Origin of the sequence: Chryseolinea soli (genome assembly GCF_003589925.1) — a bacterium.
Taxonomy (GTDB): domain Bacteria; phylum Bacteroidota; class Bacteroidia; order Cytophagales; family Cyclobacteriaceae; genus Chryseolinea; species Chryseolinea soli.
Map to the genome: position 1 here is coordinate 8,012,429 of NZ_CP032382.1, position 57,671 is coordinate 8,070,099.

A 57,671-nucleotide genomic window follows, 5' to 3' on the forward strand; every position below is an offset into this window, starting at 1 on the left:
GCTGGAAGAAAACACCATCGTGATGTACTCTACCGACAACGGAGCGGAAGCCTTCACGTGGCCCGACGGCGGCACGACGCCTTTCCGTGGCGAAAAGAACACAAACTGGGAAGGGGGCTACCGCGTGCCTACGGCCATTCGCTGGCCTGGCGTGATCAAACCGGGCACGGTACTCAACGACATTTTTGCCCATGAAGACATGCTCCCCACGCTCTTGGCGGCGGCCGGTGTGCCCGATGTGAAAGAGCAGTTGCTGAAAGGAATGAAAGTGGGTAACAAAACTTTCAAGGTACACCTGGATGGCTACAACATCACCGACGCCCTGGCCGGCAAGGCCCCCAGTCCACGCAAGGAGTTTTTTTATTTCAACGACGATGGGTCGCTAGTGGCGCTGCGCTATAACAACTGGAAAGTAGTTTTTGCCGAACAACGCGCGCATGGCATGGACGTCTGGCAAGATCCGTTTGTACCACTGCGACTGCCCAAAATATTTAACCTGCGCTCCGACCCGTTTGAAAGCGCGGACAACCATACGATGGGGTACGACAAATGGAGAGCAGACAGACTTTTCCTTTTGGTACCTGCACAACAATATGTGGGCAATTTCCTGGCCACCTTCAGGGAGTTTCCTCCAAGCCAGAAGGTTGGAAGCTTTAGTCTCGACCAGGTTTTGCAAACCCTGCAAACGGCACCAAAGGCGGGCAACTAAGTCGGTGACCTGAACGACCGCGGGCAACACTTTTCATTTTCGTGTTGCCTGCAAGTCCATAGCTATGTTTTTACAGTTCACTTCAACAAATCCCATCAATCGTGGGATATACAGCCCGTCTGCGTTAAAAAATTTTGCACTAACTTGAAGCATGCCGAATTTGCCGGCGCTCCCGGAATCTTAAGATCAAAAATTGACGCCCTATGTCCCAATCTTCCCAAGTGATCATTCCCATGCTGTCATACGAAGACGGCGCGGCGGCGATCGAGTGGCTTTGCCACGTATTCCAATTCACCGAAAAAACCCGATGGCTCGATGACAGCGGCCGGTTGTCGCACGGTGAGATCGCGATGGGCGAAAGCATGATCATGCTGGCATCGCCCACACCCGACTATCAAAGTCCGCGTCATCATCGTGAAATTTGCAAGCAGGCCGCTAAATGGCATGAAGTCCCTTATGTGATCGACGGCGTGTTGGTGATGGTCGACGATGTGGCGGCACATTTTCAACATGCGAAGGCAAACGGAGCAGCCATTCTATCACCCCTTGAAACGGGTGGGCCGGGCACGCGTTACCGGGCTGAAGATCTGGAGGGGCATCGGTGGATGTTTATGTCGCGTTGAAAGTTTTGACTAATCGTTCACATGAGCGCTGCTCTTGGTGATTGTTCCTGAAATGCATCTCCCTACAAACCACTGCCGCGCCAGCACACCGGGGTTTTAGGGCAGTAACATTTTTTTGAATGACAACTCGAAATTCGTTATCCCAATTCCAAACTCTCCATTGGCGCCGGATCCACAGCCCCATACGGTATTATCCTCCTTCACGATCAGACTGCGGTGCGACCCGGCAGCAATCAGCCTAATGCCCTCCATTACTTTTACAGGTGTTGGGCGATCTGTCCGGGTGCCGTCACCTAATTGCCCATAGTTGTTCCACCCACAAGCCCACACCGTACCGTCGGTTTTCAGAAAGAGCACATGTTCGGTGCCCGCAGCAGCCATCTTCACATCGTCCATAATTTTAACAAAGGCTGACTTGTCGGTCGTGCTGCCGTCGCCCAGTTTTCCGTATTGATTTATCCCACAGGCCCAGAGCGTATTATCCGCTTTTACGACGTAGCTGCACCGGAAACCGGCTGCCATCGTCTTTACATGGTCCATAATTTTCACGGGCTTTGTTCTATTCTCAAATGTTCCATCGCCCAATTCGCCAAAGGCATTCCCACCCCACACCCAAAGGGTACTGTCCGTTCTTAATAGCAGGGTATGATTTGTTCCCGAGGAAACCGACAGCACACTATCTTCTATCTCCACCGGCGTTTTGACATCGTTGCTGCTGATCAGACCGGAGTGGTCCAGGTTACCGGTCGCCCAAAGGGTCTGATCCGTTTTTATAATAAAACTGCGATAGAATCCGGCTTCAAACCGTTTTACATCATCCATTACTTTTACCGGCGTTAGCCGGTCGGTGGTCGTGCCGTCACCCATTTCGCCATGGCCGTTATTGCCGCTACCCCAAAGGCTATTGTCGACTTTCAAAAAAAGACTGTGCGTATAGCGTGCGGAAATAGCCTTCATACCATACAGCGTGCTCACGGGTTCCTTTGTCCTATCCGGTGTGGCGGCTCCCAATTGACCCTGAACATTATACCCGGTTCCCCAAACGGTATCACCCCTCAACACCAGGCTGTGTACGTGACCCGTGCTGAGTTGTGCCACTACTTTGCTTTCATTTTGTCCACCGTTCGGAGGGGGATTACCACAGGTATCACAACCGGGACCGGGACCAGGGACCGGGTCATTGCCGTCTTTTTCGCAGGCTACAAAAAGCAGGATGCTCAACAGCCACAAAAATGCCAAATGCCTTTTGATTTTATGCGTCACCATATGCTGAACTTGTTCTTAACAGTTGACTACCTTGACGAAGTGTAGGCTGTAAGGTACAGTTGCATCGATCATGCGCCAACAGCAAAAAAGAAACCGGCGGTTTCGACTTAGGTAATGGTGACGCCACTCTTTACTGAATGAGCGAACGGTACGTTTTATTTAGGAAAGGTAAAGCGCAAGCTAACCGCACCGGCTTACCGGATCCGACGCTATGCGCAGTGCGTCAACAATCAAAGGACGCTTTAGGGTCATTGACCGGACTCGATCATTGTCTTATTTCTATCACGCCTGGGCTACCGGCTCAGCCATCGCAGACACGATCTTCCTTTCAGCAGTCGATCGGTTTGTCACATACACGATCAACAGGCCCCAGATAAAATCAGAAGAAAAGGTTTCAAAAAAATGGGTCATGGCAATATCGGCGGGCATATACGGATTCGGAATAAAAAGCTGTATCGCCGGCAAGGCAGACAGCAATCCCATCAAGACGTATTGGCCGATCCTGTTCTGGCCGAGCAGCAGTACGACCGGTATGGAAATGGCTACCCAGATAACGCCGCGTAAGACCTGAAAGAAATAAATTCCTTCCGAAAAAAAGCCAGGCCACTGCGAAAGAAAAGACTTCAGTTCGGTTGAATGCGAATAGAAAAGGCGCAGGTGTTCGTTTTGCCAGGCAACGTAATATCCGAAGGTCTCATACAACAACGGATAAACGATCACACTCATCACCAGCATGGGAACGACCATCCACCGCCAGCTGCGCACTTCAACCTTAAAAGGCATTGTAGTTTCCTTCGGTGCTAATTTCCGGGTCAAACCCAACCCGGTCGCGCCGGTGCCCAGCACCATGACCAATCCTGCCAGCAAAATACTGATAACCTGGCCCGGGGAAATACCAAGACTTGCCGAAAAGAAAAAGGTCTCCATTTGCATGAGAAAGAACTGCGTCCCGAATAAATACAGGAGTATGGAGATCGCTTTAAGCTGACCAACAAAAAAGCGCGTCGACCAAAAGAGGATGCTCCAAAGAAGGGAATTGATCAGACAGACCAGCAGCACAGACAATCCCACCGAAGCAGGATCGTCAACGGGTGGCGGCACCGTTTGGGTGACGGCATTTCCGACCCATGCGCCAACAGACCAGGTAATGACCATCACAACGGTCATCACCATCCATAAAAGAAAGAATTTTAAAGTTTTCATAGGCTTGCAATTTTTAGAGGGATGCGTGAACGTTCTTTATCATTTTGGAAACCAGGGTCATGCCCTGGACGAGTTCCTTTTCATGAATATCTTTGACGACCTTCAGGTACAATTTCCCCGACACCCCGACCGCTTTCTTTTGAATGGCTTCTCCTTTTCCTGTCAGGTAGATCAGCTTCCCACGGCCGTCGCGCTTGTCGGTTATCCGGCGGATCAATTTATTCTTCACCATATTCGAAATGATCCGGGTCATCGTTGTCTTATCGCGACCCAGCAGCGTTCCGATCTCCTTTTGATTGATCCCGTTCTGATAAAACAGCACTGCCAGGATGGAAAATTGCTCTATCGTCACGGGAATCCGATGGGCTCTGAACGCCCGCGTCATGGCCTGGTGAAACACGTGGGCAAAATCGCCACAGAGAAAAATAATATTCGTTTGGAGAGACTCAGGGGTCATTTCTGCAAATTAGTTGTATATGCAACCAATATAGGAAATGCAGAGGGATTTTACAATAGCTGTGAAGATGGCGAACATGGGGTACGATGGGGAGTGGGTTCACTTGGGAGCCAGGATCAGGAGCCAGTAGTCAGTAGCCAGTAGTCTTAGTGCACTTTTGCTTTTCGCTTACCAGCTCGTGCGTGAATCTAAACCGGCTTTTTTTCTCTTTTTATACCGCAATTTTAGTGAGGGTTATTTTGAAAGGTCTCCTCTTTTTTTGCGCTAAATGATGGCTATTTGCTGCAAAGTAGATAAAGTTGTTTTCAACGAGGCGTTAGCGGTCTTTGGAAAACTTGTTCATCAAAGCCGTTTAGCGGGAGGTAAATAACAAACTCGGCACCTTTTCCTTCTTTGCTAAATACTTGCAACGAGCCACTGTGGTTGTGGATGATCCCCAAACTGATCGACAAGCCAAGACCCGTGCCCTTACCCACTTCTTTGGTTGTAAAAAAAGGGTCCATGATATTTCCCACGACCTTGTCGGGTATCCCGATACCGTTGTCGGAGAAACTTATTTTCAATTTTTTCTCTTGCAGGGTCGTGGTGATGATCAAATTTCGCTGCCCTTCGATTTTTTTTAAAGCGTAAACGGCGTTGTCGATAATATTGAGAAACACCTGGCTGAGTTGAACGGGGCTCGCCGGAACGGGGGGCACATCACCATAGACCTTCATAACCTGGATCTGTGCTTCCTTGATCTTGTTGTTCATAATGGTCAGCGTTGCCTCCAGCGTACTATGAATATCAACTTTCTCGTGGCTGTAGGGCTGAGGGGCCGAGAAAAAAAGCAGGCTGTCAATAATTTTGTTGATACGATGGACACCATTCTTTACCGTCTCTAAAAGCGCTCCAATATTCTTTTCAGATGCCTCAAAATCTTCTGCCTGGCTGGAAGGATTTTTTGCCAATACTTTTAAGTCCTGGATCTCATCGCCAACAGCCTCCACGCCACCCAGAATGAAATTCAACGGGTTATTGATCTCGTGCGCAATGCCCGCCGTCAGTTGACCCAGCGACGCCATTTTTTCCGACTGCACCAGGTGGGCCTGGGCAATTTTGAGATTCTCCAACGAAACCACCAATTCCTTCTCGTGCTTCTCGATGACTTCATTCTTGGCCATGAGCTGTGTGTTGGACAATTGCTTATTCCGATACGCTTTGTATACGATCGCCATCAGGAAAACAAATGTTACTATGGAGCCGATGAGCACTTTGCCAAGCAAATTGCTGCGTCCGGCCTCCAACGCTAAGATTTCATTTTTAGCCTGGAGCAATTCAATTTCCGTATCCCGCTTTTCTATTTCCTGTTTGGCCGCACCGCGCTTGACATTGGCTATTTCATTCTGCTCATTCACAGAATCCTTCTCCCTGTCCAATTTCCGCAAAACTTCAAACGCATCTTTGAATTTTCCCTCGGCCCTTGAAAGTTCTGCCCGCTCTTCGTAATAGGTGAATTTGAATCTGATCTCTTTGCTATGCGGCAATAAATTTTTTGCTGAATCCATGTAGCGTTCTGCTTCCGGATATCGCTTCATCAACGTCAAAATCTTCCCCATGGAAACGGCGGAATTGCAGGCGTCGGACCACTCTTTCGATTCCTTGGAGATCGCCAGCTCATTCCGGGTCTCTTCCAGCGCCTTTTCCAAATAACCCAATTTTAAATACAGTTTCCCGCGGCTTCCACTCGCGATTCCCTCCCACACTTTCATGTTTAAAACCCGCGACAGGTTTACTACTTCCTTATACCAATTCAACGCTTCGTCGTAATCTCCCCTGAAAAAATAGCAAAGACCGACGGTATTGTGGGCACTAATGAACTCCGTGGTGTCTTGCCTGCCGGGATGCTTGATCGCTTTAAAAAGAGAGATCACTTCCTTCGACGCATGAAGCGCGGAATCAAATTTATTCTCGCGATAATAGATCATGGAAAGGAAGTAGGTTGTGGCGAACAGCAGCTCCTTCTTATCCAATTGCCGAAGCCATGTTATCGATTCTATGGTTTTCTTCTCCGCCTCAGGCAATAGATCGATGTTGAAATAAAAATGCGCTATATGAAGAACAACCCAGGCTTTTGTCGCCACGTTTTCCGACTGCGAGAGGATATAGGAGATCTTAAAATTCTCAAAAGCTTCCGCAAGTTTTTGATGATCCAAATAAAGTTGCCCCACATTGCTGTAGACCTTTGCAATCGCTTCGCTGTTGTGAGTTCGCTTTGCTATTTCCAGGATGTGCTTTGCATGTGGGATGCTCTTCTCCAAGGGCATGCTGACTTCATGCAGATAGAGTTTGTGCAGCAACGCGTCCAGGCTGTCATTTTTCAACGACTGGATTTTCTGCGCCAGGATGCCATCACTCATTTCCTGCCCAAGAGCGGTCGACTGGCCGGCCATTACCATCCAGCATAGAAAAAGCAATATGGCCGGTCGGGGTAAAATCATGAGGGTCTGCTTCCGCGGCAGCTCATCTAAATTACAAATTTCCCCTGACACGGAGGCCCGGCCCAGGGACAATAACCATCCCAAACCGGATGTTCGCAGTACGGAGTGGCTAAACTAATCGGCAGGAAAGACCGATCCCTACGGAAACAGCGCGAAGCGTATAGGCAAAGTCTTGACTGAAGGTGTTGTGTGGCGCGTAATGCTTCTTCAGAATCTATTCGGCAAGTAATGCTTTTTTAATCCCGTCCAGCTCGGCTATCTTTTCTTTGCTCACCTTCGGGTATTCCAACTTCATTTTGTCCAAGGCATGAATGATGGCCGAGGCAACGGCAATGCGTGCATAAGCCTTATTGTCGGCGGGCACCACATACCAGGGAGAATCTTCCGTTGAGGTTTTCTGGATCATCTCGTCATAGGCATTCATATAGTCGTCCCAGTAGCTGCGCTCGCGCGCGTCGCTGGCACTAAACTTCCAATTCTTATCCGGATCCTCGACCCGTTCGATGAATCTCTTTTTCTGCTCGTCTTTCGACACATGAAGAAATATTTTGATGATGATGGTGCCGTTCCGGGTCAGGTATTTTTCAAAATTACGGATGTCCTTAAAACGGCTTTTCCAAATGTTGTCCGTAACCAGTTTCTCAGGAAGTTTTTGTGATTTTAAAATTTGTTCGTGAACCCTCACCACCAGCACTTCCTCATAATAGGACCGGTTGAAAATACCGATGCGCCCACGCTCCGGCAAGTGTCTCTGGCAACGCCACAGGAAATCATGGTCAAGGTCTTCAGCGCTTGGCGCCTTAAACGACGATACCTGGCAGCCTTGCGGATTCACGCCCGACATCACATGCTTGATGGCTCCATCTTTGCCGGCCGCGTCCATGGCCTGAAAAATTACCAGGAGCGACCATTTGTCCTGGGCGTACAAAGTCTCCTGCAGGGCGGCGAGGGCGTCTACGCCTAATTGCAGCGCCTGTTTTGTCAAGGGCTTGTCGCTGGCGTCCAGGTCAACGCCTGGCTTTGTGCTGTAATCTTTCAGCTTAAATTCTTGTCCATCACCAACCCGATATTGTTTGGAAAAGATCTTGGCGTTCTTGATCAATTCCTTTTTACTCAACGTGGTGAGGTTCTCCAGTTTGGCAGTTGTTTCTTCTTTCATGGCCGGTAAGCATTAAAGACGGTGGGCCGGCATTTGTCGATTGACATGGCGCCGGTGGCGATATACTAAAATACCAAATTTTAGAGAACGACAGTGTGCGCTCTTCGAATTGTTCATGACAGAAGCCCCGCAGGTCAAACAAGCCCGGGTAGGTTTAACCGTTACATGTCATGCATTTTACCGTTAAACCCTTAACCCAGTAAAATCCAAGGCTAAGAATTCGATACATTTAATTTTGCCGAGGCTGATTGAAAGCGGGGCCTCGGACGGGGGTGAGGACGAAGTAAAAAGGTTACAAGTTTTGATCCCGGGATCATTCAACATGAGGGATTCGCATATGAAGTCATTTCAAGAAACCTTAAAAAAATACCTCGATACATTTTCACGCCAGGAAATGTACTTCCTGAGCGACAACCGAAATCTCGAGCTCTTTCAAACTATTCCGTTAAACACGACAACCGATCACATCCTGACAAAAGTCAGCGCCATCAACGATCCCGACGTCAGCAACCATGGCATCATAAACGATATGGTCGCGCACATCCTAAACCTTGCTATTGACGAGCGGTTGAAAAAAGGTGATCTATCGGTGGTAGAAGACATTGCCACCGCCACCTTCCAGGGCCACGCCTATCACCTGCTTCATTTCGCTTCGGTATATTGTAATTTCCATCGGCCGGAAGTGTTTCCCATTTTCAGTGATCAGCACCTGGCGTTTTACAAAAAGTATATCAAAGAAAACCAACTTCCCCTGGACGCTGAAAAAATGGATACTTACGACGTGTTCTCAAAAGCGCTCAATGATCTATTGAAACGGCTTGACCTCACCGGAAAAATGAACTACCTCCACATCCGAAAGTTCGGATGGTTGTATGCCGAGAGCGTATTAAAGGAATCAAGCGGAAGCTGACAAAAACGAATAGCAGCATTTACGGCTCACGAGAAGAAGTCGAAACGCCACTCCCCAGCCAGGCAGTTTTCGAAGGGCAAAAGAAAGTTAACGGACAGACAACATCTTAGCACTGAATACCGATTCCAACTTCCGGATTCTGGCTTCTTTTTTATGTTTTTCCCCGAAAGTAGTTATCTTAGTCTCCCAACCCTAAACCTGCCAGTATTGAAAAGATCTCTCCTCGTCATCCTCTGCATTTCATCCACGTGTATCGTTCAGGCGCAGCGCTACACGATTAAAAAAACATCCGTAACCCTAGATCCGCAGAAGGCGTACTTCAGCAACAGCCTCTTTATAGACGACGATGGCGAACAGTGGATCGGCGGATACGGAGGAGCCTACCGGTACAATGGCTCGGACTTCGAACTACAGTACACGGCGGCTGAAGTCCATGGCGATACGGTCAAAAACATTCTATTCTCGTCTACAGGCGATCGCTGGTTCGAGACCGAGAATGGCGTGGCGGTGAAGCGCGGTGCAGCATGGCAATATTTCACCAACAGGACCGGCAATTTTGTAGAGCAATACACACTCAAAAAGAAGGTAGGGGCCGACATCTGGGTATATCACTACTTTTCAGAAGATCCCCTCCCCTATGCATTGATCCGATACACCCCGGAAGGTGAGACGACCATACCGATGGACTATGAGTCGCTGCATCCTTATATCTATGATTTTGATCAAACCGATAATGGCACCTACTATGCTGTCGGAAACGGTGGAGTATACTCACTCGCGGGCGATCATTGGGAGCTCGACGAAAATATTTTAGGATACGCGCTAGCCATCGACAGGGAGAATACCATATTCCTGATCGATGATTCGGGCACCATCCGCCAGCGAAGAAAAAAAGACGACGCTTTTTCGGAAGTCGTGGATCCCGTTCTTAAGGGTATAGCCCGCGGCAGCGTGATCGCTGATGATTTTGGGAAAGTGTTTTTTATGGGCACCGCCTCCATTGCTGTGCATGAGGACGCCGATTCTTATCTGCTCACCATGCCCAACGGCTACACGTTTCCCCAGCTTCCCCAGAGCGACAAGAATGGCAATCTTTGGTATTTGTCCCGCCAGTACAGCGACGACTTTAAAACGGAGACGATTGATTTTAACCAAGTGGGTTTTATATTTCCAGGCGAAGAAAATCTGGTGCATGGTCTGGTGTTCGAAGATTTCAATGGCGATGGCCTTCAACAAGAGGATGAACCTGGCGTTCCAAATCAAAGCATAGCCATCGCTCCGGGCAATGTCTACGCCTTTACTACGTCAACGGGTGAGCTACTCTTCCATGGCAGCGAAGGAGAAATGACCATGACCTGGGTTCAGAGTGATTTTTGGCAAGCGGGGAGCACACCGGTACACTATACCTTTCAATATCCAGCGGCAGCAAGCCAGATTTTTAAGATTGGCATTCAGCGAAAAACCGTTTACGACGCCGGCATCACCGTAAGCGGGTTGGCCGTCCGCCCGGGATTCACGACGAGTTATACGGTCGCTGTTAAGAACAAGGGCAATCAACAGATCACACCAGAAGTCACGCTGCACTACGATCAGACACTGAGCTTTGTTGAAAGCTCGGTGGCACCTCAACAGCACGCCGAACAAACACTGACGTGGACCCTGCCCGTCCTGAACGCCTTTGAGGAAAAGAAAATAAACGTAAGCTTCCAGGTGCCGGCAAGCACCCCCTTGAACACAGCCTTGTTCACGCTGGCCCAGGTAACGTCGCTACCCTCCGAAGAAAAAACAAACGACAACATTGACTCCCTGCACCAGGTCGTGACGGGCTCGTTCGATCCAAACGACAAACTTGTAACGGAAGGCATCCTGGAAGAAAAGTATGTTGTGAAAGGCTCCTTTCTCACGTACACCATCCGCTTTCAAAACACCGGTACGGATACCGCGTTCACCGTCAGGGCAAGAGACGTGATTGATCCTCATCTTGACCTCACGTCGCTAGAGGTGTTGTCTTCAAGCCATCGGCTTCAATATTACTTCGATGATCGCGCACTAACCTTCATCCTGAAAAACATACTCTTGCCGGACAGCACGCGCGACGAGCCCCACAGCCATGGCTACATCAAGTATCGCATCAAGGGGCTCCCGGATATCGCCGACAACACCGACGTAACCAATGCTGCCGACATCTATTTTGATTTCAACACACCGGTAGCAACCAACACCGTTTCCAATCGCTATGTCGACGTGCTTCCGGACCAGCGCGTAACGGCAGTCGAAAAAGAAAATGTATTGTTAAACAGTCTATTCTATCCCAACCCGACAACGGGTGCCATTATGATAGACGAACATTATGCCGGAAAATTTCAACGTGCCACGCTGATCACAACCACCGGCAAGGTCATCGAAGAACGCCCGATTGAAAAAGACCGGATGCAGCTGACGTGCGAAGTACCAGGACTATACCTGCTAAACCTTTCCGGACCATCGGCCACGGTGATGACAAAAATCATGATCATACAAAGTCAATAGAGACGGGCCGATTCATTTCAATCCAGCCTGGTTCGATCATCAATTGCTACCTTTTTGCTTAAGTTGCATTCCCAAGCACTAATTAATTTTATAGGCATCTAACGCGTTGCTTAGCCCACGGTTTGTCCATCCCGGGGATAAAAACCGATACACACGTCGAGAGCATACCCTGTGAAAGCGATCTTCTTTCCCCGTCATCAGGGTATAAGGTCTGATGACGCCATAAGGCACCTCGAACGATGCATCGGCGTCCCAATCAAAGTCTCCCGTCTCGGGGACTTTGATTGCTCAATAGCTCAACAGCTCAATTCTTCACGCATCGAATCGAAAGCCCATAATATTTATCATTATGACTGCGAAGAACTCCCGGCTGGTAGGTACTGATCTGGTGCCAATAGGCGGAAATGGCGCCCGGAACTTCTTCCGATGAACTCCACCACGCGCCATTAAGTCCCTCGTACCGGAACCAGAGACCCTGGGATACAAAAAAACCAAATGAACCATAGAAATCTTTAAAGCCGCCAGCCCGAGCGTTGAATCCGGTTGCATTTCTTTTGTTTTGAAAATCGGTGTTGCCGGGGGAACCCAAATCACCAGAGGGCTCCCAAGTGGAAAGATCAGCCAATGCTTTTGCGATTTTATTATTGGTTTTCCAGTCGCCATTCGTACTACCATCATAATTATACCCATTGGCAATGAGGTAATTTTCCAAAGTGATCCACTCGTCCTCCGTGGGCACGTGCCAATCGGTGGGACATAATTTCCCGGTGTTCACGGCATACCAATTGTATAACGCGCCGTATGTTCCCTCATAGCTGATGTCATTATGGTACCAGGTGTAGGCACCCAGTTTATCGGCGAGCCAGGCCAGGCTATCGGTGATGAAGGCAATGGCGCTTCCATCATTGTATCGCGTGGTCTTCAGGTTCTCCGTCATCCAGATCTGCGAGCCGATCACCACGCTGTCATAACTATTCCCATCGGCATCGACCAGACCTACCGGACCATGAATACCTTGCGTCGTAAAAGATACTTCAGTCCCATATCCCGTACCCAGGTTATTCGTGGCGTAGGCGCGCACATAATACGTGGTGTGGCCCATGAGTCCGCTGATGGTGCTTGTAAAACTTCCCGTACCGGGTCCATCCATCGTTTTCTCATCATCGGTTGTTGGATTGTGGTTCACGCTCCAGCACACGCCATGCATGGTAACGCCCGCTCCACCATCGCTGGATACGATGCCGCCACTCAAAGCGGAAGTTAGTCCAATGGAGGAAGCAGGTGTTGTGGGCAGCAGGATGGGTGCGCTAAAAACAATGGCTGTTGTAAAAGACAACTCATTTCCGTAGGCCGTTCCAACTTTGTTCGTGGCATACGCCCGGACGTGGTAGGTTATATTTGGAGTGAGCCCGGTGAGCGAGCTTGCAAAAGTGCCTGTGCCCGTTCCGTCCGCAGTTTTAGGATCTGTAACCGTGGGGTTCGCGCTTGTGCTCCAACAAATGCCACGCCCGGTCACCTCAGCGCCGCCATCATCCGTAATGTCTCCACCACTGGTAGCCGAGGTCGACGTAATGCTGCCGACAGCAACGGTAGTCAATGTAGGCAGCCGTACTTCAGGATTATTGTCTTCCAGACAACTATTTACATGCACCAACAGTGCACAAAGTAAAATGACAGAAACTCTTCTCTGCATATTTTTCAATTCCCATTTTTTTGCGTTCATGGCTAATCGTGATTTTTGACTTTCGAAAAAAAGTTTATCCAGAAGCCTTCACCGGTCCCTTCCGGATTAACTCCACCAAATCAAGTACTTTAGTTAACGTGCCGACCCGTCAACCACACTGGTCCTACACCATTGTCGCCCGATCGGCACGTACAGAAAAACAACCGCCCAACCATGCGGTGATAAAAAAATGTGATCTCTCAGATCATTCAGACTAAACTAACGGAAAAGGCGAAAGTGGATGAACCTCACTTCATAACTGGCTGCTTTGGCTTTGCAAGTGGAGGAAGTGATGGGGAACGTAAAGGATGGGTGACGGTGATGAACGGATGATGGGCAACTTGAAATAGCATCGCGCTAACAACGCAAGCTTCAGAGACTAGGGCTTGTCCAGCAATCCCAGAAATTCTTCTTTTTTTCTGCGCGAAACGTCCACGTGATGGTTCTCCGTGAGCACCACATATCCTCCCTCTCCTTTCACATATTTCTCTACATGGGCAAGGTTGATGATATACGAGTGGTGTACTCTGAAAAAACCCGACTCGGCGAGCAGGCTTTCGAAGTCTTTCAGGTTTTTACAGACCAACGCTTGTTGATTATTTTTTAAAACGATCTGCGTATAGCTTCCCTCGGCTTTACAATAGAGGATGTCCTGCGTATTAAAAAAGTCAATACCTTGCAATGTCGGCACCGCGAGTTTTTCGACCCTCCCTGATTTAAGTTGAATGTTGTTGAGCACCGATTGGAATTGAAAAGAACTGCTCGTATGGTTTTGTCTTTCCTTCACGCGGTTCACGGCATGCATCAAATCCTCTACATCAATGGGCTTCAGCAGGTAATCAAGCGCACTGAACCGGATGGCTTTGATGGCATACTGGTCATGGGCAGAAACAAAGATCACTTCAAAATGTATGGGAGAGAGTTGTTGCAGCAAATCAAACCCCGACAGCTGGGGCATTTGCACATCCAAAAAGACCAGGCCGGGGTTGATCTTCCGGATGCCCGCCAGGGCCTCTTCGGGTTTATCGTAAATTCCTTTGATGGCGATGTCAGGACAATATTTCTCAAGAGCCAGTTGAAGGGCCTCCAACCCGGCAGTTTCATCGTCAACGAGCACGGCATCAATCATTGCAAATGGGGATAGTGACCGTTACACGCGTACCCAATGGCCGGTTACCGGCATCTTTCAAATCCACTACATCGATATATCTATAGTGATGATGGGTCTGTTTGCCCAAGAGCTGCAGCCGTTGCTCCGTGATCTTCATGCCCATAGATTTTTTCTGTAGTAAGGAAGCGTCCCGGAGCTGTTGCGCCCGCTCGCGCCCGATGCCATTGTCTTCAATGGTGCAAAACAACGCGTCCTCCTGCGGTTCGATGGCAATGGAAATAGAACCTTTCGATTTGCATTCCTTATGCATGATCCCGTGCCATATAGCGTTCTCCACAAAAGGCTGCAGGACCATCGAGGGAAGATACGTGCACTGGGTATCAATGGATTTGTCAACCGAAACCGAATGACTGATCTTTCCCGGCGCGCGCAGTTCCTCCAGCTGGATGTAGGACTCCAGCAATTCAATCTCGCTTTCAAGCGTCACCACCGACGCCCCGGCATTTTCAAGGATCAACCGCACAAGCTTTGAGAACTTGGACAAATACAGGCTGGCATTTTCAGTATCCCCTTTGCCGATCATGACGTTGATACTGTTCATGCAATTGAACAAAAAGTGGGGATTGATTTGCGCCCGAAGGGCCTTCATTTCCATTTCACTTACCTGTCGTTTGAAATGGGCTTCTTTCGCTTCGTTGATCTTTGCCGTGAGCAGCACCCGTTGGCGATAGATATAAAACGCTAAAACGGCAATCAATAGTACCAGCACAAATCCACCGGCAAAAGCCTTGTTGAGCGTCGCTTGTTGCTGTGATTCCTTCTGCTGAATTTCCTTCTCCTTGGCCAACAGGGCGATCCGTTTGTCTTTTTCACCGGTCTCGTATTTTGTTTGAAGTTCGCTGAACTGCTTGGAGGTCTCTTCATTCAGCACACTATCCTTCATCGCCATGTACAACCGGTGATAGGCATAGGCCTTTTCATAATTATGCTGGTCTGAATAAAGTACCGAAAGTTTCTGATACGTGTCGCGTAAACCGGGCTTGGAATGGAACTCCTTCGACAAGGAAAGCGCACGCAAGAGGTGTGTCGTCGCTAAAGGATACATTCCTAAAAACATATACGTTTCTCCCACGCAGATCAGACTTAATAATATCTTGTCCCGCTGCGACATTTGCTCGCGTATGGATAACGCTTGCTGATGATACCGCAGCGCGCTGTCATATTGTCCCAACGCATTCAGCACTTCTCCGATACTACTCAGTGCGGTCCCCGTGGTTCGTCTCGATCCCAGGGAATGACTGATGACCAGGGATTCTTTGTAAAACGTCAGCGCTCTATCGTGTTGTTTCAATTCCGCCCAGGCATTGCCCAGGTTCATCAACACTCTCAGTTTGCCCATCTTGCATTTCAGATCGGCCTTCAGACTATCGAATATACCCAAGGACTGATGGTACATATCGATCGCCTTATCATAATTTTTAAGCCGGACAAATAAATTCCCGATATGCATGAACGTGATGGCCACGCCAAAAGGAACGTCATTTCTTTGGAACATCGCGAGGGCCTTATAGCTGGTGGCCAGGCTTTGCTCATAGCGCCCCAAGCCTTCCTGGACGACGGCCACCTGGAACAAGGTATTGGCCAACCGGGAAGAATCTCCGGAAGCATGGCAATACGAAACTTGATGCTGAAAATGATCGAGCGCTTCTGAATATTTCCCTTCATAACGCGAGACTACGCCATAACAATAATGGGAAGCTGCCAACACCGACTGATCCCTGGATTGATCCGCTACCCACTTTACGCTGTCCGCATAGCGATGAGCTACGGCGACATCGCCCAGTGTGCTGGCATAGGCAAAGCAGAGTTGGTCGTAGATCTCAACTTTGCGGGCTGCAGCTGTACTGCCCTTCAAAAGTGTTTTTAAGCTGTCTATTTCCAATTCGGCCGGAGAGCGAACACCATCGCCCTGGGGCAGATGGGCTTTCTGGCCGATCAATGCATGAGCCCAGAGTATGCAAATCCATAACGCAATACGACGAGCCGTTGAGACCGATTTTAATCCATGTTGCACGTGAGTAGAAATGAAATTGAGGGTTTATTCCAAATCCGTCAGTTAAAATTAAGCTAAAGTTATTGGAAAGCCCATCTGAAAAGTGGGAAGGTTGTCACCTAAAATGTTCACGGCGCGAAAGAAGCAATACGTCCGAAGGACTCCTGACGAGGTTGAATCCCATTCACGCGCTTTGTCGTCAATGAAATCATTGATCCCCCAACCCGACCTAAATAAAATAACAGCAAACACAGTACGAGTCGTCCGTCCGTCCTAATCAAAGTCTCCCGTCCCGGGGACTTTGATTGGGACGGCTCGGGTCTCCCAAAATCAAAATTAACGAAGAAGCTTCGCTACTTTAATTCCTCCCGCACTTTCTCAAGCAATACCTTCGTAGCTTTTATCCCATCGTCGTTCGACAAATAGGAAGTGTCGCCACCAAAGTCGCGGAGCAGGCCTCCTTCATATTCAATGCCCACATAACCGCCTGTCCAACCCGATGCCTTGATGATGCCGAAGATCTTGTGAAAGTCGGTTTCAGGATCCTCGCCGTTGGCAAACTTATGGGTCTTGGCACTGACACCTTTGGAATACGGCATCATCATCTCAACACCCTTATACTTATCGTACTCTTTCAAACATTTGGTGGCCATCAACGCCTTAAAATCCATCGATGCTGCTTTCGTTCTTTCCATGCAGAAATTGCCGAAGTCGGGTAACAAGCCTTTATTTTTAGCACCGAGCTGTTTCATGATCCCCACCAGCCATTCAGGATTGGATGAATGCCCAAAGTGGTTTTCCACGATCACGTTCAAGCCCGCTTTGCCGGCATACTCCAGCAGCTTTCCATAACCCTCAACGGCCGCCTTCGCCGCATCCGGTGCACTCGCCTCCTCCCCTTTGCCCGTCATGGCACTCATGGCATCGCCGAGATTGACCCGTATGCTTGTGCATCCCAGAAACTTCGCCGCATCCACCCAGGGATAATGACTTTCAACGGCATGCTGTCGCTTGGCGGCATCGACGGCCGCGAGGTTCTCGCCATCGACCATGATCAGGTGACTCTTGGCACCCAAGTCATCGCACATGCTTTTCAGTTCCTTCATGTAAGCATTGTCCGTGTGTTTGTTGTTAAAGAACCCAGACACCCACTCCAGCACGCTGATCCCATGATCGTTGACGGCCCGCTGTGGAAAATCAAAGTTGGTCATCTTGCTGGTGTACAATTCCGATGCATAAGAGAACTCGGCCAAAGAGATCTCGAATGTAAACGGCGCTGCGGCAGCGGTGTCTTTTGCCTGAAGCGCCGACGGAAACATCGTAGCCATACCGACACCGGCCGATGCCAGGCCGAGGGTCGAAAGAAAGTCTCTGCGTGTGTAGTTCATGGTTTGTTTTTTTTTGATTGCTGATGTGTTGTTATGAGCCGTCTGTTACTCGGCGGAAAATGTTACGGAAAGCGGAATATATAAAGCACCCGTGGCCTTGTCGTTCTTGAAAACAAAATAGAGGTCGTTAAAGCCACTGCTGTTCACCGATACACGGTGCGGGACCGGCATGCTTTTGCTCATCATCGCAATGGGCTCATTCGAGGGTTGAATGAACTCCGTTTGTCCGATCAAAGGGCCGTCGGCCGATCCGGTGTGGATCTCGATGATGCCGCCCATCGAATTCAATTGCTCCACCGGTGCGTTCACGGTGAAATACAAGTTCTTTACGCCGGTCATGTCGATCTTTTTGAAACTCGCGTAGGTGTTGGGTGCCGTCACGATGAGAAGGTTATTGTCGCCCATTTTGAAGCGCATGATGTTGGGCGATGCATCGTCGGCATTCCCGAACAACATCGTAGGGCTCCGGAGGGTGATCGTTTGCTCCGATGCAATGGCCTTCACGCCGTTAAATCCTTTGTCCTTATATGACGCCGACATCCGGTACACACCCTTTGTGGGATCGACGCCCTCGGGGATTTTCACCGTGACCTCTCCTTTCACAGGCAGTGTTGGCTGCGGCTTCTTCACACTCGAAAGACTGAGGATGTACTGAACGATCTGCTTGGCTTCCGGCAACCCGATGTCGGGATGCGGCGCCATCGCCACGTCGCCCCAAACTCCCGATCCGCCCTTGATGACCTTGTTGGAAAGCAAGTTAATGTTGTCGGCTGTCGGTTTGTATTTCGTAGCGATGTCAAGAAAAGCAGGGCCAATCGATTTCTTATTCTCAAAGTGACACGCCTTGCAATCGCTCCGGGCCATGATACTCTTGCCCGCCATAAACGTAACGGGTGCTTCCTGGTGTCCGGCAGGCTGCGGACTGCCCTCTCCGTCCTGGTAGTTGGCGGTGATGTGAACGCTCGACGCAGGTATCCTTTTATCGTCGAGACTTCCGTCTTCTTTGTCAGAAACTTTTACTTCATAGGCGATCTTCTGATTGGGGAAGAAGAAGGATTGATTGTTACCCGCCAGCGACAACGATACAACCGGCGGCTCATTACCCGCCGAGATAGCGAACTCCTTTGTAGCGGCCAGACCTTTTGTGTCTGTAACTTTGAGTTTTACTTTATAATTGCCGGGGATTTTAAACGCATAGGAAGCATTGGCCTCGGTCAATGTCGCCACCGCGGCGCCTTGTGCATTTGTTATTTTCCATTCATAACGAAGGGTATCGTTGTCGTAATCCTTCGTGCCCTCGGAAGAGAAAGTCACCATCAAGGGCGTTGCCCCTGCCGATGCGCTGGCCGAAGCAACAACAACCGGTTTGCGATTGCCTCCGTTGTATTCGATGCGCACCAGTTTCGACTCCGGATTTCCCATGAACCAGCCTTGTCCATACTCAAGCAAATACAAATCGCCGTTCGGACCAAAGGCCATATCGATCGGGTGGTCGAGTTTCAGATTCGGGAGAAACCGCTCCATACGGGAGTAGTTGCCTTTGTCGTTCAGGGTAACAACGATGATCCAGTCGCGCATCCACTCATAGATAAACCACTTGTTATCGTAGTATGCCGGAAAGGCGCGCTTTGCATTTTTAAAATCGTCGGCGTGATAGACCGGACCGGCCATGGCACTGCGGCCGCCACTGCCCAGCAATGGGAACCGGTTCGATGAACCGGGCGTGTACCAGATCGCGGCTTTTTGTGCGGGCGGCAATTCTTTGAGACCGGTGTTGTTCGGAGAATTATTGACGGGCTTGTCTGCCACAAACTGCTCACCTGATTTTTTTGTCTCGAAGTCAAAGTCCCAGTACGCTTTGTTGTCGCCAACAAAATAGGGCCAGCCAAAATTGCCCGGTGCTTTTGCTACGTTGAATTCGTCCTCAGCCGTTGGCCCAAGCCCGGTGGAGTCTTTCCCGGAATCAGGACCAACGTCGCCCCAGAACAAATAGCCAGAGTGCTTGTCGACAGCGATACGGTATGGATTCCGATGGCCCATGGTATAGATCTCGGGCTTTGTCAGCTCCGCTCCCTTTGCAAAAAGGTTTCCCTCGGGGACGGTGTATGTCCCCGCCGCTTCGGGATGAATTCTCAAGACTTTTCCCCGCAAGTCGTTTGTATTGGCCGACGATCGTTGTGCATCGAATGGCGTTCTGCCCGCACGTTCATCGATCGGTGCATACCCATCGGATGCCCGCGGGCTCGTGTTGTCGCCCGTAGACAAATAGAGGTTGCCCTGAGCATCCCAGTCCATCGACCCGCCCGTGTGGCAACACTCGTCGCGCTGAACGGGCACTTCCAGTATCACTTTCTTTGACGCCAGATCAATTTGATTTCCCGTCATTTTATACCTCGCCACAACGTTCACCGGTTTCTTTCCGGCGGGAGAGTAATACAAGTAAAGCCAGCCGTTGGTTGCAAAGGCTGGGTCGATGGTTAACCCCAATAGCCCATCTTCGGCTTCGGCCTGGACGCCCTTCGCGTCGGGATTGTACTTTGTGCTCACCGGTATCGTGGCGATCACCGAGATCTTTTTTATTTTCGGTTCATACAACTTGATCAATCCGTGTCGCTCGATCACGAGTACGCGCTCGTCGGGGAGGATCGCCAACTCGAGCGGTTCGTTCAATCCTTGCGTCAGTACTACTTTTTCGAACCTGTTTTCGTCGGGCGTTTGAGCCATTGCCGTGGTGATGGCCGCCATGAACACCAAAGCGCTTAGTATTTTATGCATAGTCCGGGTGATTGAATTTCACTTTTTACTGTCTATTTTTACTGTGCGTACTGCATACGCAATGTAATTAAATTTTTGTGCGTAAAAAATACGCACTGTAAAACACTGATTTTCATGAACTTAAAGGAGTATTTTTCTAACGTTCTGCGGGAAGTTTCCATCGATTGCGCGATCTTCGGCTTCACGGAGGGCAAGCTGAAGGTGCTGCTGATCCGTTGGAAGTCGATCGACAAATGGAGCCTGCCGGGAGGGCGCATCTATAAAGATGAGGGCGTCGAGGAAGCAGCGGACCGCATTCTTTTCGACAGGACGGGCCTGGAGGGAGTATTCTTGCAACAGTTCAATACGTTTGGGAAGACGAACCGCTATGTTAACTTTTCCGAGAAAGAAACCCTTGCGTTGGTACAGCAGTCATTTGGTGAAACTTTTGAGGAATTGGATATACCGCCGCGCACCGTTTCGATTGGATACTATGCCTTGGTGAATATCGACAAGGTTGTGCCGAGACCCGATGCCTTTTCGGATGCGTGTTCGTGGTGGGATCTCGACCAGGTTCCAAAGCTTTTGTTCGATCACAATGAAATGATCGACGTTGCCACGCGGACGATCCGCAGGGAAATGAGACATCAACCCATCGGAAAGCTTCTTCCCGACAAGTTCACACTGAATGACATCCACAAGTTGTTCCAAACCATCCTGAACACCGAACTCGACCGAAGGAATTTTCACAAGCTGATCACCGGCTATGACTTCCTGGTCAAGCTGAATGAAAAAAAGACGGGTGTTAAGAACAAGTCGCCTTATTTATACAGGTTCGATTTCCGGAAATATGAGAAGGCGTTGCGGGAGGGGATATCGATATAGTCTTAATCTGACAAAACTCAGAATCGATTTTTGAAAGCTGATGGGGTTTACCCAAAAGGATATTTGTCAATATCAATGTCCAGGAACTCGCCGTCGGCCCCGCGAAGCCAGGAGTGAACATTTCCTTTTCCGTCCGTCAGACCCTTGATTGGCTGGCGCGTAAATCTGGAAAGGAGAAATTCGTATCTCTGACTGGATTCCTCATCTTGCTCTATAAACGGAAGCCTGTCACGGAGTGCCGACCAGTTAATGGGGAGTAACCCAGCGTCGTAGTCCAAAACCGTCAGATGATTCTCTTCGTACTTGGTAAACCGAAAAACATCCTTTTTAAGTCCGGCAACGTGGAAGAACCGCGCTGCAAGTTCTTCAGCCTGTTTGGGGTGTAGGAGTTTATCAAGGTATTTCGAAAAATAATCGTAGGCATGGTGATGGACATAACCCCCATCAAAAGCGAGCAGGATGGCTTTTTTTCCCAACCGGAGGTAAACGCACTCCAATGAAAAGTCATCGATATAGTCGAATTGTCTGCTTACATCACGATCCAATTTAACATCAAAAATGAATGCGGATACCGGCATTCCCGGAAGTTTGGCATGTTCGAAGAAAAAACTACCTCGCATCAAAAATTGAAAACGAACGGATTGTAAGAAGAGAAAAATTGTCCGGATTCCGGAATAGCCCGGTAACTCAAGAAAGCGTGTGATATCGATCTTTCCTCGGAGATGCTCGTCCAGATAGTAACCATAAAATACCTTAGCGATCCAGATAAAAAGATCAGAAGGAGAAAGATCGAAGTCTTTGGCATTCTTTAGGAGCAGGTCTTTCTTAAGTCGTTTTTCTATGGGGGCCAGAACTGTCGAGTTGCACGATTTGCAACACGGGATCAGAATTTTACTGTAGTTGGTGAAATGAAGATCTTTTCCGTGAAAATTAACAGTTGTATTTTTTGCACTTCGGCCGGTCAAATTGAAATGCCTTAGCAACCATTGAGGGAAAATATGTTCGCGTGTCCGATTTGACGCACTGAGTTTTGTACCGCACAGGAAACAAACTTCCTTGGAGAAATTGCCGTCCAGAAATGGATCGTATAGTTTTTCGCCTGGGTTTTGAGATGGGACACTCATAGCGGATAAAGGGCCAGTTCGCGAGAAAGATACTCTCTGGGATTGAATTCCCCCATAGAAATAAAAGGGAATTACAATCCCTTTATCTGGGTAACTGGCCAACATTTCAATACAAGATAGTTACAACGCCCTTGTACGTTTGTCGTCCATACGGGAGTTCAATAACGATGGTATAAAAATACGTGTCCACCGGCAAGCGCTCGCCGTTAAAGGTCGCATCCCAGTCCCGCTCGAATCCGTTGGCCTCATAGAGGAGCAACCCGCGTTTGTTGTACACCTTGATAATGGCTTGATCAAGCTTGTAATTGTTCATTAGTTGGACATGCCAGGTGTCGTTAGCCTTGTCTCCATTTGGAGTAAACGCATTTGGAATGTCGATTTCGATTTTTCCCTGGATATCGACGACGCGTTCTGACGGCAAGCTGACGCGTTGCCCGTCGCTCACGGTAACATAGATAGTTCTCGATCCGGACAATATGGTTTCGGGCTCGCCATTAACTTCCGTAATGCGGTAATTATATTTTATCGAGCGCAGTGCCGCCTGATACTCCTCCACGGTGGCGTTGCCGATCAGAAATAAAAATCCCGCAGAATCCTGAAGGGCTCTTATTTTAGGATTTTCATATTCAAACCTTAACTCGTCATTTTTAAGACTATGGTTTGTTTCACGGAAGCCTATTTCTGCCATACTCAGGTATGTGTTATCCACATCGGCAAGCCCCAACCCCTTAAAGACTTCCGCAGGTTCTTTCCCCGGCTCAAAAGGAATCGGCGAAGTTTCCAATAGCGTGATCACGGGAGCATCATTCACCGGAGTGACCAGAATGGCCAATTTGAATTCGTCACTGGTGTTCACACCATCGCTTACCGTCACGCCAACCTCGATGAACCCGTTGAGATTCGCAGCGGGTGTAACGGTATTTCCATTCACCGTGTAGGTGCCTTGACTGCTGCTCTTCACCGAAAGACCAAAACCCTGTGGATAGTTGGGATTATCTTCGTCTGTAACGAAGAGGTCTGTAGCATAGATCGTGATCGGGTAATCCTCCAGCACGACCAATTCCTTTTGCCCGTTTATTCTGGGTGTCGCCGAAATCGGAGTAACCTGAATCTTCAATTCAAATAGCGGACTATCATCCTGTCCATCGTTTACCCGCACACCAACCAGAAGCGTACCGTTGACAAAACTAGCCACCGGAGTAACCTTGGTCCCGGTGACCGTATAGTTCGTGCCGGGAAAAACCTTTAACGAAAATCCTGTTGGGAACTCGTTGTCAGGATCGCTTACCTCGAGATGGAATAGCTCGATGGTGATGGAAGTATTTTGTGTTATGCCGATGGCCTTTTGACCTACAATGGTGGGGGCTACGTTCTTTTTCGTGGCAATGATCTCTACCTGGAAATTGAAATCAGGGCTGCTGGCGGTGCCGTCGCTCACAGAAACGGTCACGCTAAGCGTTCCAACGAAAGTCGGCGACGGACTCACGGAACCTCCAGCCGCTACGTAGTTGTTACCTTGGGCGATCTTCAAGGTGAAGTCACCTGGGTAATTGTTGTCAGGATCGGTAACGGTCAAATCCGAAAGGCCAATGGAGAACGTAGTGCCTTGATTGACAGTCAGCGGCTTTTGGCCCGTGATCACCGGACTGTCATTGACGGGGGCGACAGTGATCTGGAGATCGAACGGCGGGCTGTCGTTCGTGCCATCGTTGACGCTTATCATGACGGAAAGAGGTCCTGAATAATTTTTTTCAGGAATAACCGTACTTCCATTCAGTGTATAATGGGCTCCTGGAGAAATCGCTAAAGTAAAGTCTTGTGGAAAGCTACTATCCGGGTCGACGACAGAAAGGTCGGTGAGCTTAATGGCAATCGATGCGTCCTCGTTCACCGTTAAGGGCTTCTGACCGGTGATCGCAGGCACAATGGGCTGGGCTTTCACGTCAATTTTAAGATCGAAGCGATTGCTTTCGGCTTTGCCATCATTTACCGACACCGGGACTTTCAGACTGCCGGAAAAACTCGCCGCTGGCGTCACCGTTGTTCCGTCGACGGTGTAATTGCTTCCACTATACACGGTGAGCGTAAAGCCTGAAGGATAGTTGTTGTCAGGATCCGTTACCGACAATTGATTGAAATCGACTACAACACTTTGACCTTGATTAATGGAGATGGGAGTCTGTCCGGTGATATGCGGCGCAACGTTTTTACTCACTTCGATCTTTAGCTTGAACTTGTTGCTTTCGGCTTCACCGTCATTTACCGATACCTGGACTTGCAGGTCTCCGAAAAAATTTGGCGCTGGCGTTACCGTTGTTCCATTGACAGTATAATTGCTTCCACTGTATACCGTGAGCGTAAAACCAGACGGGTAATTGTCGTCAAGATCGAGAACCGTTAGCTGCTCGAAGGTTATCGTTACGGCTTCCCCCTGGTCGATGGTTATTGGCGTTTGTCCGGTTATGATGGGCGCGACATTCGCCGTTGTGATGACGTTGATCTTGAAGTTGAACCATTTGCTTTCCTGGTCCCCTTCCTTCACCCGAACCTGCACAGTAAGCGGGCCGGTAAAATCAGGGTCGGGTGTCACCGTAGTGCCGCTCACGTCATAGTGCTTTCCCGAATTTACCTCCAGGGTAAACCCGATGGGATATAGGGATAAGGGGTCCCCAGGTGTTACGATGAGGTTGGCCAACGTTAGGGTGACCGGCGTACCCTGAAGGGTCGACAGCGGTGACGGGATTTGCCCGGTGATGACAGGGGGACCACCCATTGAAACAAATGCCTGCATTAAAAAAATAGAGAGACAAGCGATGCTCCAAAGGTTTTTCATCTCTGTGCCTGTACAAAATGATGTAGGTCGGCCATCGAGACTTGGTAAAATCCGTGCCATGAAATATCAGTTTGCAAAGTTTTGAAATTTCAAAAAACGCTACGCTTCATAACAAAAAAAGTGTGGCGTCAATTCCACATCCGGGGTGGATTTTGCTCGACAGGTCGTTGTATTGATCAATGTTCAAACTTATATCCTGAGATATGCGGTCATTGGCTTTATGCGTTGCCCTTTTGAACACTTGTCCATGCCACAAGCGCCAACGCAACCAGCTCTGCAACGGTCCGCAGAACATGAAACGACCACCACTGGTCTCGTAACATCGTCCAATTATCGGGAACCGCATGCGTGTCCCAGGTCAGCATTTCTGTTTGAATGGGCAAATTACCAAACCGTGTTACGACAATGCACAACAAAAGAAAGCCTGCCGCGACCAGCAAAGCAATGAAGGTCTTCCGGTCTTCCCGCTGAAGAAAAGCGGAAGCGATGGTTACGAGCGTTGCCACGATCACCAGCGAAACCAACAACGTCTGAAGGGAAAGAACAAGGTGTTGTTGCTGCTCAATATAGGTGGATGACGAATAATTCACTGGATTTAGACCTACCCATATTCCAAAACTTGTCCCGGCCAGCAGGGCGACCAAAATGATGTTTAAAAACCGAATGATCGTAGTGGCCATGGTACAAGATTAAGCCGTTAAAGACGAAGGAATGGCATTGGCGACGTGCCGCGTTTTGTCTCACAACACCAAAGGAATTTAACAAACAAAAACCACAACGCAAAGACTGACAGGGCATTGATTCATGCTCAAGGCATGGTACTAACGGAATTCCCAATTCCCGCCTCCGATCCGTTCTTTGAACGAACGGAAGCCCTACGAGCTTTCTGACTGGAATTGTTATCGAGAACTTGCTTTACGAAGTGTCTCGTTGAAAAAATCAATCGCCACCTGGTTGATCAGTTCAGGTTGCTCTTTGAATACTTCATGCGACGTATTGGGAAGAACGAAAAACTGACTTCCCTTGATAGATCTGTACATTTCCTCGCCATGCTGGATTGAAATATCGTCCCTGTCTCCCACTACGATCATGACGGGAATCTTTATGCTGTCGTAAATAGATTTTGAAAAGTACTCGTCAGCGTACACCATTTTGCTCAGGCTTTCCAGGAGTTTTACCCAATCTTTGCCGGGCAACTTTGAATAATCCTCAATCAACTGCTTGTTAAGCTTTTCGAACACCTCCTTCGAAGGGGGCACAACAGAATCCAGGGGAATTCCTGCGGGGATGTTGAAACCTCTTTTACCGTTATTAGCACCCACGGCAATTACCTTCTTCACCTTGTCCGCCCTTCGCTCCGCGAGCAGAATACCCACAATCCCTCCATCGCTCCAGCCCATAACATACAAACTGTCTACGCTCAAGAAATCGATCAGTTGTGACATCGTTTCGGTTAGAATTTCATAGCTGATGCTATCGGGTTGTTCCGACCGGCCTTGGGCGGGGGTGTCTGGTGCGATGATCCTGAAATGTTGAGAAAGGCCCGGGATACATCGCTCAAAATCTTTGATACTCCGACTGTGGCCGCCGCCGGAGAGCAATAAAAGCGGCATCCCACTTCCATACTCCTCATAGTAAACCTTCTTACCACGAATGTTTATGTATGCTCCGCCGTTTGATCCATAGTCGATTTTCTTCTTTTCTTCCCCGCAATTCATGAACAGCAGCTGCAAGCCTACAAAAATGAAAAGCGTTGTCTTTTTCATGTTTTTGTTTCGGTTGAAATGGGTTAAAATAAACCGGTAAAATTTTCCTGGTCGACCATCCCCAAATGAATGATTTGTCGAGCACCGAATCTTAAATGCCCATTCCATGAAGATGGCTAGGTGAAAATAGTTTTAAAAAAACTATAGGGATTGCTAAGTAACTGAACGTCAGCTAAAAAATAATGAATTCACCTATCGAATGCATCGCTTTTTTTGATTGCCAGCAAGCCTTTCATCGACCACTCACCCGCTGTCGGGCTATCTTCCTTCATTGCCTCCTGCTAAAATAGCTCTGCCGCCTCCCCTTATCTCCCACACCCAAGAATAAAATATTCCCGCTTTCGTTCCATTCGTTATCCACAATCAAATCGCCTTGTGCCGACAGCGCCAGCCTTAGCCGGTTGATGTTGCACCTGCTATAGATAAACGGAAAAGCAGGAGGTATTTCTTTCCGCTCATTTCTTAAAAACACTTCGTAATATCCACTTCTGACAAACACGCCTTCAAAGATCTCAGTCTTCACTTTACCGTCGCTATCTTGATACGCTAATTCCAATTTTCCCTGCCTGTCAAAAACAACGGAAACGCTATCCGCTTTCGCCTCGCGAATTTCAAACAATTCCAGCAAGGCAGGAGAACCATACCGGCGTCCATTTGCTTTAAAGGCAGTATTGTCAAAAGTGCCGGAAAATTGACCATCAAAATAGTTAACCTGCGATCTTCCCACACGCCATCCCGTGCCGCATGAACATAGTGAGAAAAAAATGACGAGTGTTATTGTAAGCGCTCTTACCATATTGCTATCACTTCTTAACGAGCTATTTCAAACGACTATGACAGCCGTTGATAAACCGAAAGCTATAAAATTCATCCTGATTATCGTTTAAAATATCGGATTTCAATATCAGTGAGAGTTTTCGCGCATCTTCAACCAAACCGTTGCCATAGCCATCATTCCATTGCTCAGGAACGTCGATGATTTGTAAAAAAAATGTATTACTTTCCGATGTATCAATGCTTACCAAAAGAAATATGAACTTCCGAAAGATCTTCCTAACCGCGCTCGCCCTACAAGTATCCCTATGTTTCACCGTCGTCGCACAGAAGCAATTCAAGGCGCTGCTCGTCACCACCACCAAGGGATGGCATCACGAATCGGTCCATGCCGGGGTCTTGGCCATTCAGCAACTGGGCGTACGAAATTTCTTCGACGTGTCATTGTTCGAAAACCCCAACGGTTTTACCGATAAATACCTGGAGCAATTTCAGGTGGTCATCTTTCTAAACACCACGGGCGACATCCTGGATTCCGCCCAGCAAAAAGTAATGGAACGCTATATCCGTTCGGGCAAAGGGTTCGTGGGCATTCACAGCGCCTCCGACACGGAGTACGATTGGGACTGGTACACCAAGCTCGTAGGACGCATGTTCCATATCCACCCCGTGATCCAAACCGCCAAACTCAACATTGTCGACGCAACCTTTCCAGGCATGCAGGGCCTTTCCGACGGCAAACTCTGGACTGACGAATGGTATGAATTCGGCCCCGAGAAAATCGCAGGCCTCAAATACATCCTCGCCGTCGATGAAACTTCCTACGACCCCAAGGTGCAATGGGGCGAGAAAAAAGGTTTGGGCATGGGAAAGCTTCACCCCGTTGCCTGGTATCACAACTATGATGGCGGCCGCTCCTTCTACACGGCGTTAGGTCACTTACCTGCCATCTTTAGTGACCCGGCCTATCTGAATCACTTGTATGCCGGCATATTCTGGGCAGCTACTGGCAAAAAGAACTAAGCGAGAAACTTGATCGTGCCCACGGATAGCGGCTATGAGATAACACCCGAAGCATCGCCCGTCCCAAATCAAAGTCTCCCGTCCCGGGGACTTTGATTTTTCTCAAAAATTTCCCCCGCATCATAGCCTGGATCCATCAAAAGCTAACAGCCATTAGGCCCAACTTGAAAAATCATCATTAAGATTGAATTCAACTATTTCTTATTTTTGATTTTTATCCTAGCCCCCTCATGTTCCTAGACAAGATCAAAAAGAGAAAATCAGGAATTTTACTCTACGGAATCACACCTCCCAAAGCGCAAACCCCCGTTGAAAAACTACCTTCGATTGCCGAGAAAAGTTTGAAGACCCTCTGCGGCCTCGATATTGATGCGCTGATCGTTTACGACGTACAGGACGAGTCCACACGAACAAATGAAGAACGACCGTTCCCGTTCTCCAGTGCGCTGGATCCCTTTACCTACACGAGCCAGTATTTACAGGCGCTGACCGTCCCTAAAATTATCTATCGCCCGGCAAGCATGTTCAGCAAAGCGGAGTTGACCGAATGGTTGAACGCCCTGAAAAGTAATGGTTTCTATCCCGTGTTTGTCGGTTTGCCCTCACCCGACTTCGTCCCCAAGACCACACTCACCGAAGCGTATGAGATCTGGCGACAGGATCATGAAGCGCATTCGGTGATCGGTGCCGTCACAATTCCCGAGCGTCATGCTATTCTCAAGGACGAAGACGTCAGGATGATGGACAAAGTAAACTGTGGTGTATCCTATTTCATTTCGCAGTGCATCTTCAACGTCCAATACGCAAAGCAGACGCTGGATGCCCTGGTAAACACATGCCAGGCACGGAACCGGGAGTTGCCGACCATCATTTTTACACTAACGATCTGTGGATCGCTGAAGACACTTGACTTTATGGAGTGGTTAGGCATACACGTTCCCGAAGATATCAAGCAAGAATTGAAAGTGTGCAGCAACCCGGCGGGACGCTCGGTGGAGATCGCCACTGAAATTGCAAAAGACCTTATCCAATATTGCCAGGAGCGAGCGATCCCGTTCGGATTTAACATTGAAAGCGTCGCGGTTCGCAAGGAAGAAGTCGACGCCTCGCTTGAACTTCTCGAAACCGTCAACCGGTTGCTGAAAGTAAATGGACTGCGAAACGAAAGCACGCTGCGGGTGAATTCCAATTTGTCGTGATCGTTAGCCTTCAACAGGCTCGCATCAAGCGAAAACAAAAAAAGTCATCCACCTTAAGCGGATGACTTTGCTATGACGTGAGGTCCCATAGGGGAATGGATCGCGGCTATGTCCGTACCCCAAGGACGTCCACCGTTCAAATCAAAGTCTCCCGTCTCGGAGACTTTGATTTCTCAAACAGTGCGGTTGCTTTCTCAAGCGAGCCCCTCGCTAAAGCGGTTTCCCCGCCTGAAGTTTTGCTACTATCTCTTCAGAATAGCCTTTATAATACGTATCCTTGGCCAGTGGCAATGTCTTGTTGGCATACTTCAACGCCTCCTTCGTATTGCCCTGCAGCGCATAACCCCGCGTAATGCCCATGCAGGAATAAAGATCGTCAGCATTCTTTTCGTAATTCATTTTGTAGATGGCGATCGCTTCCGTCGTGCGCTTCTGATTTTCAAGTGTTCTGCCATACGAATAGAGCTGTAGCGTTGTCGCTAACGGGTAGGCTTTCTTCATGACGGAATCAGCCTTTTGCTTCATCCCTTTTTTCTCCAGCAGACCGGCATAGGTGGAAAGCGTGGCAAAGTTCTTTTCACCAAAGTAGGTATTGATGGATCGCTCCGCCCAGCCAATCGCTTCGTCGATATTGATGTTGTGCATCAGACAATAGTTCGCGGCCATCTGCATGTTTTGCCAGTAGCGATAAAAAATACCGGAATTGAATTCTCTTCTGAACGCTGCGATCTGTTCTTTTTCGAGGTCTACCGAAACTTTAAAAGGTATCTTCACTTTCTCCCACTGCAAAGAGACGATGGCTGCGTCGTCGGTCTCGTCGCTAAAGACGTAAGTGAGCCGTTCGACACTGTCGTTAAGCTTGGCCACCGGCACCTCCACGCGAAGTGCATCGTCTTTGCTATCATAATAAAAACTTCCCCAGGCGGTGCTGACGTTTGAAAATATGATCGTTGCCTTCTCCGGACCCATCGCAATGAAAAATCCATATTTTCCAGCTTTCAGAGGCTTCCCCTCAATAGAGACATCCGTACTAAAGGTAAAGGTGGTGTTCTCATTAGCCCCCGCACGCCACGGGGCCGCTTTGCTGGTGCCGTAATGCAAGTCGGCAAAACCATAATGCACAAGGCCGCCCCAGATCTTTCCTTCACGACCATTAACGATCGGACGATTATAGTCGATCCGTACCTCGGTGTTCCCGATGTATTGTGACACAGATGCCTTCCTGTTCGGGCCGCCCGAAGGAAACGTGATTTGGGCAAAGGCAATCACTGCAGCAAATAGCAGGCACGCAGTAATGAATGTACTTTTGATCATAGGGTTTAGTTAGTTGATTTGGTGGTTTACTATTGAGTTTGTTGCAGCTGTCGGAGTTCAAATAACCTGCCAACTAGGAACACTGTTAATGCTCATGAAACGGAAGATTTTAGATAACGAAATACATAGGGGTGTCCGTTTCAGGACGAAAGTGTTCGTGTATCATATAAAAAAGTCATCCGCCCATCTGCCCAGGTAATGATCTTCCGAAGTCTCTTGGGCCAACCTTTGACCGCAAGTCGCCAATCTTCTGTCAGTTGGTTTCTCGCAATAACCAATCTAATCTTTATGGAGGGTCCTGCGCGACCTCATCTCAGGCCAAAATACTTTCTGGAGATAAACTTGGTCCTTGAAACTGGGCTATTTTGGCTAAAAAAATATATGCATTTACATATATTTTAAATTATTTTGCATATATTTATATGTAAATACGTATAAATACATCATAAATAGATAATTATATGCAAATACATATAATTATTCATATATACGATTATTATATTTAAAAGCATATAAAATGCAACGACTTGCCACATTCGTAAAAGAGAAGCGAAAGAACGCAGATCTCACGCAATCCGAGTTTGCAGAGCGAGCCGGTGTGGCCCTTACCGTAGTCCGGAAAATAGAGCAAGGAGACCTGCGCCTCAACCTTGAAAAAGTAAACCAGGTTTTGAAAATGTTTGGTCACGAGCTAGCCCCCGTAAGTCAGCGAGATCTAACCGATGAACAACCATGAGACGAGGAGAAATTTATTACGATACTATACTGGCAGGCATCCTGACGGAGACTGACGATGGCGAGTATACGTTCACTTATGATGATGACTACATCGCAAAATATCCAAGCCAGTTCTTAACCTTCTCCATGCCGGTAAACAAAACCGTCTATCGCGACAAAAGGTTATTTCCATTCTTCGACGGACTTATACCGGAAGGATGGCTACTGGACATCGCTGCGAAAAGTTGGAAGATCAATCCCAATGACCGCATGGGGTTGCTCCTGGCGTGTTGCCAGAATTGCATCGGAGCGGTTAGTGTACAACCTATTGCTGGAAAAAATGAATAGCCGGTGCCTTTATTGTTACGAGCCCTTAGAAAAAGAAACTGATTTCCATGAGCGATGCAGCCTGAAATTCTTCGGAACGAAAACCGCGCCTGCGTTGGAATATTCGCTCGGAGAAATGGCTGCCCTTGCCAAGAATGTCGTGGAAAGCAGCATCGCCGTTCCAGGGGTTCAGCCTAAACTCTCGCTTACCATGGTCGGTGAAAGCAATGTTGGAAAGCGGTTCACCGTTGTAGGAGCGCTAGGCGGTTCGTACATACTAAAACCACCTTCAGCGAATTACCCTGAGATGCCGGAAGACGAGCACGTCACCATGCGCATGGCCGAAGCATTCGGTATACAAACCGTACCATCAAGTCTGATACGATTAAAGTCCGGCGAACTTGCCTATATCTCCCGTCGCATTGACCGCCGGCCGGATGGAACCAAGATCCACATGATCGACATGTTTCAAATTACCGAGGCCTTCGACAAATACAGAAGCTCCATGGAGCGCATCGGTAAAGCCATTTCGGAATACGCCACCAATACACTCCTTGAGCAAGTGATCTTTTTTGAGCTCAGTATCTTTTGCTTTCTGACCGGAAACAATGATATGCACTTAAAAAACTTCTCCATGATAAAGGATGGAGACGAATGGAAACTTTCTCCGGCCTATGATCTCTTGAACGTTGTCATCATCAATCCAAAAGATGATGAGGAGCTGGCGCTCACCTTGGAAGGAAAGAAGAAAAAATTGACCTACGACAATTTCATAAAATTGGGCAAAGAGCTAGGCTTAAATGACCGCCAGATTCAAGGCGTTTTCAAAAGAATAGAGACAAACAAAGGGAAAGCGGTGGAGTGGATCGAAAAATCTTTTTTGTCGACGGAGATGAAGGAAGCGTATAAGGAAATAGTGATGGAAAGGTATGATGTGCTCAAAACGAAATGAAGCGCAGCGAATTTCATATCACCCTTTCACTGATTCGAATTCTACCAAAGTTGATATTCCGTTCCCGCTGTAGAATTCGCCAGCCGGTGGAAGAGCGCGAAGGCGTCCCAATCAAAAGTCTCCCGTCTCGGAGACTTTGATTGCTCAAATGGATAAACTTTTGTTTTGAAAGGAGGAATGAGCGCACGCAAAATCGTGTGGTTGGCCAGTGGATTTTGTGCAGCGTTTGTCCCTAACCCTCTGCACATTTCCATTTACGCGCCCGCGCATCGCGCTCATTCCTAATCTTCCTAGATCAACTTCATCTCAACCACAACGTTGTTTCGAATGGCGCGGGAATAGGGGCACACTTCGTGCGCTTTCTTCATCACGGCCTGAGCTATGTCATTGTCAACACCCGGCAGGTGAACATGCAACGACACTCCGAGATGAAAACCGGCGTTGTCTTTCTGCAGCGACACAAAGGCTTCTACGGCGCTTTCGGTTACGCGAATGTTCAGGTGATCTGCTACGGCGCGAAGGGATGTCTCGAAGCACGCTGCATAGGCCGCGGCAAAGAGCTGCTCGGGGTTTGTTCCTACTTTATTGTCTTGTTTGCCGAGACCGTCTACCAGTGCAAGATCGTGTTGAAGAATGTTGTCGGATGAAGCGATGCGTCCTTGACGACCGCCTGTGGCTGTTACTTGAGCTGTGTATACTGTTTTCATAAGTTGTTTGTGTAGAGACGTTAGAATCCTATTCCATCGCGATCACAATTTTCCCCATCACCTCTCCTGCTGCCAGATAATGATAAGCATCAGGTGCGCCGCCAAATGAAAATGTCTTCTCAATGCGTGGATGCAGGTTGTGTTGTTCGATGGCGCGGTTCATCGCTTCAAACTCGAGACGACTGCCCACAAACCGCGGTTGCAGGGTGACGCAACGAACAAACAACGGGGTGAGAATGGCCCGCGCGTCGACAACCTCAACTTTGCCGAGGGTGGTGGCGGGACTGAGCAACGCGATCTCCCCTCCCATGGCTGTGGCCTGCACGCTTTGTGTCACGGTGTCGATGCCGCCGGTTTCCACCACGAGATTCACGCCTGCGCCGTGCGTTAGCTCCAGTATGGTTTTGCTCCACGCGCTGTTTGTTTTGTAGTTCAGCACATGATCAGCACCGAGGGCTTTCAGTTTTTCTATTTTCTCGTCGCGCGAGGTGAGCACAAACACTTTGGCGCCCCGCATCTTTGCAAATTGAATAACAAACACCGACACGCCACCACTGCCGATGGTGAGCACGGCGTTGCCCGCGCGCACGTTGGTCAGCGCCGACCATGCGGTGAGGGCCGAACAGGGCAAGGTAGATGCTTCCGCATAGCCGAGATTAGCCGGAACCTGTACCACCGAATCTTCGTGAAGCACGGCATACTCCGCCAACATGCCATCGAGTGTACAGCCCAGCTGATCCATGATGTCCATGCCGATGCGGCCATCGCGCCAGCGGGCGAAATAATTTCCCATCACGCGATCGCCCACACGAAAGCGCGTCACGTCTTTCCCTACGGCCACAACTTCTCCCGCACCATCGCTTAAGGGAACGATGTCTGCCTTGGCGGGCAACGGATAGGTTTGGTGAAGAATATACTGATCGCGCCGGTTGATGGACGCGGCTTTGATCTTGACTAACACATCCTGCGCTTGCGGGGTTGGGATGGCTTGTTCGCGCAGACGGATGCCGTCGATGCTGCCAAACGATTCGAGGTGATACGCTTTCATTAGTTTGTTTTTGTTGATGCAACAAAGGTATCTTTGCCTTGCGGGCCTCAATTGATATTTTACGACAAAATGAAAATCCTTGCCAAACACCTCGGTTGTTTTGTTGACTACGGCCAACTGCGCGGCATACCCGTGCGCGAGTTGCGAACGGTCATGAAATCGCCTCCCGACTTTACCGACGCCGATGCCAAGGTGAGCGTGACTGATTTCTATGCCGTGGTGCAACACCTGTCGCTGGCACTAAACGATCCACTGCTGGGCATTCACGTGGGCCAATGTCTCAACCTGAATACGTTGGGCACCATCTATCGCATTTCGCTAAAGGCCACCACCAATCAGGAAGCCCTGCACTATTGTCAATCCTATCTCCAAAAAACATTCCCCAACATCACCATCCATAACGCCACCGCCGGGCGCACGGCCATCATTTCCGTTGGTCTGCCAACGGGCCATGAAACCATCACACGCTATATTCTGGAAACCATTTTAACCGTGATGGCCCGCGAGATCACCATCCTCTCGGGCGAAGACATCAACGTGAAATTATCATCACCCCATCACACCAGCGACTATCCGCCTGAATGGAAGAAGGGCACCTCGTTCGAAATGAAATTCAACCAAACCCTTCTCAAAGCCGCCGTGCAGGACAACACCCGTTGGGGGCTTGACCTGCTCATTCCCGAATACCTGGCGCTCATCGAAAGCATGGAGGCACAACCATCGTTTGGCAGCCGGGTGAAGCTCACGGCGCTGCGCATGGCAAAGCCGCGCCTGCCTGCGCTCGAAACCTTGGCTGGATTTTTTAACCTGAATGCGCGCACCTTTCAACGCCGCCTCGTGGCCGAGAACACCACCTTCCGCCAGATCACCGACGACCTGAAGCGAAACATCTGCAACCTGCTGATTCTCCACGACCGCTTCTCCATCACCGACATTGCCTCCGTGCTGGGCTACTCCGAACCGGCGGCGTTTATCCACAGCTTCAAAAAATGGCATGGCCATCCGCCTCAAAAAATGAGAGACTTCGAACGCATGGCACGTTAACTGATTTTAATTACAGGCCAGGCGAGCGCGAAGGCGCTGCACAATAATTCACTGCCATCTTAGGATAACCGCATCCCGTTGGAAGGTTGAACGCAGCACAGGCTACCTTCATGTCCCTGTTAAACGCGATAGATCTAAAGTCATTGCCGGATGTTCGGGTGCAGGGAAAAAATCAGGATTTTAAACCTGTTTTCAGGCCATGTTACCACCAGAACATCAATTGGGACAAATCCGATAACCCTTTCGGCATCCTGCTCCTATTTTTATTTCATGTTTTGAGTATCGGGCCCATCGGAGGTATCTGTCCATGAGGCTTTAATCGATGGATGGGAAGGTTGTATAAGAACGTCTCGTCCGGGGCGTGCGCCGCGGCATACGCTGAACTGTCCAGGGCTTGCTCCCAGCGAGCAGGCTTTGGGTGGTTGCCCCCGGGGGCCTCCGGATGGGGATCAATATCGAACATTGAGACCACACGAATTTTTAACTAAAATCAAATAGTGTCATGAAAAACCCTCTTTTTTTCTCATGCGTGCTGCTTTTTGCAGTTTCCTGTTCATCGTCGAGTTCTGACGACGATCCTGGGCCCATTGTCAGTGAAGAGAACTTGCCTGGCGATTACGTTTTCACAAAGGATGAATCCATCTTTGAGCAAGATCCGTCGGTCGCGCGGTACAGCTACATTTATACGAACAAGTCGGCCATGTTCCGCGACGACATTTTGAAAACTTATCCGCTGAGCGAGCTAGTGAAGGAGGAACATTGTCTTTTTACGGTGGCTGAAAGCCAGTGTGACGGCGCCAAAAAATGCTACACCATTCAACTCACAGACGACCCGGAGCTTTTTTTGTCCGCAGGATCTTCTTCAAATAAGGAAGAAGTACACCTTTTCATTTTTCATGGCGAAAAAATTACCCCGGTGGGTAGCCCGTCGTATTATTCTCCCGGCGATGATTCGGACGAAGCCAGATTTTATTTTCACAAAGCCGAAGATGTAAAGGGAGTGCGGACGTATGCCATCGAATGTGTGGGCATGCCGGGATGGTATCTTTCCGATTCGCCGCCGGGCTTCAACTACGCCGCGAACGTCATGACCTTGCAGAAAGAAAGTAACCCCGAGGGTGCACCAAAATGGCAAGTGAGGACGGTGAAGTGAGGAACTGACTTTATCGTGTCTGCGCGCTCACCGCGTTTGCAACGAACTCCGAGGGTGTCATGCCGGTGTGATCCTTAAAAGTTTTGCTGAAATGTGAGACATTGCTGAATCCACAATCATAGGCCACCTGGCTTACCTGGGCGTCTTTGACGACCAGGTATTGCCTTGCCTTCTCCAACCGGAAGTTCCGGATAAATTCTCCTGTGGATTGATCGGTAATGGCCTTCAGTTTGCGATGCAGTTGCATCCGACTCAAGCCGATCTCGCGGTTAAACTCTTCGACGCCAAACCCCGCATCGGAAAACTTATGCTCAAGGATGGCCCCGATCTTTTGGAGAAATGCCGCATCGACGGAATTTGCCGTGACAACCTCCGGGGGTGTGGTGTGTTCCGGGGTGCGATACAGCTTCCTCAATTTACGACGCTGTTCGATAAGGTTATGAACCCGGATCTGCAGTTCCTGCACATCGAATGGTTTCACCAGGTAATCGTCCGCGCCTCGTCGCAGGCCATCCAGTTTGCTGGGCTGACCGGCCTTGGCGGTAAGCATCACTACGGGAATGTGGCTCGTGGCCAGCGTTTCTTTTAATTTTTCGCAGAAGGTTGTTCCATCCATCCGGGGCATCATCACGTCGGTAACGACAAGGTCGGGAATAAACTCCTGGGCTTTTTCCCACGCCAGTAAGCCGTCTTGTGCTTCCATTATCCGATAGTCGGGTTTGAGCACGTTGCCTATAAAGGATCGCATATCAGCGTTATCTTCTGCGATCAGGATCAATGGCAATTCGTCTTCGATGCTTGCTTCAGCGAGGGTGCTCTCTTCGGGATTTGTCATCGCGAACGAGAAAGTGTTCAAGATCGTCTTTTCGTCGCGGGTCTGCAGGCAATCGTCGGATCCATAAGCATGGCGGTCTACGGGTAGGGTGAGCACGAATGTGCTGCCGGACCCTTCTTCGCTCGTTAGCTGCAGGGTGCCACGATGGACCTCGGCCAACTCCTTGGCAAGGGCCAGTCCAATGCCGGTGCCTTCCGTTGACCGGGTCTGCGAGTCGTCGACCCGGTAAAACCGATCGAAGATGAACGGAATGTGGTGCGCCGGTATGCCGATTCCATTGTCGCGCACACGAAGCGCGATCGCCGATTCCTGTCGCGTGGCTTCCACCACAATGCGCCCTCCGTCGGGTGTGAACTTAAACGCGTTAGACACCAGGTTGTAAACGATCTTTTCAAGTTTATCGACATCAATGAAACCGCTGCCGACCTCGTCGCTCACGATGACCTGGTAATCCATGCCGCGTTGATCGGCCTGCGACTGGAAGACGGAACAAAGCGTTCTGACGGTATGGTGGATGTCTTTTTCTTCTACCTGCAGCCTCATTTTGCCGGACTCGATGCGAGATAAGTCAAGCATCTGATTGATCAACATATGAAGACGCGTCGCATGGCGATGCATCATGCGAATATCGTCTGTCCCTAAACCGGCATGCGGTTGCGAAAGACAATTTTGCAATGGACTTATGATCAACGTTAACGGTGTGCGAAATTCATGAGAGATGTTGGCAAAGAACCTGGATTTAGCGGCATCCAATTGTTTCAGCTTTTCCGCACTGCGTTGTTTGATCCTGTAACGGTTATACAGCACGACGATCAGCAAAAGCGATAACAGGGCGACGCCGGCGAGGTAGATCCACCGCGAACGCTGTTGCTCCAACTGCAAGGTTTTAATTTCATTTTCGGCGTGAAGCGCGTTGATCTCGCCCTGTTTTTTTTCACTTTCATATTTCGCCTCCAACTCCTTGGCCGCCGTTTCGTTCCGAAGCGTTTCCAGGCTGTCGTTCAGCTCGGTGTAGCGTACGTAATTTTCGTGCGCCAGGCGATACTGTTTCTCTTGAGAATAGATTTCACTTTTACCCTTGTAGCCATCCATCACCAAAGACAACAAGCGTTTTTTTTGTGCAAAGAACATGGCCGAATCGAAATAGAGGACGGCCTTGTCGGGCTTGCCTAACTGAAAAAAGGCCTGTGCGCTGGCATTAAAATCGTAGGCCATGCCTACCGAATCTGGAATGGATCTTTTGATGCGGAGTGCCCGCGAATAATAGTCCAGCGCGTCGGTGAATTTTTCAAGTTCGAAATAAATGTTGCCGATGTTCGTATTCGTCTCGCCCATTTCGCGTCGTTCGCCCGATCGTTGATAGACGTCCAACGAGGCGTTGTAGTTTTTCAGGGCCTCGTCAAATCGTTTCTGTTTGCGATAGATCCGGCCGAGCAACCGGTTGGCATAGGCGATGGAGGAGGCTTTATTCAGTTTTTTGGCAATGTCAGCACACCGCAACGCATAGGTTTCCGCCTTGTCATAGTTCCCTAAAAGATATTGTATGTTGCCGATGTTGGAAAGACTTTGCGTGAGCCCATCGTCGTTGTGATACTTTTCAAAAATCTCCGTGGCCCGGATGTAATGCTGCGATGCAGCCTCAAAGTTATTTTCTTCCTTGGCCACATTTCCCAGCATGTTGTATACGAAGCCCGTGTTGACCTCATCTTCCTTTTTTCGGACGAGCGAAAGACTTTTGTTTAACGTTGCCCGCGCCGAATCCAGTTCTTGCTGCCGGACATAAGCGATGCTAAGTTCCAGGTAGGCTTCGGATAAATGTGAAGACAGATCTTTAGCAATGCCGATACGGATGGCCTTGTTTAAAATTGCGCGCGCTTCCGGATAGCGGCTTGTCCGGGTGTGAAGTGACCCCAGGTGTATTAAACTCTCCATGATCGCCTGGCCATCCCTCGTTTGTTCGGCAAGTTTCAGAGCCCGCTCGCTGTACCCGATGGCGGCGATGGGGTCCGATATATCAGCAAGGCGGTGTGCGATTTTGATTTTGTCGGTTATCGCGGTGGCCTGTTCGAACGCCCGCTCGAGGCTGTCGACACGATGGGCCGTCTGCTGCCCGTAAGAAATTTTCCAGCAGAATATGAACAGGTATGCTGCCAGTACGAAAGCCTTGGTGTTTTGCCAATTCCTTGTGGAGCCGAAACTTCCAGGCCGTTCGAAATTGCACATGTCGCGAGAGGGGGTTTCAAGCAATTTAAAACTATTTTTTCAAGTTATTGATCTCGCTGACGATCCGGTCGCTCGACTCGACCGGGTTGTTGAATGGATTTCCCCTCATTACCACCCGTTACAAATCCAGCTTGCGCGAGGCCCATCCAAGCGTAGATCACAAGCGACAGTAGGTGGTCCAAAGGGCTCCACGTCAACAAAATCGAAATTGTCCAAATACGAAAAAAGACATTCGTTTTCAGTTAAGTAAAAAAGTGTCAATCGCAGCAATAGCTAGAATACACAGAATTAGCAGAACAACTGCTCAGAAATTCGTTTCAAAATTGAAATATATTGACAACTGCGAACAGTCATGGCACATTGTGAATTTTCAATATCGGATATATACAGCGACGACTAGCCGTCGACACGGCATTGGAGGAATTCAATCATTTATTTGACTTCCGAGGGTTGACTTAAGGCTAGACCGAATATAATAGAATCAACCACACGTTCCAGAAACGCGGCTGTTCAAAAGGTCCGGCTAATATGAATCTCAAATTCCAGGGGGCTTTGAAATGAGGTGACGCTTGCATGTCGCTAACGGCGCGTCAGGAGGGTCAAGGAATTTGTTACCCGAATGTAACATAGGAGCAGAAGTAAGGCAAGGCCAGAATGAAAAAAGAATAGCGATGTATCGGTTTTAATCCAATTTTAAGCGGCTTTCAACGATTTGTGCCAAGCACAGCGTTCCATTATCCTTTAGGCTTGACGTTGTATCGTAAAATTGTAATAGCCAAAACCGTTAAACGATGCTTTCCAAGCAATTTACTACGTCGTTGACGAATTCCTCGTTGTTAGTGACATTATTCAATGAGCGCCAATGTTTCCTACTAAAAAAACCACAACGCCTAGGAGTGGTTATTGGAAATTAGATACACGTTCTCTACATTGGAACCAGAAGCCCATCTATGCCGACTCCTAAAAGGACCGGCAAAGGTGGGCTTTTTTCTATTGTCTGATCGGTTCAAGCCATGCTGACCTATTGCTTCTAAAGAGCGGTATGTTACATGTATGTCCTGAATTTTTCTTTCAATCTACTATCACAAGTCAGCCTAACCCTCAAAAAGAATGAAACCCTCTAAAAACCTTCGTCATCTATCAAGAATCTACCTCACACTATCGATCATTTCAGTCTTCGTAATATTTTTCAAAGCTCCTTCTCAAAGTGAAGAAAGCGCTTACAACTTCATTATGCTCCTCCAACGATACATTCTCATCAGCGATGACATGGGGAGCTTTAGAAAAGAGGCTCAAGATAATGGAACCTCCATCATTGAAGCAACATTTCCTTCGCAAGCTGCACTTAAAACGCAGATCACTGATGGTAAAACTTTTGACGTGTACATTGAAGAGGATGGTGGTACGATTGAATACGGAGATGCTATGTCTCCACCATCCGGTTTCATTAGCTTGCCAATACTGATGGCTGCATTTAAACATAACAATTTGCGTACTCTTGGCCAACTCATATCTGAAGAAGGAAAAGACGACGGTACAATCTCGTTTCCCGACTACGATCAGTTGAATAAACTGATTAACACTGAATTCAAGGGGACGGCAAACAAGTACAATAGCGCCAGAGTATTCATCAATGTTCTGGATAAAATTTCCGTAACGCAAAGTCTAGATGAAAGGATGGACAAGACGAAATCTTTTCGGGTTAAGTATAAAGTCGACTTCTACACCGATCCCCTGTCGTTTCTCAAAAAGGAAGCATCTAAGTCGTCCGGTGAGAAAAAAGCCGAAATCAATTTTATACATAAGCCGATACCGGAAACTTCATTTGCTGATTACGTTGACTACGTTAATGAACGTCAGCACTACACAGGCACATCGTTTGAATCTATCGCCAATGGCCTCCAAGCAAACGAGAATGGCATCGCAAAAGTTGGCGATCTGGAAATTATTCAGGCGGGTTTGTTATCAGCCCCTCGCGAAAGCGACGAAAGTAGTTCTGTGAACGTTGGCATCTTTGACATCACCTACTCTGTATTCTATGTGTTGTTTCCAATACTAGTGATTGCCATTCTACTTATTATAAACTACTATGTTAATCTTGCGCTTAGGGCAATTAAAAGCGGGGATCAGACTTCCGCAACAGCTGTCAAGGCAGAAGTAGTCGATAAAATGCTTCCCTTTAAGTCGGATGGAAAATTTCATAAGCTGTTCTTTTATTTAATTTTCCTGCTAGTCCCGCTAATCGCCTTGCTAACAACGTTGATTGTTAAGTATGAGAAGTTTTCTATTCTTTCAATAATTCTCTACCCGTTAGCGATTACCCTCGTTCTTTTATTCACCATTAGATTGAACAAGCAGCTTCTAAACTAAGCGCGTTGACGCTGATCCGGATGGACGTGATTAGTCTCATTGTAAAGTCTTCTCAGCATATACTGATGTGCAGACCTTCAGATATGGTTCCGAAGGAATTCGGAAGTGGTTGTATTGTCAGTTATAGAAATCGCATGTTCCTTTTATCTGTAGCCCATGTCACAGATCATGAGCTCTCCACTTGCATCGAACTTGGTCTTCCGCCCAAGGATCTTCAATCTCCCTTATACTCCGTCGGTTCTATGCGCTATTTCGATGCGTATTACCTTCCGACCGATTTGAAAGATGTGGAGATTAAAGAAATTGAAGACTTCAATCTCATATTTGACGAGACATTAGATATTACCTTTTGCGAACTAAAAACGATTCCTCCGATCCTCCAGCCCGCCTGGGACTTTGGTGCGTTTAAAATTGAAGGGGGAAGCAAGGCGGTTCTTAACCTCAATGATGCGGGCGTTCCTGATGCAAGCCTCGTTCATGGTTTCTGTGGAAGGATACGGCACGACTTACGCGATATTCGTTTGATCAGTCGGCCTACTCTACATCTCGACTTGAAGTTTCAGGGGACATTCGGCCGGTTTCATCTTTTTTCAAGTCCAAAAGTAATCACTGACGTGGATGACTACCGGGGCTGTAGTGGTGCTCCTATCCTGGATGAAACCGGTAAACTGGTGGGACTTGTTCAATCGGTAGTAAGTAACACAACTTCGGTGTATGCTTTTTCAATCGATGAATGCAGAAGGCTTATCGACATCGCCATTGCCACCAATATGTTATGATACCAATTGAAAAATCGCGCTCATGACCTTTTCTTCACATATCAGGCAACGGTACTTAACGTTCGGTGATATCGAATATGCGGGCATTACGCGCATAGCAGATTGCGTCGAATTCACCCTTTGAAATTTCTACCATCCTATTTCGGTTTTTGTTTTTTTGTCGAGCTGAAGTTCTGCCTGTTGTCAACCTTAAAAAAACAAACCGTTTCAAAGCCATTAACGTAAACTATGGCTCTATTTCATAATGGATTTGTCAGTTTACAATTCCAAGCAACCAAGCACACCATTATAGCATAGTCGAACCAGTTTCGTATGGCTGCTCGTACTTTCTTGACGATTCAACCACAAGGCTATGATATGAGCTAAAACTTCCCGAAAATAAAAAAGCCCGCAAATCTAGTTGATTTACGAGCTTTAAGAGGTCTCGAGCGGATTCGAACCGCTGTAGAAGCTTTTGCAGAGCTCTGCCTAGCCACTCGGCCACGAGACCAATTTAACCGCTTTTCCTATCGGTCGGCATAGCCGCCCGTTCGTCCAAACAGTGTGCAAAACTAAAAAAAACGGGGGTTATTGCAACGTCCCTAAAAAAAGAAAGGTGGCCAAGGCGGCCACCTTTCCGTTCTTTCAAGCTGCTTATTCGGCTTTGGGTTCGCCGCTGCCGCCGCTCATTTTCTCTTTCAACGCGCTCAACGCTTCCAGGTCACCCAACGTGGATTTCTCCGACTGTTGGTTGATCGACTGGATCGTGTTGCCCTTTGCGGGAGCCGGTTTTTTCTTGCCTGCTGTGGCGCTCGGTTTTTCTTCCTCGCCCGACCAAACAGCCTTGTGCGAAAGCACGATGCGGCGGTCGTCTTTGGAGAATTCAAGCACTTTGAAGTCCAGCGATTCGCCAACTTCCGTTTTGGAGTTGTCTTCTTTCGCCAGGTTCTTGGCAGCGCAGAAGCCTTCAATGCCATAAGGCAATTCCAGCACGGCTCCTTTGTCGTTCTTGCTGATGATGGTACACTTGTGAACGCTGCCGATCGTGAAGATCGTTTCGAACGTATCCCAAGGGTTTTCTTCCATATGTTTGTGGCTCAGGGCCAGTCTGCGGTTGGCCGCATCCAGCTCCAGCACTTGTACTTCCATCGTCTCGCCTACCTTCACAAACTCCGAAGGGTGTTTGATCTTCTTGGTCCAGCTCAAGTCGCTCACGTGCACCAGGCCGTCGATACCTTCTTCCAGCTCGATGAACAAGCCGAAGTTGGTCAGGTTGCGCACGATGCCTTTGTGCTTGGTGCCTACAGCGTATTTGCTCAATACGTCTTGGCGTGTCCAAGGATCTTCGGTCAGTTGCTTGATGCCGAGCGACATCTTGCGCTCGTCGCGATCCAGGGTCAGCACAACGGCTTCCACTTCGTCGCCCACTTTCATGAAATCTTGCGGGTTGCGCAGGTGTTGCGACCAGCTCATTTCGCTCACGTGGATCAAACCTTCCACGCCGGGTTGCAGTTCGAGGAATGCGCCATAGTCGGCCACGTTCACGATCTTGCCTTTCACTTTCGATCCTACCTGGATCTCGGCGGGCAGTGCATCCCAAGGGTGAGGCGTCAGTTGCTTCATGCCCAAAGAGATTCGCTTCTTGTCGCCATCGAAATCCAATACCACCACCTTAACGGTTTGGTCAAGCTTGAGCACTTCTTCCGGATGGTTGATACGGCCCCAGCTGATATCGGTAATGTGCAGCAATCCGTCCACACCACCCAAGTCGATGAATACACCGAAGTTGGTCATGTTCTTGATCACGCCTTCCAATACTTGTCCTTTTTCCAGGTTGGTCAGGATCACCGCTTTTTGTTGCTCGAGATCTTTCTCGATCAGCACTTTGTGCGATACGACTACGTTGTCGTTGGTGTAGTTGATCTTCACCACTTTCACCTCGATCGACTTGTTCACATAGATATCGAAATCGCGGATAGGCTTCACGTCGATTTGCGAACCGGGCAAGAACGCCTCGATACCAAACACGTCCACGATCAAACCACCTTTCGTTCTGCGTTTCACGAAGCCTTCGATCACCTCGTCTTTGTCCAGCGCAGTCTGCACATATTCCCAGCCTTTCACCAGCTTCGCCTTGCGGCGGCTCAGCACGAGTTGGCCCATGGCATCTTCCCGTTCTTCGATGAACAGGTCGACGGCATCACCAATCTTCAGGTTGGTCATTTCTTTGAATTCCGCCAGGGGCACGAGGCCGTCCGACTTGAAACCGATATTGAGGATCACGTCGCGGTCGTTAATGCCCACCACAACGCCTTTCACTACTTCACCACTGTTCACAGACGTCACGGTGCCGGAGTACATTTTCTCCATTTCTGCACGCTTGTCTTTGCTGTAACCTTCGCCGAAACCTTTAGAGTCGAACGCATCGAAGTCAAATTCACCGGGAATTTGTTTTTCGTACTTCGCCTTCTTCAGTTCCGAAACGGGGATAGCTTCCGTAGAGATCTCTTCTTTGCCTGCCGACTTGATCTCGGCCAACGGATCATCTTCGTCGATCTCGATTTTTTCGCCTTTAGCCTTCTTCACAGGGCCTTTAGCTTCAGGGCTTTCCACCGTTTTACGGGGTCTTTCGCCTGGTTTTGAAATTTTAGCCATAATAAAAATTCACCCTTCTATACATGCCCCGGGCGGGTAAACCGCGGCACTTTTGGTTATACATACTGTCCATCCCAACCGGGAAGGCTCAGCCCAGCCCATTCGAGCGGGGTCGCAAAGGTAGTAAAAATCCAGCAATTTTCAGTCATAGAACTCATCAACTGGGATGATTTCCCTCTTTTCAACCCCTTGGCGGCCCCCTCGGAAACCTCGGGCCGGGCTATCCGTTCCAAGTCCACCCTACCCTTACCCCATCCATTCCAAGACCCCGATACCCATTTGTTGGTGTCCCACCAACAAATCACTCTCCCCTTCCCGCTGCAGTCCAGGCCGGTCCCCGAAAAAGAGCCCTTCGCGCCTAACTTGCACCTCTACGGTGAAAAATCACAGACCCACCCCAAAAAGCAAAAGCCCTCAAACGAGGGCCTGCTTCAAAAATTCCCAATATCAATTCTGGCTTATTCCAAATCCTCCACCTTAAGCGTTCCCAAAGAATACTCCAGCAACACTTTCTGGAACAACAAGCGATACTCTGCCTGCGCTTTGTCCGTCTGTGCCTGAACATACCGGCCGTTGGCGGTCGAATACTCCACCAGGTTCGTCACACCGAGGTTATACCGTTCGGTCTCGTATTGTATCGCCATCGAGGCGGCCTTCAGCTGGTCCACCGCCACCTGGTAGGCTTTCTTGGCCCCCTGGAAGTTGCGCGCCGAGCGGATGATATCGTTCTTAAGCTGGATCTCCGAATTTTTTGTGGTCAACTGAGCGTTCCGGTAAAGCGTGCGCTGCTGAATGGTCTGGGTCCGGTTCTGAAGCCCGTTAAAGATCGGGATGGTCAACTGCAAACCATACGATTTATACACGTTGTTGGTCCTGAACTGTTCAGAAAATGGTCGTGGAATATCCGGGTTCACAACCGTGGTCTTTGTAGTCACTTGATTCAGAACATAGCTTCCCGGCCCGGTATTCGTCAATACATAATTCGAGTTGTAATTCGTAGCCGAATCGGGAACATCGTGCTGATAGTTATAGCCCGAGCCGTAGTTGTAGAAGGCAGACAAGGAAGGCATCATCAGCGATCGCGCCGCCATGGTGCCATAGTGTTGTGCGGCTTCATTTTTCACGGCGCGCTGATAGTCCCCGCGATTCATCTTGGCGGTGGCCAGCATCTGTTCGAGGTCCGTAGGTTCGGAGCCGATCTTGTTAATGTCCCAGCCGGGTTTTCTCACCGCATAATTATCAAACGGGTCCACGAGAAGCGTTTGTGTCAGCAGCGCCATGTCGTTGGTCAAGGTGATCTCCGCTTGCACGGCCCGCAACTCGGCTGCCTTGGTCAGCGCATCCTGGTTGTATTCGTCAACCGGCGAACGGGACCCTACCTCCACATATTCGTGGATTTGCTGAAGCTGTTTTTTCTGCACTTCAAAGTTCTCCCTCGCGATCCGGATCAACTCCACATCCAGAAGAACCTGGAGATATTGGGTCGACACCGTATTGATTACGTCCTGTGCCGTGCGGTCCACAAAGTGGGCCTGGGCATCAAACGCTTTGGCGTATTGTCGTATCGTGTTCAACCGGCCAAAGCCGCTGAAAAGGTTCATGTTGGCGTTGATCGATCCCGATATGTTGTCCCGGATACCGTTGATTACCTCGCCTTGCTGCTGGTTGAAGGAGTTACCATTAAACTGCGTGGCCGATCCGTTGAGGCTCACGTTGGGACCGATTCCCGCAATCGAGGCATTCTTCTGGGCTTGGCTCAGCTCAAGCTGATTGCGTTGGGTGTTCAACGTCACGCTGTTCATCAGGGCGATCTTCACCGCTTCCTGGAAAGTCAAAACTGTTGAATCTACGCCCCCCTGCGCCAGGGCCGAACCGCCCGCGAAAATTCCCGCAACACAAAATACGATACGTGCAAATACAATACGTTTCATTCTTCTTCTTTAGATGCTAAACATTAACCGTTACTCGCTCATCCGCTACAATCGCACCGTCGCCAACGCGCACGATGCGCTTGCCATAGCGGGCGTTTTCTTCCGAGTGGGTCACCTGGATGATGGTGATGCCCTCGTCGTTTAATTTTTTGAAGATCTCCATGATCTGTTTGCCCTGGTCGGAATGGAGATTACCCGTCGGTTCGTCGGCCAACAGCAATTTGGGCTGGCCCACAATGGCGCGGGCAATGCCTACCAGCTGTTGCTGGCCACCGCTCAGTTGTTCTGGAAACAGATCTTTTTTGGCCACCATGTTGAAGCGGTCCAACAGCTCGGCCACCATGCTCTTGCGCTGTGCACCGGGCACGCCTTTATAGAGCAGGGGCGTTTCTATGTTTTCGTATACCGTCAGTTCGTCGATGAGGTGATAGGCCTGGAAAATAAAGCCGATGTAGTTTTTGTGCATGTCGGACTTCTGCTTTTCCTTCATCTTGTGCACGGGCTCGTCGAAGAAATAATACTCGCCCGCCGAGGGCTCGTCGAGCATGCCAACGATGTTCATCAGGGTGGACTTTCCGGCGCCGCTGGGGCCCATAATGGTCACAAATTCACCTTGTTCGACGTTGAGATTAACGCCTTTTAAAACGAAAGTCCGCTGAAAGCGCGAATCCACGTACTTGTCAATGTCCTGTAGCTTGATCATGAAAATGGGGTTTGGTTTACGTCGAATTTACCCCTTGGCCAGGCATGAAGCCAACAATAATGCCAAGGGTGTTGAAGCCTTAGACGTGTCAAAAATGCCCTTTGTTGCGCTTCCGCACGTCCGCTTGTGCAAATTGGTGTCCTTTTTCGGACAAGGCAAACTTTAAAGGGCCAAAGACGCCACGAAAGGCAAAAACCTGTTTTTTGGGCTAAAAAATGATGGGATAAAGGATCACGTCCACCCGGCGGTTCATCTGCATGCCCTGGTAGGAGTTGTTGCTGTACACGGGATTGTCCAGGCCCCAATCCTTGATCGTGATCTTGTGTTCGGGAATGGCCTTATCCAGCAAAAGCTGTTGCACGGTTTCGCTGCGCATTTTGGAGAGCCACTCGTTGTACTCTTTGCCGCCAATGGGATCGGTATGGCTGATGAGCTGGATGTCGTATTTATCGAGCAGGTTCGGGATGGAGTCGAGCCAGTAATAAAGCTCCTCCACCTGGTTGTCGTCCACATAGTAGCTGCCGCCGCCAAAATAGATGCTTTTGCGTATCTCGTCCGGCTGCTGGGCGAAGGCCGTACCCGCCAGCATCAGGAGCAACGTCAACGAAAGCAACCCCTTCATCATGCACTAAATTTACAGAAGCCTCACTAACAAATGAAATAATTACGGTGCCGAAAAACCCCTGCCTGTCGATACCTTCCCCGCATCTGTCTAAAATCCATTCCCCAATCCAACAAAATTTTGCCCAACCATAAACCGGCCCAAATCCCAGTCGCTCAAAAATCACTTCGCTTCGGCTTATTCAACAAAATGAGCTCGATCTTATCCATAATCTCCGGCGTCAATTTATGCCGCGCCTCCAACGCCTGAAAATTCTCCACCAACTGCGCCGCCTTCGACGCCCCCAGAATAACGGAACTCACATGCTCGTTTTTCAAACACCACGCAATGGCCAACACCGGCATAGACAAACCTATTTCTTTCGCAAAGACGGCAAGCTTCCGTGCGCGTTCCAAATTAGCCTGCGCCAGCGTGCGATCTTTTAACCACTCCAGCCCTTCAATGCCCAGGCGGGTCTCTTTCACAAAGCCTTCGTTATATTTTCCGGTCAGCACCCCACTGGCCAAGGGCGACCAAACGGTGGTGCCCAATCCCATGGCGGTATACAGCAGGTGATAGTCTTCCTCCACCTTGAAGCGCTCCAGCATGTTGTATTGGGGTTGCTCCATCGTGGGGCCGATCAGCGAATGCCGTTGCGCCACCAGGTGCGCTTCCATGATCTCGGCGGCGCTCCATTCGCTGGTGCCCCAATAGAGGATCTTGCCTTGCTGGATCAGGTTGTGCATCGTCCACACGGTTTCCTCCACGGGGGTTTGCTTGTCGTGGCGGTGGCAAAAGAACAGGTCGAGATAATCCACCTGCAGGCGTTCGAGCGATTGCTCGCAGGCCTCCACCACGTGTTTGCGGCTCAAACCTTTTTGCGTGGGACGCAAGTCGCTGCCCCCCAATCCAAAAAACACTTTACTCGACACCACATAGCTGTCGCGGCGCCAGCGCTTCTTTTGCAGGATCTCGCCCATCACAATTTCCGACTGGCCGCGCGAATAGATCTCGGCGTTGTCGAAAAAATTAACGCCATGGTCATACGCCACCGTCATCAACTCTTCCGCCGTTGCGTCGCCCACTTGTTTTCCAAAGGTGAGCCACGAGCCAAAAGAGAGCACACTAAGTTGAAGGCCTGATTTTCCGAGTCTGCGATATTCCATGGGGTGAGTATTTAGTCCTGAGTATTTAGTCTCGAGTATTGGGGGAAATGAAAGTTGGTGTATCGCGGGCTCCCGTTCAAGTGTTCTTTTATAATTTTTTTAGAAGGCAGGCTACCCGTGGGTATTCAGCAATTGCTGCAGGTCTTGCAGGGTATTTGCTTCGGCGACCACTTTGTCTTTCCGCCAACGGTGGATGCGTGGGAACCGCAGAGCGATACCCGATTTGTGACGGGTAGATTTGGCGATGCCTTCAAAGGCGATCTCGAACACCAACTCCGGCTTCACGCTGCGCACAGGGCCAAAGCGCTCGGTGGTGTTTTGTTTCACCCAGCGGTCCACTTCGCGGATCTCTTCATCGGTCAGGCCGCTGTAGGCTTTTGTGAACGGTACCAACTGGTCGCCGCTCCACACGGCAAAGGTGTAGTCGGTATAGAGATTGGCGCGGCGACCGTGGCCGCTCATGGCATAGATCATCACGGCGTCTATCGTGAACGGATCGATCTTCCATTTCCACCAATCACCACGCCGACGGCCATCGCGATAGATCGAGTCTTTGCGCTTCAGCATGATGCCCTCGCTTCGATACTCCCGCGAATGCGTGCGCGCTTCGCGAAGCTGTTCCCAGGTAGAAAAGTCTATCGTCGGCGACAACTGCAACACCGGGTGAGGTTTTGCCGCGGCAAGCGCTTCCAGTTTTTCGCGGCGTGCCGTCAACGGCCACAACCGCACATCGGCTCCCTCCCACTCCAACACGTCGTAGGCCACAAACGCCACGGGCACTTCCTGCAACAATTTCGAGGTGATAGACTTGCGACCAATGCGGGTTTGCAAATGGTTGAACGAAAGCGGAAGCCCATCGCGAAACGGAAGGATCTCCCCGTCCAACGCTGTGCCGTTGGGAAGCAGCTCCAGGAAGGCCGCATACTCGGGATATTTATCCGTGACCAACTCCTCTCCTCTTGACCACACAAACAATTCGCCGTTCCGCACGATCACCTGCCCGCGAATGCCATCCCATTTTCTTTCAGCTTGCCATTCTTTTGGGTCACCCAATTCTTCCACCGTTCCTTCCAGCGCGTAGGCGAGATAGAACGGATAGGGTCTTGAAATGTCTTGTGTGTCGTCCGCCAAGACCAGCGTTTCATAGGTCGTCGTCTCCGGCGACCAGTTGCCCATCAACCGATGCGCCACCACGTTCTCTTTCACTTGCGCATATTTGGCCAGCGCTTTCACCATCAACTGCTGCGACACGCCAACGCGAAAACCACCCGTGATGAGTTTGTTAAATACAAAGCGGTCCACGCCACCCAACCGGTGCCAGGCCCAGTTGATCTTCTCCTTTTTTTGCTCGATGTCCAACGGTTCAAGGCTTTTGATGAAGTTGATCCAAAACGTCAGCGTTTCGTCCGATCGTTCATCGGGTTCGGGAAGCACCAGCGAAATGGTTTCCGCCAGATCGCCCACCACACTATAGGATTCTTCAAACAACCACATCGGCAAACCCGCGCGTTCCGTGGCCCATGTGCCGAGGTAGCCCGCGCTCACGGTGCGCCGGGGCCGGCGATGCGAAAGAATGGCGATGGTCCAGATGCGGTCTTGTGCTGCTGCCACGTCAAAGTACGACACCAGGGCTTTGATCTTGTCCAGGGTCTTGGTGCTCTGGTCCAGTTCGGTAAACAATTGAGCAAAGCGCTTCATGCTTCCAAGGCTTTATCTTCCGCGGCGGTGGCTTCCGCCATTTCACTCAGCTCGCCTTCGTATTGCGTTTTCACTTCGCGCGCATCGAGGCCATGTTCGGTCAGCCAGCGGGCAAAGATCTCGGAATAGCCGTGGGTGACAAACACTTTTTCGGCACCTGTTTCGCGCACCGCCAGGTTCAGCTCGCGCCAGTCGGCGTGGTCAGAAAGCACGAAACCTCTGTCGGCGCCCCTCCGCCGGCGTGTGCCCCGCAAGCCCATCCACCCCGAAGCAATACCCAGCGAAAAGGGCTCGAACTTTCGCAGCCAGGGCGAACCAATAGCCGACGGTGGACAGATCACCAAGGCACCTTCAAAATCGGCGCGTTTCATTTCAGGCACTACCCGTACCGTTGGAGGAAGCGTCATGCCTTGCTCGCGAAAAATATTGGTCACGGTTTCAATTGCACCGTGCACCATGATCTTTCCCAGCGTGGCATCCACGTTTTTTAAAATGCGTTGGCTTTTGCCCAGGGCATAGCCCGCCAAAACAGCCACCTTGCCCTCCTCCTGGCTTTTGCGCCACCACCGGTTCACGTCGTCAAACACATCGGCCTGGGGTTGCCACGCATACACGGGCAGCCCAAACGTGGATTCGGTGATGAAGGCATGGCATTTCACGGGCTCGAAGGGTTCAGACAGGCCGTCGTGCTGAAGTTTGTAGTCGCCGGAGAAGACCCACACTTCACCGTTCAACTCCACCCTGATCTGGGCCGAACCGGGAATGTGACCGGCCGGGTGAAAAGAGAATTGCACGCCATTGATCATCACCTTCTCGCCAAACGCAACGGATTGGATATTGTCTGTTAGCTGCAAGCGATGTTTAATGATGGGTTCTGCGGCGATGGTGCAGAGGTATTGTTCGTGCCCCCAGCGCGCGTGGTCGGAGTGGCCGTGGGTGATCAATGCTTTTTTTACGGGTTGCCACGGATCGAGGTAGACGTCGGCGGCGGGGCAGTAAATTCCTTTGGCGGTAAACTCAAGTACATTCATGCCTTATGCTTTGCGCTTCATGAAGAATAAACAACCTGCGGCGTTAAAAGATCGGGATCGTTCAAAAATTGAAGATTAAAAAACACGCGTTTTAAAAGTCGATCCGAACTCAGTAATTCAGCACCGTTACTTTTGCCGCTCCCGATTCCAACACGTCGATCACGAGCAGGTTCCCAAATTCGGTTTCCTCAAAGTCTTTGAATTGCGCTTTGCCCAGCAGCCGGTTGGCCATGCGTGGCGTGGTGTTGGAATGCCCACAAACCACCACCGTGTGGCCGGCATGCTTTTTCAGAATGGCGTCGATCTCCTCCGGCTTTTTGGGGTCATACGTTTGAACGGTCAGACCCTTTGCCTGGGCCAATGGGGCAATCGTGTTTCGCGTGCGCTGGAAGGGCGATGCATAGACGGCGTCCACCGTGGTGTTCTTCAACAACTCCGCCAGGCGGGTAGCGCGTTCAAGGCCTTGGGCGGTCAGGCCGGGATCGTCGGTGCCGTCGTTCACCTTTTCGCCGTGGCGCATCAGGATCACCGTGGTGATCGGTTGCTGGGCCGTTGTGGGGGTGAACATTGCCATCAGAAAGAGCATGGAGAGGATCTTCTTCATAACACTAGGGAGTATGTTTTTGCTGTATGGATTTTGGGATCGTGCAGTTTTCGGTGCGGCGCGTATCGGCCAGGTGGAAGATCTTCCAGCCGTCTTTTTGTTTGTGCAGTTGGAAAGCATCCACGCCGCAGTGGCTAAAGGTGTTGCCGATGTAGAACGCATAGTCGCACCACACCTGGGCGAAATCGCCGTCTTGCTGCACCTTCACGTCCCATATTTCTTCATACCAGGTTTGCGGGTGGGGCGTCCCCACCACCTTCAGAAACCCCAGTGCCGAGGCCTCGCGTTGTAACATGGGATTGCCGGCCTTATCGCGACGCACGGTCGCCATCGTGATCTCATGCGCGAAGGTGGCGTGCACCAGGGCACTGTCGCCGGTTTCCATGCCTTTGAAAAGCTGCTGGATGGTGGTCGTGATGGCCGGATCGGGCGATGGTGGTTGTGCTACTGCAAAAAGGCTGCAGGCTGCAAACAGAATAGCAAGAAGAGCATTTCGGTATATCATATATTGATTACATTTATTACCCTAGCTTCGAAGGCAATCAAATCCAAAGTCCTGGATTTGCGACCCGGTTTGCCATCGGGATGCTAAATATGGAGAATAGTTGTTAATTTTAGACTCCCATTTCAAGCCATGAAGCCAAACGTCTGCGGTTCGTTCTATTTAGCTTTCTTTTTGTCTCTTTCAGCTTTCGGTCAGAAGATCGACAGCCTGCAGGCCGTGCTCGACACCGCCAAGAACGACCATAAAGTGAAGACCCTCAACGAGCTGTTCCGTGCCAACCTGCGCACCGATCCCGTCAAGGCCTTGGGCTATACCCGCGAAGCCCTGAACCTAGCCACCGAGATCGGTGACAAAAAAGGCATGGCCGCATCCTACAACAACCTGGGGATCATCTACCGCAACCAGGGCGCCCTCGACAAGGCGTTGGACTACTACATCACCTCGATGAAGATCTACGAAACATTGGGGAACAAAGAGGGTATCGCTTCCACCAAGAACAACATCTCCACCATTTATTCGATCAAAAAAGAATACGGCCAGGCTATGAAGTACCTGGAAGATTCCTATGCTCTTTTTGTCGAACTCAAAGACGATCGCAAGATCATCGGATCCATGAACAACCTGGGCAACCTCAACCTGGAGATCCAGTTGTATGAAAAGGCCATGAAATATTTTTCGGAAGCCTCACAGCTCAGCGACAAGCTCGGGATCAAGTTTGCCGATCCCCTCAACAACATGGGCAACATCTACTTCCGGCAGGGCAACTACCAACACGCCGTAGAATTCTACGAGAAAGCCCTGGCCATCGAACGCGCCAACGACAACAAGCTGGGCATCCTCAACGTGCTCACCAACCTGGGCATCACCTACGCCAAAGCCAAGCAACCCAAACCTGCAGCCCAATACCTCGACGAAGCCACAAAGCTCTGCCAGGACGTGCAGGCCTTTTCTTTCCTGCCCCCGCTGTATAAAGCGCAAGCCGAAAACGCCTCCACCCAAAACAACTGGAAGGTGGCCTACGACATGATGCTGAAGTACGACGACGCCCGCGAAAAGATCTTTGGCGAAGAAAGCACGCGCAACATCGCCCAGATGGAAATGGTGATCGACTTCCAGGAAAAGGAAAAGGAGTACGACATGATGCAACAGCAAGGCGAGATCACCAAGCTCGAGCTGCGCAACACCCGCATGTTCATTTTGCTCATCATCCTGGCCGTGTTGGGCATCATCGGAGCGCTTAACTTTTTCTACATCAACAAGAAAGTACGTCACAAGAAAAACTCACCGGTGGCATAGACGCTTCGCGGAGATCGCCGGATCAGGATTGTGTGAACACCAGTTTTTCTACGCCGGAAAATATTTTACATCCCTCCCTACGATCATCATCACAACGCCCAACCGTTCGTCACTGTTTTTCAGGCGATATCCGGTAGTTAAAACGATTGCAGAAGGGGTTGCACAGCAGGGGTAGTTTCACTAATAATTAATACAAAATCCTTTCAAGGTTTCCCCTCAACCTATACCTTTGTCGAGTAAACAAACTACTTCCATGTTTCATCAATTTATCGGGGACGGCGCAAACATTTTCATCGCCATCGTAGCGGTTCTAGTCGGATTTGCCACAGCTTTGGGCTATATCGACTTTTTGAAGACCAAAAAAGAAGGCAAGAAGGATTGAAATCAACTGCTAACAATACCAAAGAAAAAGCCTTGGCAGTAACGATGTCAAGGCTTTTTTATTAGAGGTATAGAACGCAGTTTCAGGGTTCGTTCCGCTGACTTCCGTAGGGTGATTTGTAGTGGCTTTGCCACTCGTTCCATTTTTCGGTTTTGTAATGGCCTTCGCCAATGAACTGGGCCATCATGTGAAATTCAGGTGCCTTTCTGTAGCCCGGCAGTGGTTGCAGCATATCAAAATTCTCGTTCAGAAAAACCACCGTCGGATAGCTGAGTTGATTGTTCAGCAAAGCTGCCGCCAATTGGTGATAGCCCCGGTCGCCGCTGGGCACAAATTTGAATACATGTCCTTTGAACTTTACATCGGCCGTTTGCTCGGCGTTGAACTTCACCGGGTAGAACTTGTCGTTCAGTAGTTTAGCCACCACCGGGTCGTTAAAAGTTTCCCGGTCCATCACCTTGCACCAGCCACACCAGTCGGTGTAGACGTCGATAAATATCGGCCTTTTCTCAGCATCGGCTTTCTTTACGGCCTCGTCAAGGGTCATCCAATTTACATCCACTTTCGTTGCATCCACTTTCGCCACCGTGCTTTCCTCCTTGTCAGGGGCTTTGCTCACGGAGCCAGGAGCTTGCTGGGGTGCTTGGCTGGTGGTGATCAGACCTTGATTGGGCTTACACGCCCCCAGGCCAATAGCAGCGATCAATACAATTATTCTTTTCATAACCTGTAATAAAGCTAATCCCAAAACAACAAATCTAAAGAGAAAAGGTCGGAGATGTCCTTTTAATAATTTCCGGACTCGCCGAGTAACCTCTGTTCCGCAGTGCAGTATCTACTGTACGAATCAACAAGATCCAATGTCCACATATGAACGCTATATCGCCCTCTACCACAAAAATAAGGCCCTAAACGGCTTTTTCAGGGCTGGCATGGCATTGGCAAAGTCGAAAAACGTGAACAGAAGATTTACCTATAAAGAGCTCTCCATCATCCTGGGCATCCTGGTGGCCGTCATCGTGGTCCTGGTGCTCACGGTGCCCGTTCTGCCGGCCCACGCGCTGGGACTCTCCCTGCCGGAAAAACCCGCTCTTGGTCAGGCCATCCTCCGGGTGGTTTTGGATACCCTGTTCTAGCGCTTGCGGGGCGCCCCCTTCAGATCAAAATAATACGTGTTGATGTTGAAAACCAGCGAGAACCGGTTGCGGGAAATGCTGGTGATGCGCTCGTCTGAGATGGGGATGGAATAGCCGTAAAAGAGGTCGGCAAATCCCAGTATCGAAAGGCCCACCTTGGGGGTGGCCACCCAGGCTTTGCGGTTGGCTCCCTCGGCATTGTAGTTGTGGTCCATGAAGTAGGTCACATCGAAAGCCGCGCCGAGCAACCCTGCGGTAAACTCATATCCCAGTTTAGGGCCTACGAGCACATTGCTTTGCTTGATAAAAAGATCCACCGTGCAATACGGGCCTTTGGAAATCAACGTGAGGGGATGCCGATAGATGGTATGCCACTGAATCCCCATCTCGACAAAAAGCCTGTCTTGAACGCCCACCCCTAACTTAGGAATGATGAGGGGCTTGGTCCAAAATTCTGTGAACGGACGGTTGGTGCCAACGGAGTCACTGGGTTGGGCAAACGCATTGCCGGCGCTGAGAAAACAGACGCAAAAAAATATGTACAAC

The 57,671-nt window shown here is 49.5% G+C and carries 48 protein-coding genes and 1 tRNA gene (2 of these 49 running past the window's edge); 18 read left to right on the plus strand and 31 right to left on the minus strand.

The annotated features are described in order from the left end of the window. A protein-coding gene (locus D4L85_RS33270) for an arylsulfatase (RefSeq protein WP_119758410.1) crosses the window boundary here: on the plus strand, nt 1-709 show its final stretch. The gene continues 836 nt to the left of window position 1, outside the view; only the last 709 of its 1,545 coding nucleotides appear in the window; the start codon falls outside the window, past its left edge; its stop codon occupies nt 707-709. 203 nt (nt 710-912) lie between these two features. Next, nucleotides 913-1,332, plus strand: coding sequence for a VOC family protein (locus D4L85_RS33275; protein ID WP_119758411.1), 420 nt, complete (start codon nt 913-915; stop codon nt 1,330-1,332). 96 nt (nt 1,333-1,428) lie between these two features. On the opposite strand, the gene D4L85_RS33280 is transcribed toward D4L85_RS33275, so the two are convergent. From D4L85_RS33280 to D4L85_RS33300, 5 genes are all read right to left on the minus strand, one after another. Further along, nucleotides 1,429-2,571: an RCC1 domain-containing protein gene (locus D4L85_RS33280; RefSeq protein WP_160144172.1), complete on the minus strand. Its 1,143-nt coding sequence runs from the start codon at nt 2,569-2,571 to the stop codon at nt 1,429-1,431. A 309-nt stretch (nt 2,572-2,880) separates the two neighbouring features. Further along, nucleotides 2,881-3,801: a hypothetical protein gene (locus tag D4L85_RS33285; protein ID WP_160144173.1), complete on the minus strand. Its 921-nt coding sequence runs from the start codon at nt 3,799-3,801 to the stop codon at nt 2,881-2,883. A gap of 13 nt (nt 3,802-3,814) precedes the next feature. After that, entirely contained in the window at nt 3,815-4,258 is a 444-nt protein-coding gene (locus D4L85_RS33290; RefSeq protein WP_119758414.1) for a MarR family winged helix-turn-helix transcriptional regulator, read from the minus strand. Between the two features lie 305 nt (nt 4,259-4,563). After that, nucleotides 4,564-6,738, minus strand: coding sequence for a tetratricopeptide repeat-containing sensor histidine kinase (locus tag D4L85_RS33295; RefSeq protein WP_119758415.1), 2,175 nt, complete (start codon nt 6,736-6,738; stop codon nt 4,564-4,566). A 214-nt stretch (nt 6,739-6,952) separates the two neighbouring features. After that, the gene (locus D4L85_RS33300; protein WP_119758416.1) at nt 6,953-7,897 is read right to left on the minus strand and encodes a polyphosphate kinase 2 family protein; all 945 of its coding nucleotides are present in this window, start codon (nt 7,895-7,897) and stop codon (nt 6,953-6,955) included. Nucleotides 7,898-8,234: 337 nt separating this feature from the next. Here D4L85_RS33300 and D4L85_RS33305 point away from each other — a divergent pair, with 337 nt between their 5' ends. Together D4L85_RS33305 and D4L85_RS33310 are read left to right on the plus strand one after the other, a co-directional pair. Then, on the plus strand, nt 8,235-8,807 hold the full coding sequence (locus tag D4L85_RS33305; protein ID WP_119758417.1) for a hypothetical protein: 573 nt from the start codon (nt 8,235-8,237) through the stop codon (nt 8,805-8,807). Nucleotides 8,808-9,014: 207 nt separating this feature from the next. After that, on the plus strand, nt 9,015-11,336 hold the full coding sequence (locus D4L85_RS33310) for a T9SS type A sorting domain-containing protein (RefSeq protein WP_160144174.1): 2,322 nt from the start codon (nt 9,015-9,017) through the stop codon (nt 11,334-11,336). 304 nt (nt 11,337-11,640) lie between these two features. Here the strand turns inward: D4L85_RS33310 and D4L85_RS33315 are convergent, their stop codons facing one another. From D4L85_RS33315 to D4L85_RS33335, 5 genes are all read right to left on the minus strand, one after another. After that, a complete protein-coding gene (locus D4L85_RS33315; RefSeq protein WP_119758419.1) occupies nt 11,641-13,059 on the minus strand; it encodes a fibrobacter succinogenes major paralogous domain-containing protein in 1,419 nt (472 codons plus the stop codon). 379 nt (nt 13,060-13,438) lie between these two features. Next, nucleotides 13,439-14,188 (minus strand): LytR/AlgR family response regulator transcription factor, encoded by a 750-nt coding sequence (locus D4L85_RS33320; RefSeq protein ID WP_119758420.1) that lies wholly within the window; start codon nt 14,186-14,188, stop codon nt 13,439-13,441. Next, on the minus strand, nt 14,181-16,085 hold the full coding sequence (locus D4L85_RS33325) for a tetratricopeptide repeat-containing sensor histidine kinase (protein ID WP_160144175.1): 1,905 nt from the start codon (nt 16,083-16,085) through the stop codon (nt 14,181-14,183). The genes D4L85_RS33320 and D4L85_RS33325 overlap by 8 nt, the downstream gene beginning before the upstream one ends. Nucleotides 16,086-16,576: 491 nt before the next feature. Continuing rightward, complete coding sequence (locus tag D4L85_RS33330; RefSeq protein ID WP_119758422.1) at nt 16,577-17,611, minus strand: sugar phosphate isomerase/epimerase family protein; 1,035 nt, start codon at nt 17,609-17,611, stop codon at nt 16,577-16,579. Nucleotides 17,612-17,656: 45 nt separating this feature from the next. Beyond that, entirely contained in the window at nt 17,657-20,386 is a 2,730-nt protein-coding gene (locus D4L85_RS33335; RefSeq protein WP_119758423.1) for a PQQ-dependent sugar dehydrogenase, read from the minus strand. Between the two features lie 114 nt (nt 20,387-20,500). Here D4L85_RS33335 and D4L85_RS33340 point away from each other — a divergent pair, with 114 nt between their 5' ends. Further along, nucleotides 20,501-21,250 (plus strand): NUDIX hydrolase, encoded by a 750-nt coding sequence (locus D4L85_RS33340; protein ID WP_119758424.1) that lies wholly within the window; start codon nt 20,501-20,503, stop codon nt 21,248-21,250. A 47-nt stretch (nt 21,251-21,297) separates the two neighbouring features. Here the strand turns inward: D4L85_RS33340 and D4L85_RS33345 are convergent, their stop codons facing one another. The 5 genes from D4L85_RS33345 to D4L85_RS33365 form a co-directional block, all read right to left on the minus strand. Further along, on the minus strand, nt 21,298-22,374 hold the full coding sequence (locus tag D4L85_RS33345) for a hypothetical protein (RefSeq protein ID WP_160144176.1): 1,077 nt from the start codon (nt 22,372-22,374) through the stop codon (nt 21,298-21,300). 106 nt (nt 22,375-22,480) lie between these two features. After that, on the minus strand, nt 22,481-25,207 hold the full coding sequence (locus D4L85_RS33350; RefSeq protein ID WP_160144177.1) for a gliding motility-associated C-terminal domain-containing protein: 2,727 nt from the start codon (nt 25,205-25,207) through the stop codon (nt 22,481-22,483). Between the two features lie 218 nt (nt 25,208-25,425). Continuing rightward, nucleotides 25,426-25,887, minus strand: coding sequence for an anthrone oxygenase family protein (locus D4L85_RS33355; protein ID WP_119758427.1), 462 nt, complete (start codon nt 25,885-25,887; stop codon nt 25,426-25,428). Nucleotides 25,888-26,106: 219 nt separating this feature from the next. Continuing rightward, nucleotides 26,107-27,081, minus strand: a complete 975-nt coding sequence (locus D4L85_RS33360; RefSeq protein ID WP_119758428.1) for an alpha/beta fold hydrolase — start codon at nt 27,079-27,081, stop codon at nt 26,107-26,109. A 160-nt stretch (nt 27,082-27,241) separates the two neighbouring features. Continuing rightward, complete coding sequence (locus D4L85_RS33365) at nt 27,242-27,769, minus strand: hypothetical protein (RefSeq protein WP_160144178.1); 528 nt, start codon at nt 27,767-27,769, stop codon at nt 27,242-27,244. A gap of 236 nt (nt 27,770-28,005) precedes the next feature. Here D4L85_RS33365 and D4L85_RS33375 point away from each other — a divergent pair, with 236 nt between their 5' ends. Both D4L85_RS33375 and D4L85_RS33380 read left to right on the plus strand, forming a co-directional pair. Continuing rightward, on the plus strand, nt 28,006-28,770 hold the full coding sequence (locus D4L85_RS33375; RefSeq protein ID WP_119759045.1) for a ThuA domain-containing protein: 765 nt from the start codon (nt 28,006-28,008) through the stop codon (nt 28,768-28,770). 230 nt (nt 28,771-29,000) lie between these two features. After that, nucleotides 29,001-29,969, plus strand: coding sequence for a methylenetetrahydrofolate reductase (locus D4L85_RS33380; RefSeq protein WP_119758431.1), 969 nt, complete (start codon nt 29,001-29,003; stop codon nt 29,967-29,969). Between the two features lie 210 nt (nt 29,970-30,179). Here D4L85_RS33380 and D4L85_RS33385 read toward each other — a convergent pair whose 3' ends face one another. Then, nucleotides 30,180-31,283 carry a DUF2911 domain-containing protein gene (locus tag D4L85_RS33385; protein WP_119758432.1) on the minus strand — a complete coding sequence of 368 codons (1,104 nt, stop codon included), beginning with the start codon at nt 31,281-31,283 and terminating at the stop codon, nt 30,180-30,182. Nucleotides 31,284-31,800: 517 nt separating this feature from the next. Here D4L85_RS33385 and D4L85_RS33390 point away from each other — a divergent pair. The 3 genes from D4L85_RS33390 to D4L85_RS33400 all read left to right on the plus strand — a co-directional run bounded on the left by D4L85_RS33390 (nt 31,801) and on the right by D4L85_RS33400 (nt 33,279). Continuing rightward, nucleotides 31,801-32,019 (plus strand): helix-turn-helix domain-containing protein, encoded by a 219-nt coding sequence (locus tag D4L85_RS33390; protein WP_119758433.1) that lies wholly within the window; start codon nt 31,801-31,803, stop codon nt 32,017-32,019. Beyond that, nucleotides 32,016-32,348, plus strand: coding sequence for a HipA N-terminal domain-containing protein (locus D4L85_RS33395; protein ID WP_119758434.1), 333 nt, complete (start codon nt 32,016-32,018; stop codon nt 32,346-32,348). The genes D4L85_RS33390 and D4L85_RS33395 overlap by 4 nt, the downstream gene beginning before the upstream one ends. 94 nt (nt 32,349-32,442) lie before the next feature. Beyond that, a complete protein-coding gene (locus D4L85_RS33400; RefSeq protein ID WP_228450715.1) occupies nt 32,443-33,279 on the plus strand; it encodes a HipA domain-containing protein in 837 nt (278 codons plus the stop codon). A gap of 290 nt (nt 33,280-33,569) precedes the next feature. On the opposite strand, the gene D4L85_RS33405 is transcribed toward D4L85_RS33400, so the two are convergent. Next, a complete protein-coding gene (locus D4L85_RS33405) occupies nt 33,570-33,986 on the minus strand; it encodes an Ohr family peroxiredoxin (protein ID WP_119758436.1) in 417 nt (138 codons plus the stop codon). Nucleotides 33,987-34,014: 28 nt separating this feature from the next. After that, nucleotides 34,015-35,034, minus strand: a complete 1,020-nt coding sequence (locus D4L85_RS33410) for a zinc-dependent alcohol dehydrogenase family protein (protein ID WP_119758437.1) — start codon at nt 35,032-35,034, stop codon at nt 34,015-34,017. Between the two features lie 69 nt (nt 35,035-35,103). Here D4L85_RS33410 and D4L85_RS33415 point away from each other — a divergent pair, with 69 nt between their 5' ends. Further along, on the plus strand, nt 35,104-36,078 hold the full coding sequence (locus D4L85_RS33415) for an AraC family transcriptional regulator (RefSeq protein ID WP_119758438.1): 975 nt from the start codon (nt 35,104-35,106) through the stop codon (nt 36,076-36,078). A gap of 502 nt (nt 36,079-36,580) precedes the next feature. Then, the gene (locus D4L85_RS33425; RefSeq protein WP_119758440.1) at nt 36,581-37,231 is read left to right on the plus strand and encodes a hypothetical protein; all 651 of its coding nucleotides are present in this window, start codon (nt 36,581-36,583) and stop codon (nt 37,229-37,231) included. Nucleotides 37,232-37,241: 10 nt separating this feature from the next. On the opposite strand, the gene D4L85_RS33430 is transcribed toward D4L85_RS33425, so the two are convergent. Beyond that, complete coding sequence (locus tag D4L85_RS33430; RefSeq protein WP_119758441.1) at nt 37,242-40,289, minus strand: tetratricopeptide repeat protein; 3,048 nt, start codon at nt 40,287-40,289, stop codon at nt 37,242-37,244. 47 nt (nt 40,290-40,336) lie between these two features. Between D4L85_RS33430 and D4L85_RS35010 the strand changes: the two genes are divergently transcribed. The 3 genes from D4L85_RS35010 to D4L85_RS33440 all read left to right on the plus strand — a co-directional run bounded on the left by D4L85_RS35010 (nt 40,337) and on the right by D4L85_RS33440 (nt 43,438). Beyond that, nucleotides 40,337-40,462 carry a hypothetical protein gene (locus tag D4L85_RS35010; protein ID WP_257791773.1) on the plus strand — a complete coding sequence of 42 codons (126 nt, stop codon included), beginning with the start codon at nt 40,337-40,339 and terminating at the stop codon, nt 40,460-40,462. A gap of 937 nt (nt 40,463-41,399) precedes the next feature. After that, entirely contained in the window at nt 41,400-42,659 is a 1,260-nt protein-coding gene (locus D4L85_RS33435; protein WP_160144179.1) for a hypothetical protein, read from the plus strand. 242 nt (nt 42,660-42,901) lie between these two features. Beyond that, the gene (locus D4L85_RS33440) at nt 42,902-43,438 is read left to right on the plus strand and encodes a hypothetical protein (RefSeq protein WP_160144180.1); all 537 of its coding nucleotides are present in this window, start codon (nt 42,902-42,904) and stop codon (nt 43,436-43,438) included. Nucleotides 43,439-43,857: 419 nt separating this feature from the next. Here the strand turns inward: D4L85_RS33440 and D4L85_RS33445 are convergent. From D4L85_RS33445 to D4L85_RS33490, 10 genes are all read right to left on the minus strand, one after another. Then, nucleotides 43,858-43,928, minus strand: a tRNA-Cys gene (locus D4L85_RS33445). Between the two features lie 143 nt (nt 43,929-44,071). Then, a complete protein-coding gene (rpsA, locus tag D4L85_RS33450; protein ID WP_119758444.1) occupies nt 44,072-46,072 on the minus strand; it encodes a 30S ribosomal protein S1 in 2,001 nt (666 codons plus the stop codon). A gap of 458 nt (nt 46,073-46,530) precedes the next feature. Beyond that, the gene (locus tag D4L85_RS33455; RefSeq protein WP_119758445.1) at nt 46,531-48,003 is read right to left on the minus strand and encodes a TolC family protein; all 1,473 of its coding nucleotides are present in this window, start codon (nt 48,001-48,003) and stop codon (nt 46,531-46,533) included. A 16-nt stretch (nt 48,004-48,019) separates the two neighbouring features. Further along, complete coding sequence (locus D4L85_RS33460; RefSeq protein WP_119758446.1) at nt 48,020-48,706, minus strand: ABC transporter ATP-binding protein; 687 nt, start codon at nt 48,704-48,706, stop codon at nt 48,020-48,022. A 208-nt stretch (nt 48,707-48,914) separates the two neighbouring features. Further along, the gene (locus D4L85_RS33465) at nt 48,915-49,331 is read right to left on the minus strand and encodes an OmpA family protein (protein ID WP_119758447.1); all 417 of its coding nucleotides are present in this window, start codon (nt 49,329-49,331) and stop codon (nt 48,915-48,917) included. Nucleotides 49,332-49,483: 152 nt separating this feature from the next. Next, nucleotides 49,484-50,473 (minus strand): potassium channel beta subunit family protein, encoded by a 990-nt coding sequence (locus tag D4L85_RS33470; RefSeq protein WP_119758448.1) that lies wholly within the window; start codon nt 50,471-50,473, stop codon nt 49,484-49,486. A gap of 111 nt (nt 50,474-50,584) precedes the next feature. Then, a complete protein-coding gene (locus D4L85_RS33475) occupies nt 50,585-52,171 on the minus strand; it encodes an ATP-dependent DNA ligase (RefSeq protein WP_119758449.1) in 1,587 nt (528 codons plus the stop codon). After that, nucleotides 52,168-53,202 carry a ligase-associated DNA damage response exonuclease gene (locus D4L85_RS33480; RefSeq protein ID WP_119758450.1) on the minus strand — a complete coding sequence of 345 codons (1,035 nt, stop codon included), beginning with the start codon at nt 53,200-53,202 and terminating at the stop codon, nt 52,168-52,170. The genes D4L85_RS33475 and D4L85_RS33480 overlap by 4 nt, the downstream gene beginning before the upstream one ends. A gap of 109 nt (nt 53,203-53,311) precedes the next feature. Continuing rightward, nucleotides 53,312-53,806 carry a SixA phosphatase family protein gene (locus tag D4L85_RS33485; protein WP_160144181.1) on the minus strand — a complete coding sequence of 165 codons (495 nt, stop codon included), beginning with the start codon at nt 53,804-53,806 and terminating at the stop codon, nt 53,312-53,314. A gap of 4 nt (nt 53,807-53,810) precedes the next feature. Next, entirely contained in the window at nt 53,811-54,311 is a 501-nt protein-coding gene (locus tag D4L85_RS33490; RefSeq protein WP_119758452.1) for a nuclear transport factor 2 family protein, read from the minus strand. A 129-nt stretch (nt 54,312-54,440) separates the two neighbouring features. Here D4L85_RS33490 and D4L85_RS33495 point away from each other — a divergent pair, with 129 nt between their 5' ends. Beyond that, complete coding sequence (locus D4L85_RS33495) at nt 54,441-55,607, plus strand: tetratricopeptide repeat protein (RefSeq protein ID WP_119758453.1); 1,167 nt, start codon at nt 54,441-54,443, stop codon at nt 55,605-55,607. Nucleotides 55,608-55,860: 253 nt separating this feature from the next. Beyond that, nucleotides 55,861-55,989, plus strand: a complete 129-nt coding sequence (locus D4L85_RS35015; RefSeq protein ID WP_257791774.1) for a hypothetical protein — start codon at nt 55,861-55,863, stop codon at nt 55,987-55,989. A gap of 82 nt (nt 55,990-56,071) precedes the next feature. On the opposite strand, the gene D4L85_RS33500 is transcribed toward D4L85_RS35015, so the two are convergent. Continuing rightward, complete coding sequence (locus D4L85_RS33500; RefSeq protein WP_119758454.1) at nt 56,072-56,713, minus strand: thioredoxin family protein; 642 nt, start codon at nt 56,711-56,713, stop codon at nt 56,072-56,074. 136 nt (nt 56,714-56,849) lie between these two features. Here D4L85_RS33500 and D4L85_RS33505 point away from each other — a divergent pair, with 136 nt between their 5' ends. Beyond that, on the plus strand, nt 56,850-57,125 hold the full coding sequence (locus D4L85_RS33505) for a hypothetical protein (RefSeq protein ID WP_119758455.1): 276 nt from the start codon (nt 56,850-56,852) through the stop codon (nt 57,123-57,125). Here the strand turns inward: D4L85_RS33505 and D4L85_RS33510 are convergent. Beyond that, a protein-coding gene (locus D4L85_RS33510) for a hypothetical protein (RefSeq protein ID WP_119758456.1) crosses the window boundary here: on the minus strand, nt 57,122-57,671 show its 3' portion. 23 nt of this gene lie beyond the right edge of the window; the window shows 550 of its 573 coding nt (coding positions 24-573); the start codon falls outside the window, past its right edge — the gene reads right to left on this strand; it ends in the stop codon at nt 57,122-57,124. The genes D4L85_RS33505 and D4L85_RS33510 overlap by 4 nt on opposite strands.

Coding starts and splice junctions, on each gene's coding strand:
- D4L85_RS33335 (WP_119758423.1), bottom strand. CDS start 20,386: ATGCATAAAATACTAAGCGCTTTGGTGTTCATGGCGGCCATCACCACG.
- D4L85_RS33475 (WP_119758449.1), bottom strand. CDS start 52,171: ATGAAGCGCTTTGCTCAATTGTTTACCGAACTGGACCAGAGCACCAAG.
- D4L85_RS33485 (WP_160144181.1), bottom strand. CDS start 53,806: ATGAAGAAGATCCTCTCCATGCTCTTTCTGATGGCAATGTTCACCCCC.
- D4L85_RS33495 (WP_119758453.1), top strand. CDS start 54,441: ATGAAGCCAAACGTCTGCGGTTCGTTCTATTTAGCTTTCTTTTTGTCT.
- D4L85_RS33460 (WP_119758446.1), bottom strand. CDS start 48,706: ATGATCAAGCTACAGGACATTGACAAGTACGTGGATTCGCGCTTTCAG.
- D4L85_RS33385 (WP_119758432.1), bottom strand. CDS start 31,283: ATGATCAAAAGTACATTCATTACTGCGTGCCTGCTATTTGCTGCAGTG.
- D4L85_RS33365 (WP_160144178.1), bottom strand. CDS start 27,769: ATGGTAAGAGCGCTTACAATAACACTCGTCATTTTTTTCTCACTATGT.
- D4L85_RS33375 (WP_119759045.1), top strand. CDS start 28,006: ATGAACTTCCGAAAGATCTTCCTAACCGCGCTCGCCCTACAAGTATCC.
- D4L85_RS33440 (WP_160144180.1), top strand. CDS start 42,902: ATGCGCTATTTCGATGCGTATTACCTTCCGACCGATTTGAAAGATGTG.
- D4L85_RS33350 (WP_160144177.1), bottom strand. CDS start 25,207: ATGAAAAACCTTTGGAGCATCGCTTGTCTCTCTATTTTTTTAATGCAG.
- D4L85_RS33490 (WP_119758452.1), bottom strand. CDS start 54,311: ATGATATACCGAAATGCTCTTCTTGCTATTCTGTTTGCAGCCTGCAGC.
- D4L85_RS33430 (WP_119758441.1), bottom strand. CDS start 40,289: ATGTGCAATTTCGAACGGCCTGGAAGTTTCGGCTCCACAAGGAATTGG.
- D4L85_RS33320 (WP_119758420.1), bottom strand. CDS start 14,188: ATGATTGATGCCGTGCTCGTTGACGATGAAACTGCCGGGTTGGAGGCC.
- D4L85_RS33410 (WP_119758437.1), bottom strand. CDS start 35,034: ATGAAAGCGTATCACCTCGAATCGTTTGGCAGCATCGACGGCATCCGT.
- D4L85_RS33330 (WP_119758422.1), bottom strand. CDS start 17,611: ATGAACTACACACGCAGAGACTTTCTTTCGACCCTCGGCCTGGCATCG.
- D4L85_RS33470 (WP_119758448.1), bottom strand. CDS start 50,473: ATGGAATATCGCAGACTCGGAAAATCAGGCCTTCAACTTAGTGTGCTC.
- D4L85_RS33405 (WP_119758436.1), bottom strand. CDS start 33,986: ATGAAAACAGTATACACAGCTCAAGTAACAGCCACAGGCGGTCGTCAA.
- D4L85_RS33425 (WP_119758440.1), top strand. CDS start 36,581: ATGAAAAACCCTCTTTTTTTCTCATGCGTGCTGCTTTTTGCAGTTTCC.
- D4L85_RS33275 (WP_119758411.1), top strand. CDS start 913: ATGTCCCAATCTTCCCAAGTGATCATTCCCATGCTGTCATACGAAGAC.
- D4L85_RS35015 (WP_257791774.1), top strand. CDS start 55,861: ATGTTTCATCAATTTATCGGGGACGGCGCAAACATTTTCATCGCCATC.
- D4L85_RS33290 (WP_119758414.1), bottom strand. CDS start 4,258: ATGACCCCTGAGTCTCTCCAAACGAATATTATTTTTCTCTGTGGCGAT.
- D4L85_RS33415 (WP_119758438.1), top strand. CDS start 35,104: ATGAAAATCCTTGCCAAACACCTCGGTTGTTTTGTTGACTACGGCCAA.
- D4L85_RS33305 (WP_119758417.1), top strand. CDS start 8,235: ATGAAGTCATTTCAAGAAACCTTAAAAAAATACCTCGATACATTTTCA.
- D4L85_RS33435 (WP_160144179.1), top strand. CDS start 41,400: ATGAAACCCTCTAAAAACCTTCGTCATCTATCAAGAATCTACCTCACA.
- D4L85_RS33505 (WP_119758455.1), top strand. CDS start 56,850: ATGTCCACATATGAACGCTATATCGCCCTCTACCACAAAAATAAGGCC.
- D4L85_RS33285 (WP_160144173.1), bottom strand. CDS start 3,801: ATGAAAACTTTAAAATTCTTTCTTTTATGGATGGTGATGACCGTTGTG.
- D4L85_RS33380 (WP_119758431.1), top strand. CDS start 29,001: ATGTTCCTAGACAAGATCAAAAAGAGAAAATCAGGAATTTTACTCTAC.
- D4L85_RS33315 (WP_119758419.1), bottom strand. CDS start 13,059: ATGAACGCAAAAAAATGGGAATTGAAAAATATGCAGAGAAGAGTTTCT.
- D4L85_RS33455 (WP_119758445.1), bottom strand. CDS start 48,003: ATGAAACGTATTGTATTTGCACGTATCGTATTTTGTGTTGCGGGAATT.
- D4L85_RS33345 (WP_160144176.1), bottom strand. CDS start 22,374: ATGAGTGTCCCATCTCAAAACCCAGGCGAAAAACTATACGATCCATTT.
- D4L85_RS33500 (WP_119758454.1), bottom strand. CDS start 56,713: ATGAAAAGAATAATTGTATTGATCGCTGCTATTGGCCTGGGGGCGTGT.
- D4L85_RS33395 (WP_119758434.1), top strand. CDS start 32,016: ATGAGACGAGGAGAAATTTATTACGATACTATACTGGCAGGCATCCTG.
- D4L85_RS33390 (WP_119758433.1), top strand. CDS start 31,801: ATGCAACGACTTGCCACATTCGTAAAAGAGAAGCGAAAGAACGCAGAT.
- D4L85_RS33360 (WP_119758428.1), bottom strand. CDS start 27,081: ATGGAATGGGCATTTAAGATTCGGTGCTCGACAAATCATTCATTTGGG.
- rpsA (WP_119758444.1), bottom strand. CDS start 46,072: ATGGCTAAAATTTCAAAACCAGGCGAAAGACCCCGTAAAACGGTGGAA.
- D4L85_RS33300 (WP_119758416.1), bottom strand. CDS start 7,897: ATGAAAGAAGAAACAACTGCCAAACTGGAGAACCTCACCACGTTGAGT.
- D4L85_RS33465 (WP_119758447.1), bottom strand. CDS start 49,331: ATGATGAAGGGGTTGCTTTCGTTGACGTTGCTCCTGATGCTGGCGGGT.
- D4L85_RS33295 (WP_119758415.1), bottom strand. CDS start 6,738: ATGATTTTACCCCGACCGGCCATATTGCTTTTTCTATGCTGGATGGTA.
- D4L85_RS33480 (WP_119758450.1), bottom strand. CDS start 53,202: ATGAATGTACTTGAGTTTACCGCCAAAGGAATTTACTGCCCCGCCGCC.
- D4L85_RS33355 (WP_119758427.1), bottom strand. CDS start 25,887: ATGGCCACTACGATCATTCGGTTTTTAAACATCATTTTGGTCGCCCTG.
- D4L85_RS33340 (WP_119758424.1), top strand. CDS start 20,501: ATGAACTTAAAGGAGTATTTTTCTAACGTTCTGCGGGAAGTTTCCATC.